The 56516-nt window shown below is 61.7% G+C and carries 57 protein-coding genes (1 of these 57 running past the window's edge); 37 read left to right on the top strand and 20 right to left on the bottom strand.

From position 1 onward, the window contains the following. Together QRN54_RS28735 and QRN54_RS28730 are read left to right on the top strand one after the other, a co-directional pair. A protein-coding gene (locus QRN54_RS28735) for an RrF2 family transcriptional regulator (protein WP_039973110.1) crosses the window boundary here: on the top strand, positions 1 to 278 show its 3' portion. 187 nt of this gene lie to the left of the window's left edge; only the last 278 of its 465 coding nucleotides appear in the window; its start codon lies beyond the left edge, outside the window; its stop codon occupies positions 276 to 278. 118 nt (positions 279 to 396) lie between these two features. Further along, on the top strand, positions 397 to 1539 hold the full coding sequence (locus QRN54_RS28730) for a GGDEF domain-containing protein (protein WP_007729732.1): 1143 nt from the start codon (positions 397 to 399) through the stop codon (positions 1537 to 1539). Positions 1540 to 1566: 27 nt separating this feature from the next. On the opposite strand, the gene QRN54_RS28725 is transcribed toward QRN54_RS28730, so the two are convergent. Continuing rightward, positions 1567 to 2451 (bottom strand): helix-turn-helix transcriptional regulator, encoded by an 885-nt coding sequence (locus tag QRN54_RS28725; RefSeq protein ID WP_064073862.1) that lies wholly within the window; start codon positions 2449 to 2451, stop codon positions 1567 to 1569. A 167-nt stretch (positions 2452 to 2618) separates the two neighbouring features. On the opposite strand from QRN54_RS28725, the gene QRN54_RS28720 reads away from it, so the two are divergent. Genes QRN54_RS28720 through QRN54_RS28705 form a run of 4 tightly spaced genes read left to right on the top strand, consistent with a single transcriptional unit; the run spans position 2619 to position 5975 of the window. Beyond that, positions 2619 to 3656 (top strand): zinc-dependent alcohol dehydrogenase family protein, encoded by a 1038-nt coding sequence (locus QRN54_RS28720; protein WP_063315610.1) that lies wholly within the window; start codon positions 2619 to 2621, stop codon positions 3654 to 3656. Between the two features lie 42 nt (positions 3657 to 3698). Then, positions 3699 to 5171 (top strand): MFS transporter, encoded by a 1473-nt coding sequence (locus QRN54_RS28715; RefSeq protein WP_285183602.1) that lies wholly within the window; start codon positions 3699 to 3701, stop codon positions 5169 to 5171. Beyond that, the gene (locus tag QRN54_RS28710; RefSeq protein ID WP_007729735.1) at positions 5146 to 5532 is read left to right on the top strand and encodes a DUF2255 family protein; all 387 of its coding nucleotides are present in this window, start codon (positions 5146 to 5148) and stop codon (positions 5530 to 5532) included. The genes QRN54_RS28715 and QRN54_RS28710 overlap by 26 nt, the downstream gene beginning before the upstream one ends. Before the next feature lie 29 nt (positions 5533 to 5561). Then, positions 5562 to 5975 carry a (R)-mandelonitrile lyase gene (locus QRN54_RS28705; RefSeq protein ID WP_064073860.1) on the top strand — a complete coding sequence of 138 codons (414 nt, stop codon included), beginning with the start codon at positions 5562 to 5564 and terminating at the stop codon, positions 5973 to 5975. A gap of 13 nt (positions 5976 to 5988) precedes the next feature. Here the strand turns inward: QRN54_RS28705 and lexA are convergent, their stop codons facing one another. After that, entirely contained in the window at positions 5989 to 6678 is a 690-nt protein-coding gene (gene lexA / locus QRN54_RS28700; protein WP_174519486.1) for a transcriptional repressor LexA, read from the bottom strand. Positions 6679 to 6755: 77 nt separating this feature from the next. Here lexA and QRN54_RS28695 point away from each other — a divergent pair, with 77 nt between their 5' ends. Further along, on the top strand, positions 6756 to 7214 hold the full coding sequence (locus QRN54_RS28695) for a hypothetical protein (RefSeq protein WP_054188457.1): 459 nt from the start codon (positions 6756 to 6758) through the stop codon (positions 7212 to 7214). Positions 7215 to 7316: 102 nt separating this feature from the next. On the opposite strand, the gene QRN54_RS28690 is transcribed toward QRN54_RS28695, so the two are convergent. Continuing rightward, on the bottom strand, positions 7317 to 8816 hold the full coding sequence (locus QRN54_RS28690) for a flavin-containing monooxygenase (protein ID WP_285183599.1): 1500 nt from the start codon (positions 8814 to 8816) through the stop codon (positions 7317 to 7319). A gap of 517 nt (positions 8817 to 9333) precedes the next feature. On the opposite strand from QRN54_RS28690, the gene QRN54_RS28685 reads away from it, so the two are divergent. Together QRN54_RS28685 and QRN54_RS28680 are read left to right on the top strand one after the other, a co-directional pair. Continuing rightward, on the top strand, positions 9334 to 9993 hold the full coding sequence (locus QRN54_RS28685) for a LuxR C-terminal-related transcriptional regulator (RefSeq protein ID WP_285183598.1): 660 nt from the start codon (positions 9334 to 9336) through the stop codon (positions 9991 to 9993). A 168-nt stretch (positions 9994 to 10161) separates the two neighbouring features. Then, positions 10162 to 11049 carry a ScbA/BarX family gamma-butyrolactone biosynthesis protein gene (locus QRN54_RS28680; RefSeq protein ID WP_285183597.1) on the top strand — a complete coding sequence of 296 codons (888 nt, stop codon included), beginning with the start codon at positions 10162 to 10164 and terminating at the stop codon, positions 11047 to 11049. 38 nt (positions 11050 to 11087) lie between these two features. On the opposite strand, the gene QRN54_RS28675 is transcribed toward QRN54_RS28680, so the two are convergent. Further along, positions 11088 to 11732, bottom strand: a complete 645-nt coding sequence (locus QRN54_RS28675) for a ScbR family autoregulator-binding transcription factor (protein ID WP_003940238.1) — start codon at positions 11730 to 11732, stop codon at positions 11088 to 11090. Between the two features lie 86 nt (positions 11733 to 11818). Between QRN54_RS28675 and QRN54_RS28670 the strand changes: the two genes are divergently transcribed. From QRN54_RS28670 to QRN54_RS28650, 5 genes are all read left to right on the top strand, one after another. Further along, the gene (locus QRN54_RS28670) at positions 11819 to 12661 is read left to right on the top strand and encodes an NAD-dependent epimerase/dehydratase family protein (protein ID WP_065351496.1); all 843 of its coding nucleotides are present in this window, start codon (positions 11819 to 11821) and stop codon (positions 12659 to 12661) included. Positions 12662 to 13021: 360 nt separating this feature from the next. After that, entirely contained in the window at positions 13022 to 14140 is a 1119-nt protein-coding gene (locus QRN54_RS28665; RefSeq protein ID WP_064073905.1) for a hypothetical protein, read from the top strand. 218 nt (positions 14141 to 14358) lie between these two features. Further along, positions 14359 to 15072: a FadR/GntR family transcriptional regulator gene (locus QRN54_RS28660; protein WP_054800661.1), complete on the top strand. Its 714-nt coding sequence runs from the start codon at positions 14359 to 14361 to the stop codon at positions 15070 to 15072. A 49-nt stretch (positions 15073 to 15121) separates the two neighbouring features. Then, positions 15122 to 16357, top strand: coding sequence for a CynX/NimT family MFS transporter (locus QRN54_RS28655; protein ID WP_050656055.1), 1236 nt, complete (start codon positions 15122 to 15124; stop codon positions 16355 to 16357). Between the two features lie 185 nt (positions 16358 to 16542). Beyond that, positions 16543 to 16689, top strand: coding sequence for a hypothetical protein (locus QRN54_RS28650; protein ID WP_020723613.1), 147 nt, complete (start codon positions 16543 to 16545; stop codon positions 16687 to 16689). A gap of 5 nt (positions 16690 to 16694) precedes the next feature. Here QRN54_RS28650 and QRN54_RS28645 read toward each other — a convergent pair whose 3' ends face one another. After that, a complete protein-coding gene (locus tag QRN54_RS28645) occupies positions 16695 to 17351 on the bottom strand; it encodes an alpha-ketoglutarate-dependent dioxygenase AlkB family protein (protein WP_037128920.1) in 657 nt (218 codons plus the stop codon). Positions 17352 to 17445: 94 nt separating this feature from the next. Between QRN54_RS28645 and QRN54_RS28640 the strand changes: the two genes are divergently transcribed. Genes QRN54_RS28640 through QRN54_RS28630 form a run of 3 tightly spaced genes read left to right on the top strand, consistent with a single transcriptional unit; the run spans position 17446 to position 18744 of the window. Next, positions 17446 to 17790, top strand: a complete 345-nt coding sequence (locus tag QRN54_RS28640) for an ArsR/SmtB family transcription factor (protein WP_003939956.1) — start codon at positions 17446 to 17448, stop codon at positions 17788 to 17790. Positions 17791 to 17792: 2 nt separating this feature from the next. Further along, positions 17793 to 18275, top strand: a complete 483-nt coding sequence (locus tag QRN54_RS28635; RefSeq protein WP_003940319.1) for an SRPBCC family protein — start codon at positions 17793 to 17795, stop codon at positions 18273 to 18275. Positions 18276 to 18315: 40 nt separating this feature from the next. Then, complete coding sequence (locus QRN54_RS28630) at positions 18316 to 18744, top strand: VOC family protein (protein WP_003940449.1); 429 nt, start codon at positions 18316 to 18318, stop codon at positions 18742 to 18744. Here the strand turns inward: QRN54_RS28630 and QRN54_RS28625 are convergent. From QRN54_RS28625 to QRN54_RS28605, 5 genes are read right to left on the bottom strand one after another with little or no spacing between them, the layout of a single operon-like run. Then, the gene (locus QRN54_RS28625; protein ID WP_064073857.1) at positions 18707 to 19000 is read right to left on the bottom strand and encodes an Ada metal-binding domain-containing protein; all 294 of its coding nucleotides are present in this window, start codon (positions 18998 to 19000) and stop codon (positions 18707 to 18709) included. The two genes, QRN54_RS28630 and QRN54_RS28625, sit on opposite strands and share 38 nt — an antisense overlap. Further along, positions 18990 to 19709 (bottom strand): 2OG-Fe(II) oxygenase, encoded by a 720-nt coding sequence (locus QRN54_RS28620; RefSeq protein ID WP_064073856.1) that lies wholly within the window; start codon positions 19707 to 19709, stop codon positions 18990 to 18992. The genes QRN54_RS28625 and QRN54_RS28620 overlap by 11 nt, the downstream gene beginning before the upstream one ends. A gap of 21 nt (positions 19710 to 19730) precedes the next feature. Further along, a complete protein-coding gene (locus QRN54_RS28615; RefSeq protein ID WP_064073855.1) occupies positions 19731 to 20750 on the bottom strand; it encodes an ABC transporter substrate-binding protein in 1020 nt (339 codons plus the stop codon). Beyond that, entirely contained in the window at positions 20747 to 22123 is a 1377-nt protein-coding gene (locus tag QRN54_RS28610) for an MFS transporter (protein WP_285183590.1), read from the bottom strand. The genes QRN54_RS28615 and QRN54_RS28610 overlap by 4 nt, the downstream gene beginning before the upstream one ends. A 46-nt stretch (positions 22124 to 22169) precedes the next feature. Beyond that, positions 22170 to 22589 carry a MerR family transcriptional regulator gene (locus tag QRN54_RS28605; RefSeq protein ID WP_285183588.1) on the bottom strand — a complete coding sequence of 140 codons (420 nt, stop codon included), beginning with the start codon at positions 22587 to 22589 and terminating at the stop codon, positions 22170 to 22172. 132 nt (positions 22590 to 22721) lie between these two features. Between QRN54_RS28605 and QRN54_RS28600 the strand changes: the two genes are divergently transcribed. The 3 genes from QRN54_RS28600 to QRN54_RS28590 all read left to right on the top strand — a co-directional run bounded on the left by QRN54_RS28600 (position 22722) and on the right by QRN54_RS28590 (position 27131). Beyond that, positions 22722 to 24131 (top strand): ABC1 kinase family protein, encoded by a 1410-nt coding sequence (locus tag QRN54_RS28600; RefSeq protein ID WP_019745620.1) that lies wholly within the window; start codon positions 22722 to 22724, stop codon positions 24129 to 24131. Positions 24132 to 24208: 77 nt separating this feature from the next. Further along, the gene (locus QRN54_RS28595) at positions 24209 to 25936 is read left to right on the top strand and encodes a PucR family transcriptional regulator (RefSeq protein WP_228232274.1); all 1728 of its coding nucleotides are present in this window, start codon (positions 24209 to 24211) and stop codon (positions 25934 to 25936) included. Between the two features lie 79 nt (positions 25937 to 26015). After that, a complete protein-coding gene (locus tag QRN54_RS28590; protein ID WP_042447159.1) occupies positions 26016 to 27131 on the top strand; it encodes an NDMA-dependent alcohol dehydrogenase in 1116 nt (371 codons plus the stop codon). Between the two features lie 58 nt (positions 27132 to 27189). Here QRN54_RS28590 and QRN54_RS28585 read toward each other — a convergent pair whose 3' ends face one another. Continuing rightward, positions 27190 to 28092, bottom strand: coding sequence for an alpha/beta hydrolase (locus QRN54_RS28585; protein ID WP_228232592.1), 903 nt, complete (start codon positions 28090 to 28092; stop codon positions 27190 to 27192). A 294-nt stretch (positions 28093 to 28386) separates the two neighbouring features. Continuing rightward, a complete protein-coding gene (locus QRN54_RS28580; RefSeq protein WP_058226663.1) occupies positions 28387 to 28977 on the bottom strand; it encodes a GlcG/HbpS family heme-binding protein in 591 nt (196 codons plus the stop codon). 184 nt (positions 28978 to 29161) lie between these two features. Here QRN54_RS28580 and QRN54_RS28575 point away from each other — a divergent pair, with 184 nt between their 5' ends. Beyond that, positions 29162 to 30331, top strand: coding sequence for a sensor histidine kinase (locus tag QRN54_RS28575; RefSeq protein ID WP_042447161.1), 1170 nt, complete (start codon positions 29162 to 29164; stop codon positions 30329 to 30331). After that, positions 30328 to 30957: a response regulator gene (locus tag QRN54_RS28570; RefSeq protein ID WP_058038293.1), complete on the top strand. Its 630-nt coding sequence runs from the start codon at positions 30328 to 30330 to the stop codon at positions 30955 to 30957. Before QRN54_RS28575 ends, QRN54_RS28570 begins: the two co-directional genes overlap by 4 nt. A 21-nt stretch (positions 30958 to 30978) precedes the next feature. Here QRN54_RS28570 and QRN54_RS28565 read toward each other — a convergent pair whose 3' ends face one another. The 6 genes from QRN54_RS28565 to catA all read right to left on the bottom strand — a co-directional run bounded on the left by QRN54_RS28565 (position 30979) and on the right by catA (position 36219). After that, positions 30979 to 31344, bottom strand: a complete 366-nt coding sequence (locus tag QRN54_RS28565; protein ID WP_003939951.1) for a cupin domain-containing protein — start codon at positions 31342 to 31344, stop codon at positions 30979 to 30981. Between the two features lie 17 nt (positions 31345 to 31361). Next, positions 31362 to 32825: a benzaldehyde dehydrogenase gene (locus QRN54_RS28560; protein ID WP_285183583.1), complete on the bottom strand. Its 1464-nt coding sequence runs from the start codon at positions 32823 to 32825 to the stop codon at positions 31362 to 31364. A gap of 154 nt (positions 32826 to 32979) precedes the next feature. Beyond that, a complete protein-coding gene (locus QRN54_RS28555; RefSeq protein WP_285183582.1) occupies positions 32980 to 33927 on the bottom strand; it encodes a helix-turn-helix domain-containing protein in 948 nt (315 codons plus the stop codon). A gap of 6 nt (positions 33928 to 33933) precedes the next feature. Next, positions 33934 to 34215 (bottom strand): muconolactone Delta-isomerase, encoded by a 282-nt coding sequence (catC, locus tag QRN54_RS28550; RefSeq protein WP_003940264.1) that lies wholly within the window; start codon positions 34213 to 34215, stop codon positions 33934 to 33936. Positions 34216 to 34228: 13 nt separating this feature from the next. Further along, a complete protein-coding gene (locus tag QRN54_RS28545; RefSeq protein ID WP_003940572.1) occupies positions 34229 to 35350 on the bottom strand; it encodes a muconate/chloromuconate family cycloisomerase in 1122 nt (373 codons plus the stop codon). 29 nt (positions 35351 to 35379) lie between these two features. After that, positions 35380 to 36219, bottom strand: a complete 840-nt coding sequence (gene catA / locus QRN54_RS28540; RefSeq protein ID WP_003940427.1) for a catechol 1,2-dioxygenase — start codon at positions 36217 to 36219, stop codon at positions 35380 to 35382. A 199-nt stretch (positions 36220 to 36418) separates the two neighbouring features. On the opposite strand from catA, the gene QRN54_RS28535 reads away from it, so the two are divergent. Then, positions 36419 to 37189, top strand: coding sequence for an IclR family transcriptional regulator (locus QRN54_RS28535; protein WP_003939932.1), 771 nt, complete (start codon positions 36419 to 36421; stop codon positions 37187 to 37189). Here the strand turns inward: QRN54_RS28535 and QRN54_RS28530 are convergent. After that, entirely contained in the window at positions 37186 to 38124 is a 939-nt protein-coding gene (locus QRN54_RS28530) for an AraC family transcriptional regulator (RefSeq protein ID WP_007729772.1), read from the bottom strand. The two genes, QRN54_RS28535 and QRN54_RS28530, sit on opposite strands and share 4 nt — an antisense overlap. A 273-nt stretch (positions 38125 to 38397) precedes the next feature. On the opposite strand from QRN54_RS28530, the gene QRN54_RS28525 reads away from it, so the two are divergent. The 10 genes from QRN54_RS28525 (at position 38398) to aztD (ending at position 51838) form a co-directional block, all read left to right on the top strand. Beyond that, complete coding sequence (locus tag QRN54_RS28525; protein WP_007729773.1) at positions 38398 to 38967, top strand: flavin reductase family protein; 570 nt, start codon at positions 38398 to 38400, stop codon at positions 38965 to 38967. Between the two features lie 11 nt (positions 38968 to 38978). Further along, entirely contained in the window at positions 38979 to 40607 is a 1629-nt protein-coding gene (locus QRN54_RS28520; RefSeq protein ID WP_003939685.1) for a 4-hydroxyphenylacetate 3-hydroxylase family protein, read from the top strand. Positions 40608 to 40867: 260 nt separating this feature from the next. Further along, positions 40868 to 42265, top strand: a complete 1398-nt coding sequence (gene benA / locus QRN54_RS28515; protein WP_003940124.1) for a benzoate 1,2-dioxygenase large subunit — start codon at positions 40868 to 40870, stop codon at positions 42263 to 42265. Between the two features lie 11 nt (positions 42266 to 42276). After that, positions 42277 to 42786 carry a benzoate 1,2-dioxygenase small subunit gene (gene benB / locus QRN54_RS28510; RefSeq protein WP_003939939.1) on the top strand — a complete coding sequence of 170 codons (510 nt, stop codon included), beginning with the start codon at positions 42277 to 42279 and terminating at the stop codon, positions 42784 to 42786. A gap of 31 nt (positions 42787 to 42817) precedes the next feature. Beyond that, on the top strand, positions 42818 to 44371 hold the full coding sequence (gene benC / locus QRN54_RS28505; RefSeq protein ID WP_083056443.1) for a benzoate 1,2-dioxygenase electron transfer component BenC: 1554 nt from the start codon (positions 42818 to 42820) through the stop codon (positions 44369 to 44371). After that, complete coding sequence (locus QRN54_RS28500) at positions 44368 to 45150, top strand: 1,6-dihydroxycyclohexa-2,4-diene-1-carboxylate dehydrogenase (protein WP_050656063.1); 783 nt, start codon at positions 44368 to 44370, stop codon at positions 45148 to 45150. Before benC ends, QRN54_RS28500 begins: the two co-directional genes overlap by 4 nt. A 44-nt stretch (positions 45151 to 45194) precedes the next feature. Beyond that, positions 45195 to 46580 carry an MFS transporter gene (locus QRN54_RS28495; protein ID WP_007729781.1) on the top strand — a complete coding sequence of 462 codons (1386 nt, stop codon included), beginning with the start codon at positions 45195 to 45197 and terminating at the stop codon, positions 46578 to 46580. Then, entirely contained in the window at positions 46577 to 49279 is a 2703-nt protein-coding gene (locus QRN54_RS28490; protein ID WP_058038299.1) for a helix-turn-helix transcriptional regulator, read from the top strand. The genes QRN54_RS28495 and QRN54_RS28490 overlap by 4 nt, the downstream gene beginning before the upstream one ends. A gap of 4 nt (positions 49280 to 49283) precedes the next feature. Further along, a complete protein-coding gene (locus QRN54_RS28485; RefSeq protein ID WP_285183568.1) occupies positions 49284 to 50528 on the top strand; it encodes a benzoate/H(+) symporter BenE family transporter in 1245 nt (414 codons plus the stop codon). Between the two features lie 62 nt (positions 50529 to 50590). Continuing rightward, a complete protein-coding gene (aztD, locus tag QRN54_RS28480; RefSeq protein ID WP_007729787.1) occupies positions 50591 to 51838 on the top strand; it encodes a zinc metallochaperone AztD in 1248 nt (415 codons plus the stop codon). Between the two features lie 383 nt (positions 51839 to 52221). Here the strand turns inward: aztD and QRN54_RS28475 are convergent, their stop codons facing one another. Beyond that, positions 52222 to 52689, bottom strand: coding sequence for a VOC family protein (locus tag QRN54_RS28475; RefSeq protein WP_007729793.1), 468 nt, complete (start codon positions 52687 to 52689; stop codon positions 52222 to 52224). A 102-nt stretch (positions 52690 to 52791) separates the two neighbouring features. On the opposite strand from QRN54_RS28475, the gene QRN54_RS28470 reads away from it, so the two are divergent. From QRN54_RS28470 to QRN54_RS28455, 4 genes are all read left to right on the top strand, one after another. Next, on the top strand, positions 52792 to 53766 hold the full coding sequence (locus QRN54_RS28470; RefSeq protein ID WP_054188476.1) for a helix-turn-helix transcriptional regulator: 975 nt from the start codon (positions 52792 to 52794) through the stop codon (positions 53764 to 53766). 122 nt (positions 53767 to 53888) lie between these two features. Further along, positions 53889 to 55094 (top strand): MFS transporter, encoded by a 1206-nt coding sequence (locus QRN54_RS28465; protein ID WP_285183567.1) that lies wholly within the window; start codon positions 53889 to 53891, stop codon positions 55092 to 55094. Positions 55095 to 55196: 102 nt separating this feature from the next. Further along, on the top strand, positions 55197 to 55865 hold the full coding sequence (locus QRN54_RS28460; protein WP_003939850.1) for a FadR/GntR family transcriptional regulator: 669 nt from the start codon (positions 55197 to 55199) through the stop codon (positions 55863 to 55865). A 21-nt stretch (positions 55866 to 55886) separates the two neighbouring features. Beyond that, positions 55887 to 56315 carry a hypothetical protein gene (locus QRN54_RS28455; RefSeq protein WP_228401410.1) on the top strand — a complete coding sequence of 143 codons (429 nt, stop codon included), beginning with the start codon at positions 55887 to 55889 and terminating at the stop codon, positions 56313 to 56315. The last annotated feature ends 201 nt before the right edge of the window (positions 56316 to 56516 follow it).

The raw sequence follows: 56516 nt of genomic DNA, 5'->3' as shown, positions 1-56516 counted from the left end.
ACGTTCTCACCCGGGCTCCCGAGAAGATCACCGTTCTCGACGTCGTACAAGCCGTTGACGGCACCGAACCTGCGTTCCGGTGCACGGAGATTCGACAGCAAGGAATCCTCGCCGCCCCACCGGAACAGTGCCGTTCCGCCTGCGGAATCGCCAAGGTCATGGCCGACGCCGAAAAAGCCTGGCGCGCATCACTGTCGGGGGTCACTATTGCAGATCTTGCTGCAACCCTGGACCTTCCGGCACTCAGAAAGATCCTGACCACACCGATCACACCCTAGAGCAGCCCACACCCCACGAGACGGCAATCCATCGTTCAACTATCGGGTACCTTGTTCGGGGATCAAATCTTGACGAAGAATCTTCCGGGAATTTTCGCAAGATCTCGGAGGGGGTTTCATGGGAGTCAGTGGCGCTGCGGGGTTGGGGCAGAACATTCGTCAAACAACGGGACTGTTGAGTCGCTGGTGGTCTCTTGCGTACGACGGCGAATGGTTCCCGAGGTTCCTGGCTGCTCGATCGATGTTGGGGACAGCCAGGGTGGTCGTCACCTTTTGGTGTGCTGTGTTCGTGGCACTCGCCGTACTGGCTCAATTCGTGAAGGGTGGCGCAACCGAGCTCCCTGAACGGCTCGCGGCGGGCGCAGCATGCATGATCGCGCTCTACTGCATGATTCGCTGGTCACTCGGTCGGTCTTGGCCGAGTCACCATCAATCCGTTCGTTTCGTTTCGCTCACCAATATCTGCTTGTCCTTGATACTTCTCGCCGGAATCCATTCGAGCTTCCTGGCATTGACCGGCACCGTTCTGTTCGTGGTCGTCGCGAACTATTCGTCGGTATTCCACAGCCCTCGAATAGTCACCGCACAGATCACCGGTGCGCTGTTCGTCGTTGCGCTACTGACAATTCGAGCTGTAACCGATCCGGATACCGACTCTTCGCTGTCGGTGTCCACTGGATTCGTCATCGGGTGTGTTATCGCTTCAGCCTCGATGACCGTGCATTTCCTCGTCCTGTATTTGACCGACGACGCACGACACTCTTGGCGTGATCCACTCACCGCTGCCCTGAATCGACGTGGGCTGCACAATGTCTGGCAACAGTTGTTCGGTGTCGGCGAACTCCAAGGACACGTAGTCCTTGCGGTGGTGATCGATGTCGATTCGTTCAAGAGCGTCAACGACAAACTGGGTCACGCGGAAGGCGATCGGATGCTGGTGACAGTCGGCCGGCGCCTGAACTCGGTGGTCGGAGAGGTCGGGCTGGTGGCGCGGACTGGCGGCGACGAGTTCGTGATTCTCATGCCCGTGGAGCCACGTCGCATCGAACAAACCGTGGTGGACATTCACAATTCGATATCGCGGCCCGCCGGCCGGCAGTCGATTTCCGTGAGCGTCGGAGCCAGCGTGTGGCTGTCCTCGACAATCCCGGACGCTTCGGGAACCATCGATCGGATTCTTGCCGACGCCGACAACGCGATGTATCGGGCGAAACGACGAGGTGGAGACCAGGTAGCTTGGGCAGTAACGCATCTGAGCTGAATCGACACGATTACCTGTCGATCGAATTCAGAGCGCCGCTTCGCTGTCGTTCGCCGGATCCAGCTGATCCTGGGTTGCCGCCCAACTCGCCAGGAGTTTGAGTGCGTCAGCCGTGGGCGTCCCCGGCGCCGCGGTGTAGACCAGCAGTGTCAGCCCGGGATTGGACGGCAGTTCCATCGCCTCGAAGTTCAGCTCCAGGTCGCCGACGACGGGGTGACGAACCTTCTTGAATCCCGTCCGATGAAAGCGCACATTGTGTTTCGCCCACCGGGTGCGGAATACCTCACTGCGAGTGGCAAGTTCACCGATGAGCTCGGTCAGCGCCCTGTCATGGGGATTGCGCCCCGCTTCCGAGCGGAGCATCGCGGCGATGTCGTCTGCCGCGCGCTCCCAATCCACGAAGAAGTCCTGCGATGCCGGGTCCAGGTACACGAAGCGGGCGTTGTTCGCCGGCCTACGTGGATCGGCCAACACCGGCGAATACAACGCGCGCGCCATACGATTGGCCGCCAGCATGTCGTGCCTGGCATTACGTACCCACGCCGGTGCGTCGGTGATGGCGTCGAGTATCTGCTGAATCGCCGGGCTCACGCCCTTGGGGGCGGGACGCTTTCTACTCGGTGCGCCTGCACTGGCGGCCTTCGCGAGGTCGTACAAATGGGCAGTTTCGGCTTCGTCGAGTTGCAGTGCTCGGGAAAGACTTTCGAGCACCGAGTCCGACGCTCCCGCCAAATTTCCGCGTTCCATGCGCACGTAGTAGTCGATGCTCACACCGGCGAGCAGAGCGACTTCCTCACGGCGCAACCCCTTGACGCGACGGTTTCCGCCGTAAGCCGGGAGCCCTGCCTGCTCGGGTGTGATGCGAGCACGACGGGAGCTGAGGAATTCGCGGATCTCGGCTCGGTTGTCCATGCAGTTCACGTTACTCGAGCGGCGAAGACCGAGGGAGGTACTGCCGTTACCTGGAACAACAGACACTCCCGCGCCCGCGAGGCGCGGCGTTGACTGATAGCAGTCGACCGGTCCACGCCGAAACGTCGACTTCGAAGCACGCGACACCAGAAGCAAGAGGGGACACCATGCGAGCAACCATCATGTACGGCGCCGGAGACGTTCGAGTCGAAACCGTGCCCGATCCGGCACTGCAGCAGCCGGCGGACGCGATCGTACGGGTCGTCAGGGCGTGCGTTTGCGGCTCTGACCTGCACCCTTACCACAACATGCCGGCCACGCCCGGTGGTTCCCCGATGGGCCACGAATTTGTCGGAGTGGTCGAAGAGACCGGTCGCGAGGTGTCCACGTTGAAGAAGGGCGACTTCGTCATCGCCCCCTTCGCCTGGTCCGACGGGACGTGCGACTTCTGCCGCGAAGGCTTGCAGACGTCTTGCCGACACGGTGGATTCTGGGCCGGAAACGGGATCGGAGGCGGTCAGGCAGAGGCCATCCGAGTGCCGTTGGCAGACGGCACCCTGGTCAAGGCGCCGGTCGGTGAGGATTCCGAACTCCTACCGTCACTGCTCACACTCTCCGACGTCTTCGGCACCGGCTATCACGCGGCGGTCAAGGGTGGCGTCAACCAACGCACTACGGTCACGGTCATCGGTGATGGAGCCGTGGGGCTGATGGCAGTGCTCTCCGCCAAACGCCTCGGCGCCGAGCGCATCATCCTCATGGGGCGCCACAAGACCCGCACGGATCTCGGTCTCGAGTTCGGAGCCACCGACGTGGTTGCCGAACGTGGAGACGAGGGCATCGAGAAAGTCCGCGAACTGACCGGAGGCGACGGCACTCATGTCGTCCTCGAAGCGGTAGGTCACATGCCTGCCTACGAGCAGTCGCTCGGAGTTGTCCGACCGGGCGGCGTCATCAGCCGAGTCGGGGTACCACAATACGAAGAAGCTCCAATCGGATTCGGGACACTCTTCGGACCCAACATCACACTCACCGGTGGACCGGCCCCGGTGCGCGCGTACATCGAAGAGCTGATGCCGGATGTGCTCGATGGAAAGATCGAGCCGGGCAAGGTCTTCGACCACACCGTCGGACTCGACGACGTAGCGGAAGGCTACCGAGCCATGGACTCCCGTGAATCGTTGAAGGTCCTCGTCCGCCCGTAGTCCACCACTTGCGAAAGTCCACCACTTGCGAAGAAGAAGCGCGTGACCCACACTGCCAACCGTCCCGTTGCCGGTCGCATCAATTCCACCGCGATCCTGGCGATCATTCTGATCAGCTATTTCATGATCCTGCTCGACAATTCGATCATCTTCACCGGGCTACCCAGCATCCAAAGCAGCATGGGTTACTCGGCAACCGGGTTGTCCTGGGTCCAGGACGCCTACACCCTGGTGTTCGGCGGGCTTCTCCTGCTGGGTGCTCGTCTCGGGGACATCTTCGGCCGTCGTCGCGTATTCGTGGCCGGTCTCGCGATTTTCGCGATTGCGTCGTTTCTCGTCGGGGTCGCGCCGAACGGTTGGTGGCTCATCGCAGCGCGCGCTCTCCAAGGCGTCGGAGCCGCAGTGGTGGCCCCGGCGTCGCTGTCACTGCTGACCGCCAGCTTCCCGCCCGGCCCGGAGCGAACGCGCGCTGTTGCCTGGTACGGCGCTGCTGCGGGAATAGGCGCCAGCCTCGGACTCGTGATCGGCGGCGCCCTTGCCGACTGGGTGTCTTGGCGCGCAGGCTTTTTCATCAACGTTCCGATCGGTATCGCGATGATCGCTCTCGCTCCCCGGTTCATTCCGGAAACCGAGCCCCACTCCGGACGTTTCGATGTGGCCGGCGCTGTTCTCGCCACACTCGGGATGACCGCGATCGTCTTCGGCACCGTCAACTCGGCCGAAGCGGGGTGGACCTCACCGATCACCGTTGCGACACTGGCGGCCGGGGCGATACTACTGACCTTGCTCTTCCTCAACGAAGCGAGAGCGGAGCAGCCGATCATGCCACTGAGGTTGTTCCGTAGCCGGGAGCGATCCGGGGCGTACGCCGCCCGAATGCTCTATCTGGGTGCCATGATCGGATTCTTCTACTTCACGACTCAGCTACTCCAAGGCGTCATGGGCTTCAGCGCGTTCCAAGCAGGCATCGCCTTCTTCCCGATGACGATCGTCAATTTTGCTGTGGCGATGCTTATTCCGCGACTGACACCGCGATTCGGAAATTCCGCAATTCTGTCGGTTGGCATTGCCGTCACCCTAGCCGGGATGGCGTGGCTCAGTCTGGTCCATCCCGGCAGCACGTACCTCACCGCGATAGCACTTCCGATGATCTTGATCGGCGCCGGACAGGGGTTGGCTTTCGCCCCACTGACTTCTGCTGGCATCTCCGGGGTACAGGCCGAATATGCCGGTGCTGCATCAGGATTGGTCAACACTGCACATCAACTGGGCAGTGCCCTCGGACTCGGCATCCTCGTCGCAGTCTCCGCGGGCGCCGGATCCTCTGCCGACGACGCTACAACGGCACTCACCGATCACGTATCAACGGCTCTCACCGCAGGCACCGCCCTGCTCGCCGCTTGTCTCGTCATCGTCCTCGCACTGATCGTCCCGGCTACGAGAACGCGAAGTACCGCAAAGCAATTCGACCAGGAGAAAGGAAGCCGAGATGTCGCACTCGTGGACCGAGGCTGAACTGACCAAGATCGGCGACGCCGAGGAGTTGCAGGTCTCCTCGTACCGCCGAGACGGAACCGCAAGGCCGTACGTCACGATTTGGGTTGTCCGTACCGACAACCAACTGTACGTTCGCTCGGCCTACGGAACCGACAACCCGTGGTTCGTCCGAGCAACGGCAAGTGGAACGGGCCGAATCCGAGCAGGAGGAATCGAGCGGGACGTGGCGTTCGAGTCCGCCGCACCGGATGCCCACTCGTCGATCGACTCCGCCTATCACACCAAGTACGACCGCTACGGCCCGCAGATCGTCGGCTCCGTCACCGGCCGCGCCGCCGCACCCAACACCATTCGACTTGTTCCGCTGACGCAGAACTGAACCGCCCCTTTCGATTCCGAGGAGACCTCATGGAAATCTTGAAGCCCCAGCCCACCAGCAAAGCACCCAGCGACTGGTTCACCGGCGACGTCTGGTGGGACGTCATCTACGCCGGACAGGAGCCGTCGAGGATGCGCGCCAACATGGTTCGCTTTGCACCGTGCGCGCGAACCGACTGGCATTCCCACGCCCTCGGACAGACCCTCCACATCGTCTCCGGGACCGCGCTGGTTCAAGCTCGCGGCGGCGAGATCGTCGAAGTTCATCCGGGCGAGACCATCTATACCCCGGCAGGAGAGGAACACTGGCACGGCGCAGCACCCGACCGTTTCATGACCCACCTTGCGCTGTGGGAAGGACCCGGCGGCGGAAGCACCGAAACTACATGGGGCGACAAAGTCACCGATGAGGAATACGGTGGTCCCCGCGCCAGACGTCGTTGAGACCGGACACCTCTCAGATACGGCGCATCACGGAAACAACTTTGCCCAGGATGACCGCGCGATCGCCGTCGATGACGCTGTACGCGGGATTGCGAGGCTCGAGGTACACGTGACCGTCGCGACGCCGGAGCACCTTCACCGTGGCCTCGCCGTCGATCATCGCGGCGACGATCTCACCGGAATGAGCTTCGTCCTGGCGGCGCACCACGACGACGTCACCGTCACAGATCGCTGCGTCGACCATCGACTCACCACGCACCCGAAGTCCGAACACCGTGCCGGAGCCGACGAGCTCACGAGGAAGCGCAAGCACCTCGTCGGCGTGCTCCTCCGCGAGGATCGGCGCGCCGGCCGCGATGTCACCGACGACCGGAACCGTCACCGTATTCGACGACGACTGTTCCTTCGCGCCTACGAGGAACGGCCGCACGTCCAACTGCCGAGCCATGGCCGCTCCCCTACGGAGGAAGCCCTTCTCCTCGAGACTCTTGAGGTGCTTGGACACCGTCGACGTCGAGCGCAGACCAACCGCGTCTCCGATCTGCCGCGTGCTCGGCGTGCACCCGTTGGCAGCCACGAGATCCCGGATGGTCATCAGAATCTGCTGCTGGCGGAGCGGCAGGGAGGAGGCGTCGAGGCCACCGAACATGTCGAGATCGTCGTAATCGGTCACGATGAGAATCGTAGTGAGGGGTCCCGACATCCAGGCCAGGCAGTCGGAGTCTGCCAGAAACGGCACAGGCAGTTTGTTTCCCGAGCGGCGCATGGCACGCTGAGCTGATGGAGCCTCTCGAACCGATGCGCCCGGTCAGTGTTGCAGTCGACACGCGGTCCAAGACTCCACTCTGGAAGATGGTGGTGCTCTATCCGGCAGTGACATCGGTGTTCATGTTTGCCGCGCTCACCACCCGAACGGGAATTGGTCTTGTCGTACTCGGACTGGCCATTTTCGTAGTCGGCGCGACCACTTACGCGATGTCGGAGCGACGGATGCTTCGGGAGAACTCAGGGGTTCGAGTTCCATACTTCGCCGGACCTCCCGTCGCCCCGCGGCACGTCGATCTACTCGCGGCAGCAGGGATGCCCCTGCTTACGAGTGGAGCTGTGTTGACCGTGCGAGCGTCCGAAGCAGCGCGCCCCTGGGTCTTCATATCGGTGTTCGTGATAGCGATGGTCCTGGCAATAACTGTCCCGATGGTTGTGCATAACGCGCGGGTCAAGCGGACAGAATCAGCCTGAGCAGTCACGCCATACCGACATCTTGCAGCGTCACGTTCACCCTTCCCAGACGTCGGACCGACGTCTGGGTGGTACGACCGGTCCATCCCCCGGTGGAGCCGACTATGCGCTGGCGACCTTGCTATCAGGCACGACAGCAATATCGACCTTGCTGAACTGCAGCACACCGTCTTCGATCTCGGCGTCGTGCATCAGCTTGCGGTCGCGGTAGTAATTGTTGACCACTTTCCACGCACCGCGGGCACCCTGACGCGGCATCTCTCCGTCGCCGCGCTGGATGTAGCCCGAGGTCAGGGCTCCGCCCATGAGAGATTCTTCGGCGAAGTCCTCAGGTTCGGCGTGAACCTCGAAAGTCGTGTAGTCGCGCTTACGCATGATCTTGAGTACGCGACACAGATAGGACGCGGCCAGGTCGGCCTTGAGCGTCCAGGATGCGTTGGTGTAGCCGAGGATCATCAGGAAGTTCGGGATGTCGGAGTAGAGCACGCTCTTGTAGGCGACCGTCTCGTTGAGCTTGACGGGCTCGCCGTCGATGCTCATGGTCGCCCCGCCCAGGATCTGTACGTTCAAGCCGGTCGCCGTGACGATGACGTCGGCCTCGATTTCGCGGCCCGACTCGGTCACGATGCCCTTCTCGGTGAACGTGGCGATACGGTCGGTGACGATGTCGGCCTTGCCACTCTTGAGCACCTTGAACAGGTCCCCGTTGGGAACCACGCACAGGCGCTGATCCCACGGGTTGTAGTTGGGGGTGAAGTGACGCAGGTCCACGTTCTTGCCGAGTTGCAAGCGGATCTGGGTGAGGAACAGCTTCTTCGCCAGCTTCGGATTGGTGCGTGAGAGCTGAAAGCTGGCGCGTTGCAGTGCGATATTGCGGGCTCGACCGATCTTGTAAGCGATCTGATCGGGAACGCGTGCAAGCTTGAGACCCTTGGCCACAGGGTCCTCGGACGGTAGCGCCTGGATCCACGTGGGCGAGCGCTGCAGCATGGTGACGTGACCGGCAGTGGGGGCCATCGACGGGATCAGCGTGATCGCGGTGGCACCGGAACCGATGACCACTACCTTCTTTCCGGTGTAATCGAGATCCTCCGGCCAGTGCTGCGGGTGCACGATCTGACCGCGGAAGTCGTCCTCACCGGGGAAGGCGGGGCGGTATCCCTTGTCGTAGTTGTAATAACCACAGGCGCCGACGAGGACGTTCGCGGTCCACGTCTCGGTCTCCCCCGTCGCCTCGACCAGGACGGTCACGGACCACTGAGCAGTCGCGCGATCGAAGTCCATTGCCACGACCTTGCGGCCGAAGTTGATGTGGTCGGTGACGCCGTATTCATTGGCGGTTTCCTCGACGTAGTCACGGATACTGGCGCCGTCTGCGAGCACTTTGGTTCCGATCCACGGACGGAAACCGAATCCGAAGGTGAGCATGTCGGAATCCGAACGGATGCCGGGATACTTGAACAGGTCCCAGGTGCCACCGATGTTCTCGCGGCGTTCGAGGATCGCGTAAGTGCTTCCGGTCTGCTCACGAATGAGGTGGCAAGCCGCGCCGATTCCGGACAAGCCAGCGCCGATGATCAGTACGTCGACATGCTGTGTCATGAGGAAACTCGTTTCGTCGGTCGTCGCGAAGCTACTTCTGGCGTCGGCAGTGACCGAGAACGATCGGCCGGTTCAGGCCGGGTTCCCTAAGGTCAGCGCCAATGAACAGGGTATGTGCAACTGACGGTAACAGTCAATATCTCGACCCGGCCGCGTACGGAACATCGAGGCGCGACGCACCGGCCTCGCGGAAACTCGATCGAGACGCCTGAATGCCTCGCGCCATTGGGGAGTCGTTCACGCCGTCGACGGAACGCCCAATGGCTCGTCTACGCGGGATACTCATCGCCCAAATATTCAGCGCCCCAGCATAATTCGAAGGTCCACGATCAGGTGTCGAACGCGCGAGTTTCCATGGGAGGACGGGCAACTGCGATATCGCCGTAACCTTCGTGCGCATCAGAGGAAAGGTCACTGCGATAGCTAACCTGCTGACGAAACCACGCTGAAAGCAACGGTTTTGGTTCCGCAGCGAAGAGAGCGGGCGGAGTGGACCTCCACCGGAGATGTAGTCGCTATGACACTCTCCAGCACAGTCACCCTGTACACCACTCATAGCGATCGAGAGTTCGCCAATGCAATCGCTGCCGGAATCAGCGCCAGGGCTTATTCCGAGCCACAAACCGCAGACATGAGCCTGTTAAGGCATCACACCAGCGATCACGGTAGAGCGCTCGTTCTCCTACCACTCGGGGGCGTCGATTGGCAGGTGAAGGAGCTCTCCGCGCTCGAGGGATCGGTCCTGGTCGGCGATCTCAGTAGCGGCAACTCCATGATTCGGGGGCTCGCAGCGGGCGCCCACGCCGTGCTCAACTCTCAACTGCCATTCGCATCCCTGCTCGATGAGCTGCAGGCCGCGATCAACCCCAACTCCGCTCGGTCTGCACACGACAAGTCCTCGCTCGTACAACGCATCCGGTTGCGCACCGAAGAATTCGCACGAATCAGCAGTCTCACCGATCGCGAGTTCGAGATCGTGGGCCTTCTCTACGGAGGCTCGAATGTCGACTCGATTGCTCGAACCGCCCACATCGCACCGACCACGGTTCGCGCCCACATCCGAAGCATCCTGCAAAAACTGGGGGTGCATTCCCAGCTGGAGGCATGCGCGATGCTCCGCCGCTCTGGTCACGACGCACGCAGACACCCACTGGAAATTCGGATCGGACGCTTCTAGCAGGAAGTGCCCCAGACACACTCGCCGAGATGGGGTGCCGCCCCTGATCGAACTCGACCTTCGAAAAGATCGTCAATTTTGACGATTCGATGACGCGCCCGGACGTCGAATATTAGGTCCTACACGACACCGAAGACACGAGTGAACATCGAAAGGTGCATTCAATCAATGGAATACACACGCACAGTGCCGCGGCATCTCGTCCACAGACATGCTGTTGCCGAGGTTTTCTTGACGGACTACCGGATCGAATCGGACTCGGCGTACCAGGTTGCTGTGCAACTCCCGGTCTCGCACCGGATATTCGACGTATCGAGCGAGCAACACGATCCGCTCGGGGTGGCAGAAGCATTTCGACAGGCAGTGGTGCTTCTGTGCCACACCCGATACGAGATTCCACTGCACTACAAGTTCCTCATGGAAACGTTCAGCTTCGAGATGCTGGACGCGCTCGACGTGCAATCAGTCGCGGAGCCGTTGAGTTTCTCGATGACAGTGGACAACCTCACTCATCGCGACGGAGCGGTTTCGGGGGTCGAAGTATCGGGGATCCTCAGCGAGGGCAACCGGCACGTCGCCAGATGCAACGCTGTTGCGCGAGGAGTCAGCCCCGAGGGATACCGTCGAATTCGGCAAGGACGAGAAGACCACCGCCCGAGCCGACGCATCCTTCCTTCCGGAGCCGCGGTGGTCGGATCGGAGCGAGTCGGACGCCTAACCGATGGAGATGTGCTCATCAGCACTGATCCTGCTCGGCACGCGATGTTCTGCGCTCCCGATCCGCGCAACCACTCCCTTTTCGACCACCCCGTCGACCACATCCCAGGAATGATACTTTTCGAGGCCGCCCGACAAGCGCTCCGATTTCACATCGGCAACCCAGCAACAAAGATCGCCTCACTCTCGGCGGTCTTTCCGAGGTTCACTGAATGGGAAACGCCGTGCGAGGTGTCAACGATCCCCCTTGACGCGTCGGGCCATGTGCACCGAGTTCAGTTCACTCAAGAACTGGAAACCACCGCGGAACTCGAAATTACAGTTGCGGACCAATCATGAGAGGGAACGAACACGTTCTTCTCGTCGCGTCTACCACGTCAAGCGCTCGGTGCTTCCCACTCTCTCGGTGCAAGCGCCGCCAGTTGCATGACGTGCGCCAACTTGTCCTCGCGGACGATCGTTGGCAGCACCAGGTTCCACATCTGACTCAACCGCTCGTACAGATCGGTTCTGCCCGTCAGCATTTCCGAGAGAATCTGCACTCCGGTGAACGACCCCACCACAAATCGAGCCAACGCGTCGATATCGGTGCCCGGGACGATATCGCCGGCTTCGGCCGCTTGGGTTGCCACCTGCTTGATAGCCTCGATCCAATCGAGGTACGGCTGTTCGATGGGGCCTTGAATACTGCCGATCTCCATCGTCAACCGCATGCCACCTCGCGCGATGGGCTCGGTCACAAGCTGCCGAGCCATCTCCTGCGAAACGAGCACCAGGGTTTCGACCGCGATGTCGGAGTGCGCAGCAACCCGCCGGGTACCCTCCATCGCCATACCGTGCTGCGCTGCGATGACCGCGTGCGCAAGCTCCTCCTTGGACGCGAAATGAAAATACATCGCCCCCTTCGACACACCCCCGTGCTGCAAGATCGTGCCCAAACTGGCGGAGTACCCGAACTTCTCGAAGCTCTTCGCAGCACCCAAAATGACGGCCTGGCGCGTCAGGACAGCACGCTCCTGCATGATCTACCCAGCTCTCGTTGCCGACGGAATGAATCTCAACGATACGTCGAAAGAGCCCGCAGCAACGCTCTCGACACGGACACACCGTGACGACTCTGGTACTCGGGGCCACTGGTTTCATCGGCTCGGCAGTGATGAAACAGCTGGTTTCCCGCCACGGAAACGCTGCAATCGGTTTCGTTCGCACGGCCACCGCAGCCAAACAGTTCGGCCGTGAAGGAATCGCCACCGTGATCGGCGACATCAACGAAAGTGCTTCTCTACGAGTTGCAATGAGTCAGGCGTCGACCGTCATCTGTTGCGTGTCGTACGTGGGCGACGACGAACAACGGTGCGTTCACGTCAACCAACACGGCGTACAGAACGTTGCGTCGATGGCCGCCACCGTCGGCGTCGAACGCTTGCTCTACGTCAGTACCGCGGCCGTGTACGGGCCGGGACCGTTTCGAGACTTGCCGGTCAACGGCGCACCTCTCAGCCCCTTCTCACCTGCCAGTCGCACGCGCGCTCTCGCCGAGAAGTTCGTGCGCGACGCCGGAGGCCTGGTCGTCCGGCCGCATCTTGTGTACGGACCCGGCGACAGATGGTTTCTTCCGACACTGACGCGAATTGTCTCTCGCCTCGACTCGATCATCGACGGCGGTAGCGCTGTCCTGTCGGTAGTCGACGTAGACCTACTCGCCCGATCCATCTACGAGTTGTCGATAGAACAGCAATTTCGCTACGGCTCAACACTTCACGTCAACGAGCCTGTCCCGCGGACAGTCATCGACCTTCTCGAGCAACATGCACGAGAGACCAACTGGACTCTGCCCCAGAACTCTATCCCCCGCGCCGACGCGGTGAAAGCTGCTGCCCAGCTGAGTCTCGACATGCACCAGATCGACATGATCAGCCTCGATCACTGGTTCCGGTCGAGACTGTACTGATGGCACACGGATCACTCTCGCCAAAATACCTGTCTCCCAACCTTTTCAGCCCTCTCTATTGTTCAGCCTCAGCAATCAATAGGACCTATTTCGCAGTCACTACAGGCGAACAGAGAGAGCTCTGATCGACGAAAACCACGGCTGCACAAAGACGGCAGTGATCGCGCACACCCAAGAAGCGGCGTTCACGCAACTGGCAGCAGCCTGGGGCTCCCTTCCGTCCGCCTTCGCCGCCGAATGCAGTGTGTGGCGATCATGTCGTGCGCGACGAAACGGCCAGGAGCTCTGACATCACGGGAGAAGGCTCTCCATCTCACTGACCTCGGCTACCTTCATCTGAACCAGAAAACGGGAGAACAGATGCTCACTGCGGATATTTTGCTGTCGGGACCGCGCGGGCGACGGATGCTGCTCGCGTATGCGATCGACGCCGAACGCGCCCTGCGGCCCGAGCCAGGCGACGGCATGTTCCGCATCAGCGCTCACCGGGCGGCTTATCACCTCGACGTCAGGCAAGGCACCTCCCGAGTGTTGTTCGGCCCGGGCGCCGAAGAGGCCCGGCGGACAATAGTCACCGCCGAGGATGTGGCGCGTAGCCTCTCGGAAATCTCGCTCCCCGACGTCACCGCCGTCGATCTACGCTCCGCCCTCGCAGAAGCCGTCGATGCGGCACGCTACTGGCAGGAACCCGACGGAGAAGACGTCCTCGTCGCCACCGAGGTTATGCAAGATGAGCTTCGACGCGTCGCGGAGCACATTGCCGGATCCGAACAGGCGCAATGGTGGAGCAGCCCGCTTGCCGCGCCCGACCAATGGTCGATCATGAGCCGAGGTGAGGAATCTCCAGACACACGCGAGGTGCCTGCTGCGCAACAACTCCTCAGCGAGTGGCGCACGAGCACCCTGGAATCGGAAGCAAGAGCTGAACGTGACCGCCCGGTGGATCCCGCGGCGAACTGGTCAGGTTATTGGTGGTCGAATCCACCCACTCAGGGTTCGACGAGGGCGCTGTTCGACGGGACTCCGGCGGGCTTGTGGTTCGTCGAAGACAGCATGGGATGGGAGCGGGTCGTCGTGCGAGCATTGCGGCCACCGACTGGCGCACGCATCTACGAGATCGACAGCGCGCAAGCCTGGTCGGAGCTGTGCAGACGGTTCCCGCTCGAGGTCACCGCAGAAACGCGGCAGGTTTGGTACCGGACGACCGGCCGATCAGGCAGGTGGGTCATCCCGGACTGGGTGCAGGTCGCGGAAAGATTTGAGGGAGTGCACCTTACCGTGACGGGATACCTCGCGGCGGCAGGAACCGCGATCGAGGTCGATGCCGACACGGCGAGCGTCATCGCGGGTTGGGCACCCGACGAAACATACTGGTTCACCGATGCTGCCACCTACATCTCCGAGCCGTGTGTTTGGGTGCTGCACGACGGCCCGGAAGTGACCGACCAGCCCGCGTGGACGCTGGAATCGCAGCAATGACCCGCACGTGAGGGCCTGCTAGGTATGAGGTTCCGCGAGGAATCGATCGCAGTTGCCCTCCGAGTCGAGTCAACTGCCCCGTGCGCGGTCGGCAGGAGCACTCACGTGCACGCAGACATGCAGAAGGGCGATACCCGCCCAGGCCGATCCGAACCCGAGTGCCCTAGATCACAAAGGTAAACCTATCCACAAATCGCCAAATGTCCTACATTTGACTCATGCCGGATCCCCGTATCGCACCCACCGCACGCAACATCCCACTTTCAGTGCAGATCGCGGAACAGCTGCGGTCCCAAATCACCTCCGGTCACTGGGAACTAGGACAGAAGATCCCAGGCGAGCATCAACTTGTCGAAATGACCGGCGCGAGCCGCAATACGGTCCGGGAGGCCATTCGCGGCCTCGTCCATGCCGGCCTCCTCGAAGCGCGCCCGGGAGACGGAACCTACGTCTGCGCGAGCTCAGAACTCGAGATTGCGCTCCAACGACGCGCAGCGGCGGAGAACGTGCTCGAAATCTTCGAAGCCCGTGAAGCTTTGGAGCTCTACGCCGCCCGACTCGCAGCCGAACGAGCCCTGCCCGAAGACATCGACCGAATGACTCGGGCTTTGGATGGCCGAGACGCTGAGCCCGACGTCGCCAAATCCGTCGAGTACGACCTCGACTTCCACCTGGAGATGTTCGCAGCGAGCGGGAACCAACTGATCACGGACATCTACCGCAGTCTCGATCGCTCTGACACCATGAGCATCCCACAAGGTAAGTCCGACAAGGAGACTCGACAGCTGTTCATCGGACCTTGGACCGACGACGACCCACACCGGCAGCTGCTTGCGGCCATCCGTGACCGCGATCCGGACGGCGCAGCCGCCGCAGTGGTCCGACTGATGGACCACAGCCGATCCCTCTTTCTGCAAAACATGCCGAAGTAGCTGACACACAAGAGGTTCAGCGCACAGACAATCTCAGAAGGGCACACCTATGGCTAACGTCATCTCCGACACCGAAAACGTGGCGTCTGCCCCGAGCGCGATACCGATAATGCGCCGAGGACTCGTTATCGCTGGCATTCTTCTCATCGCAGCCAATCTTCGAGCCTCAATCACAGTCGTCGGCCCGCTACTCGGTGAGGTACGCACCGATCTCGATATCTCGTCGACAACAGCATCAGCGCTGATCAGCCTTCCACTGCTGTGCTTCGCAGTGTTCTCCCCCGTTGCCCCGGTCATCGCAGCTCGGTGGGGAATGGAACGGACACTCGCAGCAGCACTCGGCATGCTCGCCTTAGCGATCGTGATCCGCTCTGTTCCGTGGATGCCTGCGCTGTGGATCGGTACCGTATCGCTCGGCATGTCCATCGCAACAATGAACGTTCTACTGCCGGCGCTCCTCAAACGAGACTTCCCGACCGAAGCCGGCCGTTTGACCGGCATCTTCTCGGCGGTCTCTGCAGCCGTCGCCGCAACCGCATCCGGACTTGCCGTGCCGATCGCCGGTCTCACCGATCACGGTTGGCGGATCGCATTCGGAATCTGGGCTGCTATGGCTCTCATAGGATTTGGGGTGTTCCTTCCCCAACTTCGCCGACGCACGCTTCCGAAACACGATCATGCTGCGGCTTTGGATTCCCATCCAGGCGGCCATCGCTCCCCCTGGCGCTCAGCACTCGGGTGGCAGATCACAATATTCATGGGCGTCCAATCTCTCTTCTTCTACACCGTTCTGACATGGTGGCCCACCATTGAAGAATCACACGGCACTACCGCGGCTACCGCCGGACTGCATCAAGGCATCATGCAAATATTCTCGATCGTCGGCAGCCTCCTCACAGCAGTGCTCCTGCACAAACTGCCCAAGGATCAGAGAGGAGCCGTCCTCGGGCTGGTGTCGGTCGCCGCAGTGGCAGTTCTCGGCCAACTCCTCCTCCCCTCCTGGGCCCTGCTGTGGAATGCATTCCTCGGCATCGGCATCGGCGGATCGATTGTCATTGCCTTGTCCTTCTTCGCAATACGCACTGTCAATCACGGTCAAGCAGCGGCACTCTCGGGTATGGCACAGTCCGTCGGATACCTTCTGGCCGCCACCGGTCCCCTCGTTTTCGGTGCACTGCACGACGCCGTCGATTCCTGGACGACTCCTCTGATCGCGTTGCTGGTGCTGCTGGCCGTGCAACTCGTCTTCGGCTCCCTCGCCGGCCGCAACAAGACACTGGGATAAGCGAATCACGGTCGCCTCGAATCCACCCACCAACCTCCCCAGACCCGTGCCGCGACCCGAACTGTCGTCGACGTGCCGAGGTCCGAGGATGTCGACGAGACAGCGGGGCTCCCTCAACGGCCTACCGAATTGCACCCGGCCCATCCCCGACTGATGGATCGGAGCCGGAAGTCGATAATGAGGGCATGAACGAGACACAACCCCACAACCTCGAACGAGAGCGCTGGCGCACGCTGCCAACTCCACCGTCGACCGAGTTGATCGAGATGGTCGGGGACGGACCTTCGAGCGCAGACTTCGACCCTGCTGCACCAGTGGCACAGCAGGGGTGAGACAGTCACGACATTCCGGTATCCCGCAGGGTGATGTTCAGCCGCCCGGACGGCAGACCTATGTCGGGACTTGCACTTCCCGCAATAACTTTCGGCACTCCGTGATATGCGAACCGAGACTCTCCACCGAAGACGAAAAGATCACCCGAATGGAGTTCGACGTCGGTGTACGGCTTGTTCCGGTTCTCGGAATTCCCGAATCGAAAGACACAACTCTGCCCGACACTCAGTGAGACGACGGGAGCGTCGCAGCGCTCGTCCTTGTCCTGGTGCATGCCCATCCGAGCGCCCTCGTCGTAGAAATTGATCAGCGCGGTGTCCGGCGTGTACCGCTCCCCCGCAGTCGGATCATCATAGGCAGCGGCAACTGCGGCCCGGCCGAGGTCGACGAGCCAGTCAGGCACCGCTGCGACAGGCGCACCGTTCACGTCGTCGGCGGTGCGCGTGTACTTGTACGGCTGCCAATGCCAACCGAGACAGACTGTTTGCACCGACATCTTGTGCCCACCAGGGACAACAGCGGAGCGCATCGGTACGGGTGCGGTCGCCCACCGTCGGCACTCGGCCACCAAGAAGCGTTGCTGTTCGACGCTGAGCCAATCCGGAACGAGGATCGCCCCCGGCGCCACTTCCAATCGTGGCCGAGGAATCAGAGCGTTCATGGTTTCCACGCTAATCGGTTTCGAAGCATTGACACCCTCGGCATGGGCTCGTATCGTAATCAACAGGTTGGTTGATAAAGGAGATGGTTGACAAGTGATCGTGGATCCAGGGGCAGACGAGCGTCTCGACAAAGCGTTCATGGCACTTGCCGACCCGGTACGACGGCGGATCATCGCCCGCCTGAGCACCGGCCCCCAAACGGTCAACGAGTTGGCCGAGCCATTCGAGATCACGAAACAGGCCATCTCCAAACATATTCAGGTACTCGAAGCCGCGGGTTTGGTCACTCGCAGCCGCGAAGCCCAGAGGCGGCCGGTACATCTCAACGCCGCAACTCTCGAGGCTTTGACCGCCTGGATCGACCGCTATCGACTGATCCACGAACAACAGTTCCGCAAGCTCGATCACCTACTCAGCACCACACAGAAGGAGACTTAACCATGGCTACCACCAATCCCGTCACCATCACGGCTCCTGAGGGCGTGCCGTACATCGACATCACCCGCGAATTCGACGCACCCGTCAGTGCCGTCTTCGCAGCTCATTCGAATCCCGATCTGGTCAAGCAGTGGCTCGGCCCCAACGGATACGAGATGGAGATCGACGAATACGAGTTCGTGAGCGGCGGTCGATACAAGTACGTCCATCGCAACCCCGAGGGCGAAGAGTTCCGGTTCAACGGTGTATTTCACGTTGTTCGCGAGAACGACTTTGCCATCCAGACCTTCGAATACGAGGGATTTCCCGACGTCGTCAGCATCGAATCGATCACGTTCGAGGATCTGGGCAATGGACGCACCCGCCTCTCCGGCCATTCCGTATATCCGAGCCTCGAAGCGCGAGACGGAATGATCGAGAGCAATATGGAGCTCGGCGTCACCGAAGGTTACGAACGCCTGGACAAGATCGTCGCGCAACTCTGACCACCTGTTTGCCCGAACCTCCTCAGCGAAAGGCAGTTTCATGGACTGGACCCTCGAAGTAGTGATCGTTCCCGTCAGTGACCTCGACCGTTCCATCGAGTTCTACCGTGACAAGGTCGGTTTCGATCTCGACCACCACACCGTCAACGAACACATGACGGTCGCCCAGCTCACTCCGCGTGGTTCGGGCTGCTCGATCGTCATCGGCAACCTGCCGTCGCAAACCGAGATGGCCCCTGGTTCGTTGAAGGGATTGCAGTTGGTCGTGGCCGACGCTGCAGCGGCTCGCCAGGAGCTCATCGACCGCGGCGTCGATGCCAGTGAGGTCACCGTCTTCGACGAGCGTGACGGGGGCACCTTCTTCGGATTCGCCGACCCGGACGGCAATACCTGGGCTGTCCAGCAGCTGAAGGTCCGCGGCGACAAGCCGCTCATTCCGAAGGAGTACCGCGACCGCTTCGGCGCGTAGCAACTGCCTTCCAGGCTGCGTAACCTTCGGGCATGCAGACGGCACAGGGGCGATAGCCGGCCGCAATCGCGGTCGGCTCGTCCGCGAAGAACACCCGACTGGCGACATACCCGCCACGCGCGATTGCCTGCGCAGCCCCTCGACAGTCGAGTCGCCCGTAGATCTTCGTTTTCCGGTGCCCGCCAAGCACACCGGGCGTCGAACTCTCGTAGGATTTGTTGCGAGCGCCGCGGAGAATGTACGTCTTACTCGGCATCGTGAAGCACCAATCCCAATGTTCGACGCGTACCCGAGTGCACCACGCTGACACCATGTCGCACAGGGGCTCTCGACCACCCGCGAGAACTCTGCACCGGTCGATCCCGCGTGGTGAAGATCAACGCGTGACCTTGCCCGAGAACTGTCACCGTCCCTTTCGACTGGGCGCGCGGCCGCTGTTCCACGAGCAAGAACTCGCCGCCCGCGTGGTCGATGCGAGGTCTGTCGAGCCCGATCACGACTTGCAAGGGAAACACCAACTCTCCGTACAAGTCCCGATGCAATGCATTCCAGTCACCAGGTCCGTAGGACAGAAGGATCGGGGTAGGGCGATTCTGACCGGCGTCGTGACACTGATCGATCCATTCTTCGAAAGAATCCGGCCACGGTGCACCCTCACCCAGCTTGAACGCCCACTCCCGCGCCACGGGCAGGAGGTGTCGGTAGAAGGCGGATCGCATAGCCGTGATCGGCTCCGGTACGGGATCACCGAAGTACCGGTACTCCCCTTGGCCGAAGCGGTATCGAGCCATGTCGACGGTGCTCCGGAACCGGTCGACCTCCGAGTACCAGGAAGCAATTTCGCGACATTCCGACTCGTCGAGTATCGGCGTCGTCTGGGCACACCCACTGGAGTCGATTCCCTCGATCAGCGCAGGCCAATCGAGGGAATCAACTCGAGGAGACAGATCGGTGAAGAGGTCCATACGTCGTAGACGACGCGGCGGTCAGGAATGTGAGAATGCCAGCAGCTGCTCAGCCAGATCGTTGTACGTACGGGCGATCCCGGCATAACTGAGCACGGGTTCCGGATTCCAGGTCCCGATCTTCCCCGCCTTCACCGCGGACAAGTTGGACCACGCAGGATTGGTTCCGAGCGCATCCAGTTGCAAACTGGACGGGCGATCGTCGAGGAAGATCATGTCGGCCGGATAGTGGTCCGCCATCTCCCAAGCCAGTTTCTCGACGTAGACCGACGACCCCTCGGCCGGATCGACGACGGCAAGGCCCAATCCCGCCAGATCTGCGAGGATCGGGAAGCCCGAACGACTGACACGAATCGTGTCCGGATCTGCGGACGCGAACAAAACCTGTGAATTATTCAGCGAAGAAGCAACTTCGGAGATCCGTGCACGCGCAGCGTCGTAGTCTTTTCGCTGAGCCTCCATATCCTGGTCCGCCCCGAGTTCCACGGCCAGTTCCACGATCTCTTGCACGGCTCGGTCGATGGTTCCTGCTGCCGTTTCCACGAACAGTACTGTCGACAAGCCTTTCACCGCATCCAAGTTCGCCTCGTCGAGTAGTGCCGAACCACGCAGCTGAGGGACTATGACGACGTCCGGCTCCAGCGCAGCGATCTTCTCGAGTTCCACTTGTCCCCAGAGCTGCCCGACCATCTCGGTCTTCGAGAAATCCAAATTGCCGGAGATGCTGGTGTCCCTTGATCCCGGCGATCGTGTCAGTGCCCCGAAAACTCCGACAGGCACCAGTCCGTAATCCCACAGAGCACCCGCGATACCGGTGTAGGTGACAAATGTTCTTGGTGGTGAATCCAATTCGATCAGATTGCCGCGATCATCGGTGAAGGACCAGCCTGCATCGCCTTCGCCCCCGGCGTCTGCGTCCGAACGCGAGCAACCGGCCGCTGCCAGCGCAGCAGCCAATCCTGCTGCAGCGCCGAGGAACCTGCGGCGATTCCAGTCCATCTCGATACGCCGGTGCGGTCGTGGAGTGAACAGCGTGGTCATGTGTGTGCCCTTTCGGCGATTGGTTGAACTGTTGCAGGAGTTGACGAACGAGAAAAGAGAAGGATCGACACCAAACCCGTGAGCATTCCGACGCCGGCACAGAAGACCAACGGCCACAGCAAGGCGAACTCGTCCGGACCGACGAAGAGCGAGCCGCACAACGCAATTCCGACGGCAAGCCCGAGTTGACGCGACGAGTTGGCTGTTGCCGAAGCCGTCCCGGCGCGCTCTGCCGGGGCGTCCGACATCGCGGCACCCGGCAGCACCGGCGACACCATCGCCGAACCGACACCGGTCAGAATCAGCCCGGCGATCAGTGCGGGCCAGACCGGCTCGGCGAGAACGTACAGCATGGCCACGCAACCGATTCCGCAAAGGATCGTCCCGAATCCGAGCGACAGTCGAAGGTCGACACGCTGAAGCCGTGATCCACACAAGGCCGATACGAAGACAAAAGCGAGCGGTTGAATCGAGAGCACGAGTGCGGCCGCCGATGCCGACAGTTCCAGCCCGTTCTGCAGCCACAGTGAAAGGACTACGAGCGGGCCGTAGGCCGCGAGGTAGTACCCGAAAGCAGCGACGAGGACGCCGTCGAATTTCAGGGATCGGAACAACGCCGGATCGAGCATCGGACTGCTGCCTCGACGCTGCCAGAACACAAACGCCGTCAGCGCACCGATTGCGATCAGGAAGGCAAGAGCTGTCGACGACGAAGCCCACCCGATGTCGCCGCCCCACGTCACGCCGAGAACCGCGGCAACGGCAGCGAGGGTGAACAAAACGATTCCGGCCCAGTCGATGTTGTCGTCGCCGCGCTCACTGTCGGCGAAACAGAACACAGCCATTGCGAGCGCCACTGCGGCCACGGGGATTCCGAAATAGAAGACCGCACGCCAGTCGAAGAACTGCGTCAGCAGCCCTCCTGCAACGTTGCCGATTCCCGCCGCCAATCCAGCGACGGCACCCCACGCGGCAAAAGCCACGTGCCGATCGCGGCCCGAATATGCGTCGCCGAGCAGAGGCAGGAGTGTCGCGAACATCGCCGCACCGGCAATTCCTTGCGCGCCGCGAGCAACGACCAGAACCGTGATGTCCGGAGCAATCGCGCACACGGCCGTTGCAACCAGGAACACGACCAGTCCACAGATGTAGAGGCGTTTGCGTCCCCACGCATCGCCGAGTGCGCCCATGCCCACCAGAAGCGCGGCAAGAGCCAGCGTGTAGGCGTCGACGACCCATGACATCGCGCCCGTACTGCCGTCCAAACCGACTGCGATGGCCGGCACCGCGATCGTTGTGATCGTGGCGTACGTCAGTAACAGGAAAGTTCCGATGCATGCGGCGATGAGCGGCAGCCATCGTCGTGCCGACATGGTCAACCTCCGGGTAGGGCGGTAAGTGCGCCCTAACTATGAAGGTTCAAGTCAACTTGAAGTCAAGCGCCGCTTCGACACGAATGTCGAGCTGCTCGAGCAACCACGGGCACTGCATCGGACGCTCTTGCCGACACGTCAGGTGATGCTCGAGGATCAGCTTCGCTCGCGTAGCAGCGGCGATCTGTGCCTCGAGTGTCGACACTTGATCTGCGAGAACCGTGGAGAACTGCTCGGACGTGGTGTCGGTTTCGATGAAGGACCGCACCTGTTCCAAGGACATTCCCGTCTCGGTGTACATCCGGATCAATGCCAGCCGGCGCAGCTCACGCTGCCCGTACCAGCGTTTGCCGCCAGTTTGCGACCGCGCGGACAGCAGTCCTTCGTCCTCGTAATAACGCAAGGTCGACGCCGCAATTCCGAACGATTTTGCAACCTCGCCGATCGGGATCAAGTGCTCACGCATTCACCGATCGTAGGCTGAACGCGTAGGCGGTTCCGGCAGTTATGTGTGACTTGGCATACTGACTAACGGAAGGGGTCGCGTAAGTGATCTCACGGCAAAATGCTGGATGCGCTCGTTGAACGAGGGAGAGCTGTGCTGGATCCAACGCGACCTGTCGGGCCGTACTCGTCAGGAGTGCCCGCCACTGCCCTCGAAGTCCACATGCCGGACCTCGAACGCTTCGGCCTCGCCCAGTTGTGGCGTTCCGCGATCATCGCCGTCGTGTTGTCGACGTCGATCATGCTGGCACTGATCGTGTGGCCTTTCCGCAAGCGTGGACGCACGTGGGCTGACGCCGCCTCCGACGGAATGGTCGACGGCTTCATCGCGCTGGGTCCCACCTTCGTCAAGCTCGGGCAACTGGTCGCGTCGTCGTCAGGCCTGTTCCCCGCCCCCGTCGCCAATGCATGCCTACGTTGCCTCGACGACGTTCCGTCATTTCCTGCCGAGCAGGCCAGAAGCGTCGTGCACGAAGACCTCGGATACTCCGTAGACGACCTGTTCGCGAAATTCGACGACGTACCTCTCGCGGCCGCGTCGGTAGCGCAGGTACACGCGTGCGTTCTGCACGATGGCCGCGAGGCCGTCATCAAGATCCAGCGTCCGGACATCTATGCGCGGATGCTGATCGACCTGAGGGCGGCGTACTGGGGCGCGAACATCCTCGAGAAGTTTGTCGAGTTCCTTCGAATTGCCAATGCCACCGCCATCATTCGCGATCTGCACAACGCAACGATGACGGAGTTGAACAGCGCGGTCGAGGCCGACCGGCAGACCACATTCCGGAACAACATCAGCGCATTCGGTGACAACAAAGGAGTCACGACACCGGAGGTGTACTGGGACTACTGCGGCCCCCGAGTCATCTGTATGGAACGCATGCGCGGCGTTCCACTGGATCGGTTCGTCGCCGGTCCGGACGGCATCGACGAAGCCCGCATGCTGATCCGGCGCGGAGTGAAGGTCTGGCTCGAATCAGTCATCGTTCACGGTCCGTTCCACGGAGATGTCCACGCGGGAAATTTGTGGGTCCTCGACGACGGCCGGATAGCGATGCTCGACTTCGGCATCGTCGGCGTCCTTCCCGAGACCTGGAGATCCATCCTTTCCGACATGTTCCGAGCCACCCTCATCGACGGTGATTTCGCCCGTGTCGCCCGCGGAATTCGATCCTTGGGATATGCAACCGACTACGAGGTCGACGACGATCAGCTCGGTATGCAGGTCGCAACGGCCCTGGCCCCGATTCTCGGCCGTGACCTGGGTGAACTCAAGCTCAGTGAATTGATCATGGCACTGATTCAGTTGGGCAAGCAGTGGGGCGTTGCGAGTCCCGAGGAATTGGTTCTTTTCGGTAAACAACTCGGATACTTCGAGCGATATGCGACGGCGTTGGCACCTGGTTGGGTGATCGGACAAGACCTTTATCTGTTCAAGAACGTTTTTCCAGAGGCAGTCGCCGAAAAGGTGCAGGAACTCGGCATCACCATGCCTGACGAATAAATTTGTCCCCTATTTCCTTATTCTGCATTTCGTCTGTCGGGGTTAGCCTGTAATGACCCACTGGCCGAGGAGCAAATGTGCAGCCACTTTCTGTAGCCCTCCCGCAAGCGTCGACAGGTCCGAGGAATAACGGGCCGAGTGTCGGCACCACCCTCGGCGCCCTCATGCATTCCACGGACAAGTCCGTGATCGAACTTCTGGAAAGCCCGGACGGACTCGATGTCGAAATCCGTTCGATCGCCCTCGTCGAGTCCTCCGATATCGACGGCACCGACAGCCGTGGTGCGATCTCCGACATTTACCTTCCCGTGGGAGTTCCCGAATCGACGTTGACGCAGTGGTTGCGAAAGTTCGAAGGCAGGCCGGCGAGGCGTCGTCCGAAGCTCTTGCTCGTCAAGAATGCGCGCGAGGCGACGACGCTTCTCACCGCCGCACGCAACATCGGAATCGCAGTGGCGGCGGTACATCCGCAGGCTAGTTCCGGACACGTCTATTCACTCGTACAACGACTTCTGACACAGAGCATGTACCGTTCGCGGGCCGTCTCAGGAGCTGTGGCCGGTGGCGATTCGGATCTGTTCGCGCTCTCGGAGACGATCGCCGAATTGACCGGCGGACTCGTGACGATCGACGACACGGCACTCCATGTCATCGCATATTCAGCTGCTCACGAAGGTGAAGACGAACTCCGTCAGCTCTCCATACTGGGCCGGGAGTGGCCGATCGAATACACCGAATGGATAGAGCGCAGAGGCGTGTTCGAGCATCTCAGGCGATCGGACGAGGTCATCAGTCTGCCCTCCGAGCCGAGCATCGGAGCCGCGCACAGGTTGGCTGTGAGCATCACCCGCCCGGACCTGTCAGCGCCGACGGGTTCTGTTGCACACCAACACAATCTCGGCAGCATCTGGGTGCAGCGCGCCTCTGAACCTCTTTCCGACGACGCCCAAGCGGTATTGCGGGGTGCAGCGGCAGTCGCCGCACGCATTCTCATGCGAACCTTGGACGCCTCCAGCCGCGAGAATGCCCAATTGCAAAGGCTGTTCGGCGTTCGCTCCGGCGGAGTCGACATGCACTCGCTGGCCGGCTCCTTCGGCATCAACACCGACGGACCGTCTGCGGTCATCGGATTTGCGACATCACTCGCGCCCGGATCGAATCTCGATCGAATCACCAACGCCTTGCGCCTGCGCGCCAGCGCATTCCGCAGCGACGCGGTCACAACGATCATCGACAACCGGATCTACGTGCTGTTTCCTCAGGCCGAACACGAGGTCGCGATCAGCGACTGGGCTTACGACACCGTGGGAGTAGTCGAGGCCCGTGCGGGCATCAGCGTGCGCGCCGCCGTCGCGGTCCCGATCGCGCGATTGCACGGCGTACCCGAGGCGCGTCGAGAAGTGGACCGCGTGCTCGATACCACTGATGATCACGAAACCTCGAAGGTCACCACACTCGCGGCGTCACGCACCGCAGTGTTGCTGGGCGAGATACTCGACCTCGTTGCTGATCACGAGCGATTGCGAGACCCTCGTATCGACAGACTCGTCTCCTACGACGACAAGAACACCTCTGACATGCAGTTCACGCTCACGGCCTACCTGACAGCTTTCGGGGATGTGAAGAAGGCCGCCTCGTCTCTGAAAGTACATCCGAACACGCTGCGCTACCGCATTCGGCGCGCTGAACAGATCATGGGCATTTCGTTGGACGAGCCGGATACGCGACTGCTCACCGAACTGCAACTCGCCATCTTGGGACGCACCCCGGACGAGTCTGAAAGATACGAAACGTCCGATCAGTGAGATAGGCCTCGAGCCCGTCCTGAACTCTCGAGTAGACAACTGAGGAAGCCGAAGAACAACTCTTACCTCAGGAGATACCTTGCGCACTCGTGGAGCCGTCATTCGCCAAGCACCAGGCACATACGAGGTGGTCGATCTCGAACTCGATTCACCCCGCAGCGGCGAACTCACTGTCAAAATGGTCGCCTCAGGCCTGTGCCACTCGGACGATCACATCGCCAGCGGCGACCACGGAGTCGGCCGCTACCCCATCTGCGGCGGACACGAAGGCGCCGGAATCGTCGTCGAGGTCGGGCCGAACACGGAAGGATGGTCCGAGGGCGATCATGTCGTGTTCTCGTTCCTCGCCGCCTGCGGCCGTTGCCGTTGGTGTGCAAGCGGAATCCAGAACCTCTGCGACAACGGCGCCGCCATCATGACTGGCAGCAGACCCGGCGAAACCTCGAGTTACAGAATGTCTCTCGACGGTCAGCCCGTCGCACAAACCTGCGGCCTGTCCACCTTCAGTGAATACACCACGGTCAGCACTCTCTCGGCTGTGAAAGTCGACAAGCACCTGCCACTCGACGCTTTGTGTCTGCTCGGCTGCGGCGTCGGAACCGGTTGGGGCGCCGCGGTCAACTCCGCTCAGGTGTATCCCGGGCAGACTGTCATCGTCATGGGCGTCGGCGGAATCGGAATCAACGCGGTGCAGGGCGCCTCGCATGCCGGCGCCGCCCACGTGATCGCGGTGGATCCGGTTGCGTTCAAGCGCGACAGTGCATTGAAGTTGGGCGCCACCCATGCCGTGGCCACCATGGAGGAAGCCACCGACATAGCGCGCTCGTTCACCAACGGCCAGGGCGCGGATTCGGCCATCGTCACCGTCGGTGTCACCACCGGAGAACATGTCGCGCAGGCATTCTCGTCGATCCGCAAGGCAGGAACCTGCGTGGTCACCGGCCTCGGGAAGATGACGGACGTCGGAATTCCCGTGAGCCTGATGGAACTCACGCTGTACCAGAAGAGAATTCAGGGATCCCTGTTCGGTGCATCCAATCCCACCGCCGACATTCCCTGGATGATCGATCTCTACACCAGCGGCAAGCTCGAACTCGACGGACTGATCACCAACCGATACACCCTCGACCAGATCAACGACGGTTTCGCCGACATGCATGCCGGTCGCAACCTCCGTGGAATCATCGCCTTCTGAGGGAGTTCTCTCCGGACTTTCGATCGAGAGCAAGTCCGGAGAGATCCTCACTACAGCTTCACCAGGCGTTCATGGTGTCGAGGATTTGTCCTCTGGCCATCCACAATTCAGCAGACCAATACGGCCACGAGTGAATTCCGGCGGGCGGAAAGCTGTACGTCGCTGGGATTCCCAAGGATTTCAGGCGAATTTCGAATGCACGTGCGTGCACCCACGAGAGCGCCTCGAGCCCCATACCCGTCGCCGTGTGGAAGTAATCGATCGGCGCAGAGGGATGATCGTACGGTCCCGGGATGCCGTTGGACGACGAAATGTACATCGACAGTCCGCGAAGCGATTCCGCGTTGACGAACGGGTCGTTGCGAAGCCATCCGGATGACCACGGCGGGCCCCACATCGAATCGACGTTGTACCGGCCGGCGTCGAACATGGCTACGCGGATCGCTTCACGCATACCCGGACCCGAGATATTGATGTAGCCGGACAGCGAGCCGGCGAACTTGAACTGATCCCGATGATGCCCCGCCAGGTTCAACGCGGCACTGCCGCCCATCGACAACCCGATGATCGCATTGTTGGTTGGTGAAACGCCATACCCTGCAAGGAAGTCCGGAAGCTCGCGGGTGAGGAACGTTTCCCACCTGTACGTTATCGGCTGAGCGTTGAAATTGGACGGCGCGTACCAATCCGTGTAGAAACTCGACTCACCGCCGACCGGCATCACCAACGTGATGTTGTCATTGCGGTACTGATCGAGTGCGTTCGTTTCGAAACTCCAAGCATTTCTGTCGTTTTGCGCGCGAAGACCGTCGAGCAGGTACAACGCGGCGTTGCCACCGCGCGCGGCCCACTGCACCTGAACCTTGATGTTTCCCATCGAAGACGGGACCCACAACTCGTCGTACCCACCCCATGGCGCCGAGCGCGCCGGAGTAGCACTCGCAGCGGTCGGACCCAACATACCGCCGAGCAGGAATATCGACAACAACGCCGCTACGAGCACCCGCACCCGCCGTGTATTGCGTTCGGGCAACGTGAATCTGATTCTCTGCAAGGTTGTGTCTTTCCCCGAAACTGCGCATCAAGAGACTCGCTTCGGTAAGTGCATCGTCGGTTCCACTGTCGACGTGTTTGTCCCTTTCCGGGGGCTCCGGTGTTACAAAGTCGAGGTCATCGCAACAATCGGACAACTGTCGTGCCGAGCGAATCCAGGTGGCGAAAAGCACAATTCACGAAGCACGCTGAATGCGCTCACTCAGCCGAGTGACGAAGCGATCGCATCACGACCTGCGGCAGCACACGCTTGGTCCTGCATTCCGTCTGGAGCGCCACCGACACCGATACCGGCGATCGACCCGGCTCCAGCCTTCAATGTGACTCCACCTGCAAGGAAGAGAGTGCCGGGAAGGTCGGCGATGGTTGATCCTTCGCCTTTGGTACGCTGCGAGAGGTCACTGGTGTCGGCTCCGAAAGCTGCAGAGGTGTATGCCTTCTCGCGTGAGGCTTCCACCGTGTGCTGGGCTGCGTTGTCGCCGCGCACCATGGCGATGACATTTCCCGCACGGTCTACGACGGAGACGGTGACGAAGCCGAGACCGTCGGCGCGGCATTTCGCCAGGGCCGCACCAGCAGCCTTCACTGCTGCGTCGGCACTGAGTCGATTCTGAGTGACAATCGCCGAATCGCCGGTCGCAGCAGGCTGCTGCGTAGCAGAAATCGACGTCGTGCTCGATGCGTTCGCCACCGGTGTTTCGGTGGTCGAGCACGCGGCGCTGGCAAGGATTGCGACAACCGGAACGGCGACAGCGAGCGTACGGGGAAGTCGTGTGTAAATGCGGTGGTTCATATCGGGCACACTTTCAGTCGAATGATTCGAAACCGTCCACTACAGCGTCGCGTCCGGGTGCGGGTGCGCACATCGGGCGCTCGGGTGACGAACCGTGCCCCCTACAGCTACCCGGATATCATCCGAATGGTTGATACGACGGCCTGGCGCCCTCCGTAACATTCGAGGGATGAGTAACGGAGCCATGAACGCCGACGCCGAACGCGGCCTACGCGGCCCGTTGGCGTATGCGATCCACGCGTCGTTCTTCGTACTGCTGTCTACATCGGGAGTTCGGTACGTCACAGTCCACGGGACCAGCGGTCGGTTCGGGGTGGTACTCGTCCTGGCCGTGGTCCTCGCCCTGCTCTACGCCGTCATGGCCACGGTGTCCTCGCGAGATGTGGTTCGCCAACGGCTGTGGATGTGGCCGGTACTGAGCGCATGGGCAGCGCTGGTCTGGCTTGCCCCGAGTTTCGCGTGGTGTGCGTTTCCCGTTCTCTTCCTTTGCATTCGTCTGTATCCGAGCAAGATCGCCTACCCCCTCGTCGGGATCCTGGGCGTCCTCGCCGGTATCGCGTTCTACCGGGTCACCGGTCGTGCCGAATTGGTGACACTTCTCGGGCCGCTGTGCACCGCGGCACTGGTCGCGGCCGCGTACGGGCAGATGGAACGAGATGCCCGAGAACGCCTTCGGCTTCTGCGTCAGGTAGCAGAAGCGCAATCTGCATTGGCAGATACCGAACGCGCTGCCGGCGTTGCCGCTGAGCGAGAGCGCCTCGCGCGCGAAATCCACGACACCGTTACCCAGGGACTGGCGAGCGCCCTTCTACGGCTCGAGGCAGCCGAACAAACGTGGAATACAACGGGTTCGCCGTCTCGAGCCGATGTCGATGCCGCAGCAGAGAACATCCGAACCAGCTTGATGCAGAGTCGCGACCTCGTCCACGATCTGGCGCCGACCAAGGGCGGTACGGGCGACTTCGACGCCTTGGTCGTGGCCGCCGCCCGCCAGTTCGTCCCGGCCGTTCGGATCCGCACCGTCGGTGAAGCCGTCATCTTGCCCTCGGACGTAGCTCATGCCGTCGTGCGAGTGGTCTCGAGCGCGTCCTCCAACATCGCCCGCCACGCTCGCGCCAAAACGGTGGGCGTGACGATCACGTATCTCGACCACTCCGTCTCCGTAGACATCTTCGACGACGGCGTCGGCTTCGATCCGGGAAAGCTCGCCGACCATTCTCGGTACGGTGGATACGGCCTGCGTGCGATGCGAAGCCGCGTCGCACAGCTCGGCGGATCGTTCACCGTGGAAAGTGCACCGGGAGACGGCACCGTCGTCGCGGCCCAGTTCCCTCTCGAACGGAGGATCCGGTGACCACCACCATTCGCGTGTTCCTCGTCGACGATCATCTGGTCGTGAGAGCCGGGCTGAGAGCGCTGCTGAACACTCAGCCGGACGTCGAAGTAGTAGGCGAAGCATCGTCCGGCGAGGAGGCGGCCACGGCGATACCGTCGGCCTCACCGGATCTGGTGATGATGGATCTGGACATGGGCACCGGCATGCACGGTGCAGAAGCGATCAAACGCCTGCGAAGCGACGGTGTCGATGTTCCCGTACTGGTTTTCACGACGTATGACACCGACGCCGACGTCGTGCGGGCCGTGGACGCCGGTGCCATCGGTTACCTACTCAAGGACTCGACTCCTGACGAGATCTTCGGCGCGGTGCGCGGCGCGGTCGCCGGGCGCAGCGTCCTCTCCCCCGCCGTGGCCTCTCGTCTCGTCCAGCAGATGCAGCGCCCGCAGGAAGCGCTCACCGCCCGTGAGTCCGAACTGCTCAGCCTGCTCGCCGAGGGGATGACCAACCGCGAGCTGGGTAAAGCACTCTTCATCAGCGAAGCGACGGTGAAAACACACCTCGGGCACATCTACGCCAAACTCGGTGTCGATACCCGCTCTGCCGCAGTGTCCGTCGCACTCCGTCGCGACGGAATACGCTGACCTCGGTGGCGGCCGAACAGCTCAGCCGCCCATCGCCTTACGCACTCCGTCGATCAGTTCGAGGAATTCAGCCTTGGGAGCAAAGTCGACATACTCCGAGTCGTCGATCGCTCCGGGAACGTGACCGGGTGCCCAGTAGAACACGTCGCCGGCATCGTAGGTTTGCCGACCTGCTTCGGAATCTGTGTAGATCCTTCCTTTCAAGACGTATCCGTAGTGCGGACATTGACAGCGCCCGCCTTCCAATTGTGCGAACGGTTCGGCGAAGTCTGCACCAGCAGGAATTTTGACGAAGTTGACGATCATGTCGCCTTCTTCTCGCATCCGCAATTCGAATTCGCCGTCCTGCAACACGATGGGAAGATCGTGAGCCGAGATGGTGTGCATAGGAGTACCTTTCGACTTCAGAAGGGGAAGGTCTGCGCCGCTGGCCGGCTGGTTCGCCACTGCCAGGTGGTGAATTCGTCCCAACTGCTTTGAGTTCCGAATCTCGCGCCGTTTCCGGAGGCACCCGTGCCACCGAATGGTGCATAGGCATCGTTGTTCAAAGTCTGATCGTTGATGTGCACGATGCCGGTACGCAGTCGGTCCGCGATCCGCTCGCCGCGTTCAACCGATCGTGTTTGAATGGCAGCAACCAGACCGTATTCGCTGTCATTGGCCGTCCTGACTGCCTCGTCTTCGTCCTTGACGATCACGACGGGCGCCACGGGCCCGAAGATTTCTTCACGGAACGCGGGCATGTCCGAGGTGACTTCGGCCAGGACGGTCGGCTGATAGAAGAGCCCTTCGTATGTTCCACCGGCGCGGATTTCGGCGCCGGCCGCCTTGGTGCCCTGGACGATTCGATCGACGTTCGCAATCTGCCGCGCGTTGATGAGCGGTCCGAGAGCGACGTCGCCTGTATTGGGATCCCCGACCGGCAGGACCGCTGCGCGCTTGGCCAGCAGGTCCAGGTACTGATCGGCGACCGATTCCAACACGATGTGGCGGCCTGCGGTCATGCAGACCTGCCCCTGATGCAGGAACGAACCCCACGCACCCGCCGAGCTCGCGGCATCCAGGTCTGCGTCGTCGAGGACGATCAGCGCATTGTTCCCACCCAGTTCCAGCGAGACACGCTTGAGCGTGCGACCGGCAGTTGCCCCGACCTGACGGCCGACGGCGGTCGAACCCGTGAAGGACACCATCGCGATGCTCGGGCTCTCGCACAATGCCTGACCAGGTGCCGCGTCACCGGCGAGCACATGCAGGAGGCCTTCGGGAAGACCCGCGGACGTGAACAATTCCGCGATGACCGCACCCCCGCTGATCGCGGTTTGAACATCCGGCTTGAGAACGACGCCATTTCCGAGCGCCAAGGCGGGGGCGACAGCGCGCATGGCGAGGAGAAGCGGGAAATTCCACGGGCTGATCACGCCGACCACACCCAGGGGCACCCGGCGACCGATGCTCGTGCGCCCCTCCTGGCTGGCGGGCAGAAGGTGCCCGAACGGCTGTGTCGGCAGTGCCGAGGCTTCCCACAGTTCAGAGATGACAAGATCAACTTCGAATGCGGCTTTCCCTGGTACGGAACCACCTTCACGGATCAACCAGCGCTCCACCTCGGCTCGCTCGGCTTCCAAAATCTGCGCTGCCTTACGGATCACCGAAGCGCGAGCCTGCCCGATCGTCGCCGCCCACGCCGGCTGCGCGGCCGACGCGATGTGTGCCGCTCGATCGATATCCGCAGCAGTCGCCGTGCCGATCACACCGAGCACCTCGCCGGTAGCCGGTTCGAGCGACTCGACGGTGTCACCGCCTCCGTCGATCCATTGGCCGTCGAAAATCTTTCCGTGCCATTGCTGATGAGCGAGCAGATTCGTCATGCGTTCCTCGATTCGTAGCTTTCGCTGCGGTCCTCGCTGTTCGTGGACCTGAGCTCTTCGCGAGCCTGAAAAAGCGATCTGAAACACACTCTGCCCCGGTATTCGGGCTCCCAGTTGTCGTGATCGGACACGTTTGTTGTTCGGATGCGACAGATCAGTGACGTTCGCGGGCGTTCGGATCAGGCGAGTTACGTACTTCCGACGGCGCCGCACCGAATTCCGCTTTGAACGCACGCGAAAACGCTGGTGCGTCATGGAAACACCATCGTGCGGCCAGGATGGAGATCGAATGACCCCGCAGTGAGACGTCGGTGAGATCGCGGCGTACGCGGATCAACCGTTCGCGGCGAATGAGCGCACTGAGGGTCAGATCCCCGTCACCGAAGTGACGCTGAACGGTTCGCGGCGACAGGTGCAACGCACCGGCGATCGACGCGACCGAGAGGTCTGGTGAGTCGAGATTCCGAAGCGCATATCGCAAGATCTCCTCTCGCGTCGAACGTCCGGGTGTCGCGGGCGCAGATCCTTGCATCAGAACTGCCGAAGCGAGATTGACTCCAGCATCTCCGAGAAGCCCGGCTGCGCTGCCGTCGACCTGGGATGCAACAGCGCCCGAGATGAAATTTTCCAGCAATGCACCGGACCCACGCCGACCGTTGTGGGTGCGCTCGAGCGCGCAATTCAGTTCTCGCTCGGTCAGACTCACCGCACTGCGCGGTAGGGTCATGACGGTGCACGACCAGTGACCGTCGAAACGCAGCGCGTACGAATGCTCGACGTCGTAGAGAATCATCGCGCCGGGCGGGGCCGTCAACTCGCGGTCCGATTGGCGCAGTATCGCGCTCCCGGTTCGGACCGTGCAGATCTTGAGCAGATCACTACCGTGTCGCTTTGCTGCGCGTGCGCTCCGCCGCAGTATCTGCGGTGAACCGGAGATGTCGAAAGCGCCTACGTCCCCGAGACTTACGCCGCTGACCGTACCGACAGGCGCGGCATCGACGGAACTCTCGGGGCACAGGCCACCGAAGGTCTCCGACATCTCGCAGTGCCACTGCTGCACAGATTCCGGCAGGCTCGGAGGCGTGGCAGACACGGCAGACATGGCGGGCTACTTGATCGAAGATCCGTGCTGCGTCAACGGCATGACCTCGATGGTCATGTACGGGAACAGGGGCAGGTTCCAGAGAATCTCATGGAGTTCGTCAGCCGACTCGACATCGAAGATGCTGATGTTGCTGAACTGTCCCACAATTCGCCACAGATGCACCCACTTTCCCTGTCGCTGAAGGTCTTGCGAGTACGCCTTCTCCGTTGCGACGGTATCGGCGCGTACTTCCGGATCCAGGTCGCGCGGAATATCGACGTCCATCCGAACGTGAAAGAGTGCCATGTTCTTCTATCCTCTAGTTCCTGGTCCAGGTCTTGACGGCGTCCATGTTCAGTTCGACTCCCAGGCCAGGTCCGGCGGGGAGGTGCAACTGGCCCTCGGAATACTTCAGGGGTTCCTGAAGCAACTCTTCACTGAAGAGCAGTGGGCCGAAAAGCTCTGTTCCGAAGTTGATTCCGGGCTCGGCGCACGCGAAGTGCAACGAAGCGGCGGTGCCGATCGGGCCTTCGATGGACGTCGCACCGTGGCACGCGATACCGGCGGCCTTGGCAATCGCGACGATGTCGCGGCTGCGCTGGAGGCCACCACATTTGGTGGTCTTGAGGGCGATGACATCGGCGGCGCTCCGGCGGGCGATTTCCAGAGCGTCGTGTGGGGTCTGCACACTCTCGTCGGCCATGATCGGAATCGGTAGAAGCCTACTGAGTTCGGCGAGGACCTCGATTTGGTCTGCCGGAGTGGGTTGTTCGATCAGTTCGACTCCACCCTCGGCGAGTTGTGGCAAGTACCGCAGGGCAGTGAAGCGATCCCACCGTGCGTTGACGTCGACACGGACTCCGGCGTGGCCGTCCAGCGCCTGCGCGATGTTGACGATGCGCGCGACGTCGACTGCTGGATCGAGTGCTCCCATTTTCAGTTTGAAGCTGAAATTGAGCCGGGATTCGAGCTTTTCGTGAGCTTCTTCGATGATCTCGTCCGCCGGCGCAGCACCCAGTGCCCACGTGACGTCGACACTCTCGCGGAAAGCCCCGCCGAGGAGCGTGTGCACGGGGACTCCCAGGCTACGCGCCCAGGCGTCGTGCAACGCCACGTCGACGGCGGCCTTCGCGAATCGTGCATTGGCAACAACTTTTTCGATGTCGGCCATGATCGCGGTGATGTGATCCACGCGCCTGCCGACCACCACGGGAGCGATGTACTTCTCGATGATGACCTGCATCGTCTCCACCGATTCGCCACCCCACCACGGCCCGCCCGGAACGACTCCTTCGCCGTATCCGATCACCCCGTCGGAGGTGCGAATCGCGACCAGCAACAACGGCTGCGCCGTCATCGACGTGGTGGCGAACTTGTGGGGGCGAACCAGCGGAACGTCGAGGATGGTCGTCTCGATGGAGACGATCGACAGGTCTGTCATCAAATCACTTTCTTCAGAGCAGTTGTGGATCAGGCCGGATCGAGCACGAAGTCGTATGTGACCCGGTTGGTTCCGTCGGCACCTGGCTTCGGATCGAGAATCAGTTCGGGCTTCGTCGCCGTTGCCACGTCGTTCTCGATCCACTCTCCATCCTTGAAATAGAGCTGGGTGGTGATGGTGCGCTTACCGGGAGCCTTCACCATGAGGTGCAGGTGAGCCGGACGCCACGGGTGCCAGCCGGCCTTCTCGATGAACCAGCCGGTGGGGCCGTCGGTCGGGATCTGGTACGGCGCAGGCTGAATCGTGGTGATCTCGAAGCGTCCCTCGTCGTCGGCGACGATCGTTCCGCGGAGGTTGCCGTCGGGGATGTGCGGCGCGAAATGGGAGTAGTAGCCTTCGTCGTCCGCGTGCCAGAGTTCGACGGTTGCACCGCCCAACCCCTTGCCGTCGAGATCGCGAACCTGGCCCTCGAAGACCAGCTTCGATCCAACCTCGTTGTCACGCATCGGAAGTTCACACTTGGCAGGCAACGTCTTGGCATCGGCAACGTAGTACGGGCCCTCGATGCTTCCCTTGGTGCCGTGCTGACCGCGGTACGCGACCTCCTCGACGTTGTGCTCGAGGAAGACGTCCAGCCACAGGGGCCACTCGCCGAACTGGCCGATGTCGATGAGCCACTGCTTGAGGACGCGGTACTCGGGGTAGGTGATGCCGTGCTTGTCGATGACGCCTGCGAGTGCCTCGAGCACGTCCTTGGCGATGGCCGAGACGCGTTCGGGCGGGGTGTCCGCGCTGACTCGTTCCTGGAGGAACTTGTCGGTGGCGGCAGTGCCCGAACCTACTGCGGTGGGGCTCTCGGAAGTGGTCATGTGGTCCTCCTCGGGGCCGTATGTGGCTGTTACCGGGTGGGTGCCGTACTGCTGGGCTGCGTCGGCTCCCCAAGTTTGGGTTGTACGCTCTGCGTACATCTGTTACGCTGTGCGTACGCTTGTACTGTGCGCCCAGTCACAAGGTTTGTCAACCTTCGAAGGCGCCGATCGGGCATACCCGCAGATGAAAGGCCATTCCGTGAGCGAGAACGATCGCGATTACATCCAGAGCATCGAGCGTGGATTTGCTGTGCTGACGGCCTTCGACGAGAAGAACCCCAACCCGTCGCTCGCCGATCTTGCCGCCGAAACGGGTCTCTCCCGCCCCGCGGTCCGGCGCATCCTCCTCACGCTGCAGAAGCTCGGATACGTCACCGGCAACAACAGTCGGTGGTCGCTCACCCCACGCGTTCTGAGCATCGGGCAGCACTTCTCGGCATCACATGCCTTGACGGAGGCGGCGCTCCCTCGTCTGTTGGAGATCGCAGAACACACCCACGAGTCGGCGTCGCTCGGGGTGCTCGACGGTGTCGACGTGGTCTACGCCGCGCGTGTACCCGTCCGGCGGATCATGAGCATCAACGTCAGCGTCGGCACCCGAGTGCCTGCATATGCCACCTCCATGGGTCGAGCCCTGCTAGCTTGGGCGCCAACCGAAATCGTCGACAACGTCATCGCGAACTCCACGTTCGACGCCCTCACACCCACCACGATCACCGACGAAGGCGCATTCCATACCGCCCTCCGGGTGGTGCGCGAGCAGGGATACGCGCTCACATCGGAGGAACTGGAAGACGGCCTGATTTCCCTCGCTGCTCCCGTCCGCGACGCCGGTGGAAGCGTCGTCGGAGTGACAGCGTGTTCGACCTCGGCCGGACGAACATCCCCGGAAGCTTTCCGCGCCGACGTCGCGCCTTTCCTCGTCGAAAAGGCGAACCAACTCAGCGCGGACATGGGGTACCGAAGCTAGCGCCTCAACACCTCGGAAGGCAGCAATCCGTACTTACGCCGAAAGGACGACGCGAACCGTCCGGTGTGCGTGAAACCCCATCTCACAGCGACATCGGTGACCGTCGTCGAGTCGTCGGCATCCACCAGATCTGCATGGACCCGCTCGAGACGGATGTCGAGCAGGCATTCCGACGGACTCCGGCCCACGTACTGCCGAAATCCCTCCTGCAATCTCCGTACGCTGACGCCCGCCACCTCCGCCATCTCGGCTGCGGTCCACACGCGGGCCGGGTCGTCGTGCATCTCGTCGAGCACCCGCTTGACGATGCGTGGCCTGGCGTGTCGCACCGCGTCCTCGCTTTCGGGCATTGCGGCAAGGACGAATGCCGTGACCACGGCGCCGGAGAGCTGACCTGCCACCAGTTCGTTGTGCAGCACGCCGACCGGGCCGAGTATCTGATCCGACAGTGAGCGAACAAATTTCAGCCATCTGGCTCCGTCGTCGCCCCGAAGATCCACCTGATCAGGCAAGTGCATTCCGGGTCGACCGAGAACCTTTTCCATCTCACGGTCGAGGTACTGACGGTCCATCCGGACTCCGACGATCTCGCAGTCCGCACTCCACCGCGTAATTCTTGTCGTGATGTCGGGTGGACATACCGTCGCAACACCCTGCGTCGAGAGCACGTGCGAGCCCGCGAACACCGACTCGAGCTCGCCCGAGAGCGGGATGTTCACCCCATAGGCACCGGGATGATCGGATTCGACGGCGACGTCAGCTCCCCACCGAATATGAGCGATCCTCAGCGGTCCCAACTCGGTGGTGCACACCCCGACTCCACTGGCCGCATGCCGAGACAACGGCGTCAGCGTGTGCGGAAAATAGGCGTCCGAAACCGCATGACACGCCTCGTCCCAGTCGCGGGGAGCTGTACCGATCATGGAGTCGACCATCGTCCTTCTTCACCTTCCAAACCCGTGACCAGCCACATTGCCGAGCAAGGGCGCTGAACATCATTGAACACTGTGTCCCCGGTCACTTCCAAGAGAAAACGGGTACGGGCCGCGATCGGGTGCGCAATCCGGATAGCCACCGCGCTGTACGGATCGACCGAAGCCTGCGCCCGCCGTACGTTCGTCTTCACTCCCGGCGCGAGTCGCCCACTACTTCCCTCCCGCACTTCGCGGCACTCTCACTCAACCGCCATCCGACAAGGAGGTCCGGTCATGGAACAAAATCAGCTTCGAGGAATCTTCGGTCAATTCGCGAGCGGCGTCACCGTCATCACCTGTACCAATGCCGACGGTCAACCACACGGAGCCACGGTCACCGCATTCACGGCCATTTCCCTGGAACCACGGCTGTGCCAGATCACGATGACTCGCAAGTCCAAGGCGTGCGGCTACCTCGGCAACGCGCCGTTTGCGGTCAACATCCTTGCCTCCGACCAAGTGGACACGGCCATGCATTTTGCCGGCCGACCGCAGCGCACCGAACCGAGGTGGATCGACGGACCGACCGCTCCCCTGCTCGACGGCGCCGCAGCAACCATCTCGTGCGTCCCGTGGAGGGAGTACGACGGCGGTGACCACATCATCTTCATCGGCGAGATCGTCGACGCTCAGTCGAGTGGCAAGGATCCGCTTCTGTTCTACCGAAGCACTTTTCACGATCTAGGCGCTACCTCGTCGACCACAGTCTGGAACGGAAGTCAGGACGACCCCCACAGCGGCTGGTTCGACGCCACCACTTCGTTCACCCCGATTCATCTTCAGCCCGCACCCCAAACGATCTGAAAGGCTTTGCCATGACGACCACCGAAATTCCTCCCACCGGCGTCGATCCCGCAGATTCCGGAGCGCCACAGGTCAATCCGGCCGCCGATTGCGAAGCCAACCGCACGAAGAACTTCGCCACCCGACCGATGACCGGTGACGAGTACATCTCGAGCCTGCAGGACGGTCGCGAGATCTGGCTTCACGGTGATCGCGTCAAGGACGTCACGACACACCCCGCGTTCCGGAATCCGATCCGCATGACCGCGAGGCTGTACGACGCTCTGCATACGGGCGAGCACGTGGACGCCTTGACCGTTCCGACGGACACGGGCAACGGCGGTGTCACCATGCCGTTCTTCCGCACTCCGACGTCGTCGGCCGATCTGCTCAAGGAACGCGATGCCATAGCGACGTGGGCTCGTATGACCTACGGCTGGATGGGCCGTTCCCCCGACTACAAGGCGAGTTTCCTGGGCACCCTCCACGCCAACAAGGAGTTGTACGCACCGTTCCAGGACAACGCCGAACGCTGGTACCGCGAATCGCAGGAGAAAGTTCTGTACTGGAACCACGCGATCATCAATCCCCCGGTGGATCGCCAACTTCCACCGGACGAGGTCGGTGACGTCTTCATGAAGGTGGAGAAGGAAACCGACGCAGGTTTGATCGTCAGCGGCGCCAAAGTGGTCGCCACCGGATCGGCGATCACGAACTACAACTTCATCGCTCACTACGGTCTGCCGATCAAGAAGAAGCAGTTCGCCCTGATCTGCACGGTACCGATGGACGCGCCGGGTGTGAAGCTGATCTGCCGCACCTCGTACACCGAACATGCTGCGGTGATGGGCAGTCCGTTCGATTATCCGCTGTCGAGTCGCATGGACGAGAACGACACCATCTTCGTCTTCGACAAGGTGTTGGTTCCGTGGGAAAACGTCTTCATGTACGGCGACGTCGACCGGATCAACGCATTCTTCCCTCAATCGGGCTTCCTGCCGCGCTTCACCTTTCAGGGCTGCACTCGCCTGGCCGTCAAGCTCGACTTCATCGCCGGACTGTTGATGAAGGCACTCGAAGCCACCGGCGCCGGCGGCTTCCGCGGAGTCCAGACCCGTGTCGGTGAGGTGATCGGGTGGCGAAACCTCTTCTGGTCGTTGACCGAATCGATGGCACGCGATCCCGAACAGTGGGTCGGCGATTCGGTGATCCCGAAGCTCGAGTACGGCCTCACCTATCGAATGTTCATGATCCAGGGATACCCGCGGATCAAGGAGATCATCGAACAGGACGTCGCGTCGGGCTTGATCTACCTGCCTTCGAGTTCACTCGACTTCAAGAGCCCGGACGTGCGTCCGTACCTCGACAAGTACGTTCGCGGTTCCGATGGCATCACCGCTGTCGACCGCGTGAAAGTCATGAAGGCGCTGTGGGATTCGATCGGGACCGAGTTCGGCGGCCGACACGAACTCTACGAGCGCAACTACTCCGGCAATCACGAGAACGTCAAAGCGGAACTGCTCTTCGCAGCCCAGAATCGTGGACACGCAAGTTCCATGAAGGGACTGGCCGAGCAGTGCCTGAGTGAATACGACCTCGACGGCTGGACGGTCCCTGACCTCATCGGCAACGACGACGTCTCGTTCTTCAAGAACCGGTAACCCCCTCGGCAGGTAGGGCGGACTCGCGATGTCGAGTCCGCCCTGGTCGTCGTCTTCAGCAGGCATGGCCCATCAGCAGAATTCGACGAACACTGCACCCTTGGTCAGGACTAGGCAATTGCCTAGTGTGACCCGAGACACACGATGTCAAGGTGAATTCAGTACCGGACGCAGCCCCGTCCGGAAAGCGGGTCCCACCGATTTGGTCCGACAGCCCTCGGCTCTCTCGGTAGGCGCCCACTCTTATCTGGAGGACACCCATGACGGATATGTTGGATGCTGCCCGCGGCACCGACCAGTTCGCGAACATCCGCGCCGTCCTCGACGACGCGCTCGTCGAGGACCCGGAGACCGGCCGCTACCAGGTGCGGCGCAGCGTCTTCACGGACGAGCAACTGTTCGAACTCGAGATGACGCACATCTTCGAAGGCAATTGGATCTACCTCGCGCACGAGAGCCAGATCCCGAACGTCGGCGACTACTTCACCACCTACATGGGCCGTCAGCCCATTGTGATCACCCGCAACAAGGACGGCGAATTGGGTGCGCTGATCAACGCATGCAGCCACCGCGGTGCGATGCTCTGTCGCCGTAAGACCGACAACCGAACCACCTTCACCTGCCCGTTCCACGGCTGGACCTTCAACAACAGCGGAAAACTCCTCAAGGCCAAGGACGCTCGCACCGGTGGCTATCCGGAGCAGTTCAACAAAGACGGCTCACACGACCTGACCAGGGTGGCGCGGTTCGAGAACTATCGCGGCTTCCTCTTCGGCAGCCTCAACCCCGACGTGCTGCCACTCGAAGAGCACCTCGGTGACACCACGAAGGTCATCGACATGATCGTCGATCAGTCACCTGACGGACTCGAAGTTCTGCGCGGTGCATCCACCTACACCTACGACGGCAACTGGAAGTTGCAGACCGAGAACGGTGCCGACGGCTACCACGTGTCTTCGACGCACTGGAACTACGCCGCTACCACCGCTCGCCGCACCGCCGGTGAATCGTCCAACGAGACCAAAGCCATGGACGCCGGCACCTGGGGGAAGCAGGGCGGTGGATACTTCTCCTACGACTACGGCCACCTCCTGCTCTGGATGTGGTGGGGCAATCCCGAGGACCGACCCCTGTTCGAACGCAAAGCAGAACTGGAGGCTCAGTTCGGTTCCAAGAAGGCCGAATTCATGGTCGGTGCGTCGAGGAACCTCTGCCTGTACCCGAACGTCTACCTCATGGATCAATTCAGCAGCCAGATCCGGCACTTCCGTCCGATCTCCGTGGACCAGACCGAAGTCACCATCTACTGCATCGCGCCCAAGGGAGAGAGCGCCGAAGCGCGCAGCAACCGCATCCGTCAGTACGAGGACTTCTTCAATGCCAGCGGTATGGCCACCCCGGACGATCTCGAAGAGTTCCGTTCCTGCCAGAAGACCTACCAGGCAGCCGGCGCCCCGTGGAACGACCTCAGCCGTGGCGTCACACACCAGATTCCCGGTCCGAACGACGTCGCGAAGGATCTCGGCATGAATCGCGTGCTCTCGAGCGGAGCCAAGACCGAGGACGAAGGCTTGTATCCCATTCAGCACGGGTACTGGCGCGACGCCATGCTTGCGGCCGTAGATGCCGAGCAAGCCGCTTCCAACCGGACCATCTGAGGACGATCACCATGACTGTCACCACCACCAATGCCGTCGCCCTCGAAACAGTGCAGCAGTTTCTCTACCGTGAGGCTCGCTATCTGGACGATCGCGAGTTTGAGAAGTGGATCGAGTGCTACCACCCCGATTCCGAGTACTGGATGCCCGCATGGGCGGACGACGGCGAGCTGACCACGGACCCGGCCGCAGAGATCTCCCTGATCTACTACCCGAATCGCGGCGGTATCGAGGACCGCGTGTTCCGAATCAGGACTGACCGTTCCAGCGCGACAAGCCTTCCCGAGCCCCGCACCGGTCACAACATCACCAACGTGGAAGTGATCGAAGAACGCGGCTTCGTCGTCGACGTCCGCTTCAATTGGTTCACGCTGTACTTCCGCTACAACACAGTCGACACCTACTTCGGCACCTCGCACTACACGATCGACTTCTCGGGCGAGCAGCCGTTGATCATGAAGAAGAAGGTAGTCCTCAAGAACGACTACATCCATCACGTGGTCGACATCTACCACTTCTGACACGACTTCCCTTCGAATCGAGCTGTTTCCCATGAGCATTCAAGCTGCGCCGACCTTTCAAGTAGCCCTGAGTTTCGAAGACGGCATCACCCGCTTCGTCGAATGCAACACCGACGAGACCGTCGCGGACGCGTCGTACCGCGCACGAATCAACATTCCGCTCGACTGCCGCGACGGAGCATGTGGCACCTGCAAATCACTCTGTGAGTCAGGTACTTTCGACGCCGGCGACTACATCGAGGAGGCCCTGACGGACGACGAGGCCGAGCAGGGATACTGCCTTCCGTGCCAGATGGTGCCGGAATCTGATCTCGTGCTGCAGATTCCCACCACGTCGGCGGTCGCCAAGACCACTGCCGGTTCGTACACGTCCACCATCACCGAGATCATTCGCCATTCGGATTCCACGGTGGGTTTCACCGTCGCAGTCGACAACCGCGCAGATCTGGTCTTCCTCCCCGGTCAGTACGTGAACATCCTCGTTCCCGGAACCGAAGCGACGCGGTCGTACTCGTTCAGCTCCGGCCCTGAGGTCGAGTCGGCGTCGTTCCTGGTCAAGATCACCCCGGGTGGTCTGATGTCCGAGTATCTCAGTCAGCGTGCGCAGGTAGGCGACACTCTCGAATTGACCGGACCGATGGGTAGCTTCTTCCTCCGGTCAGGTCAACGGAGAGCCCTACTGCTTGCCGGTGGAACCGGCTTGGCCCCGCTGCTCTCCATACTGGAGAAGATGCGTACCGAAAGCTCCACTCGGCCCGTCCATCTGGTCTACGGCGTCAGCTCCGACACCGATCTCGTCGAACTCGACAAACTGCACGACTACGCGAAGTCTCTACCCCAGTTCACCTTCGACTACTGCGTATCCGATCCCGACAGCACAGCACCGAACAAGGGCTATGTCACGGGCTTGATCGAGCCCGATCACCTCGACGACGGCAACGTAGACGTCTACCTGTGCGGCCCGCCGCCGATGGTCGAAGCCGTACGTCTGCACTTCAAGGACGTATCGATCACACCCACGAACTTCTACTTCGAAAAGTTCAACAATGCGGCAGCACCGGCTGATTCACCGGCAGCCTCGGCCGAAGAATCAGCTGCCGGCACGTACGAGATCGGTGAAGAACATCTGCCGGTCACGGAGTCGGACGCACAGTTCGACGCTCGGATGGCCCTCGAACTCGGAGCAATGGAACTCACGATCGGCCGCCTCACTCCGGCACAGTTGACGGAGTACCGCATTCTGGCGGAGAACTCGGCTGCTTCCATCGACCGCGATCACTTCACGGACGCAGCGGCATTCACCGAAACCAATGCCCTGTTCCACGACTTCCTCTTCCGCTGCACCGGAAACGAAGTGCTGCTGCAGGCATACCACCGTCTCGAGGTCACACAACTGATGAACCGAGTGCTCCGCACCGCCGATTGGGTGGACGAACATGTCGCGGAGGATCACTCACGTATCGTGAGTGCATTCGAGCAGAATGATCGCGCCGCGGCCCGTGATCTGATCGTCCAGCACAGCGAACACGCCAAGTCGACGATGCACCGCGCCATCACTGACGCTCGGGAAAGTGTGGCGTCGTGAGCACGAGATTCTTCGCCGGCCGGTTCGACGACCGGGTCGTGGTCGTCACCGGAGCGGCTCAGGGGATCGGGCGCAGCGTTGCCGAAAGAGTTTCCGCAGAAGGTGGTTCCGTCGCGCTTGTGGATCGAGCTGAACTGGTTCACGACATCGCGACACCGCTGGAGCGTTCCCATTCAGTGACCGCGGATCTCGAGACGTTCGAAGGCGCCCAGAATGCAATAGACTCCGCATTGGAGCGCTTCGGACGCATCGACGTCCTGGTCAACAACGTCGGTGGGACCATCTGGGCCAAACCCTACGAGCACTACACGCCGCAGCAGATACAAGCCGAGGTCACACGATCACTGTTCCCCACGCTCTGGACGTGTCGCGCCGTACTGCCCCATCTGATCGAGCAGGCGAGCGGCACCATCGTCAACGTCTCCTCGGTCGCCACCCGCGGTGTCAACCGTGTTCCTTACGCGGCGGCCAAGGGCGGGGTCAGCGCGATCACCGCTGCACTGGCGATGGAAGTCGCGCAGTACGGAATACGCGTCGTGGCAACCGCTCCCGGCGGAACCGAGGCGCCACCACGCGTCGTGGCACGCGGGCCGGGTGCCGAGACCGACGAGGAGAAAGCCTGGTACCAGCAGATCGTCGACCAGACCGTCGACTCGTCGCTACTCAAGCGTTACGGCACCCTGGACGAACAGGCTGCTGCTATCACTTTCCTTGCCTCCGAAGAGGCTTCGTATGTCACCGGAACGGTTCTGCCCGTCGCCGGTGGCGACCTCGGCTGAATCCAGCCTCCCCCGATTCCTGATCTCTCGAACGGAGATTCGCCATGTCCTCGATCGAACGTGGTTCCTGGGCCAGTGCCCGCCATCGCTCGTCAGTGTTGTGGGTGGTCACCATCGCCGCCATTGCCATTCTGTTCGACGGATACGACCTGGTCGTGTACGGCACGATCCTGCCCGTACTCATGGACGACCCCAGCCATATCGGCACCTTGACCGCATCTCAGGCCGGCGCGTTGGGTTCGTATGCACTCGTCGGAGTGATGGTCGGCGCACTGACGTGTGGAGCGATCGGCGATCACTTCGGTCGCCGAAAGATGATGCTGGTCAACATCATCTGGTTCTCGGTCGGAATGGCACTGGCAGCGTTCGCCACCAGCATCACCACCTTCGGTCTGCTGCGGTTCTTCACCGGCATCGGTGTCGGTGGGCTTGTCGCCACCGCCGGAGCCATGATTGCCGAGTTCGCGCCGCCGGGACGCCGCAATCTGTTCAACGCCATCGTCTACAGCGGTGTCCCGGCCGGTGGCGTCATGGCTTCCGTCCTGGCGATCGTTCTCCGTGATTCCATCGGATGGCGTGGACTGTTCCTCATCGGCGCCCTGCCATTGGTGTTCCTGTTCCCACTCGCCTGGTTCAAACTGCCCGAGTCTCCCGCGTGGCTGATTGCTCGCGGACGTGTCGAGGAAGCTCGCGCCATTTCCTCGAAAACCGGAATTCCATTGCCTGTCGGTACAGATCGACCCAACGACGCCGTAGCCGAGAAGGTCGGCTTCCGAGCGTTGGCGAGCAGACAATATGTCTGGGGCACCGCGCTTCTCGGCCTCATGAGCTTCGCCGGCCTCCTCCTGACCTACGGACTGAACACCTGGCTGCCCAAGATCATGGAAAACGCGGGATACAACGCGAAGGGTTCGCTCTCGTTCCTGTTGGTACTCAACGGCGGTGCCATCATCGGTGGACTTCTCGCCTCCAAGATCGCAGACGTAACCGGTCCACAGCGGGTTGTCGCAACCACCTTCGGCCTGGCCGCACTCGCCCTGCTCCTGTTCACATTCGGGTTCCCGCTTCCCGTACTCCTCGCCTCCGTTGCCATCGCGGGTGTCGGAACCATCGGTACTCAGGTTCTGATCTACGGATTCGTGTCCAACTACTATTCGACGGCCGCTCGGGCCGCAGGTGTCGCGTGGTGCGCCGGATTCGGACGTCTGGGCGGGATATTCGGGCCACTGATCGGCGGAAGTTTGATCAGCGCCGGAATCAGTTCCGAATCGGCGTTCTACGTCTTCGCCGGCATCGCGGTGCTGGGCGCCATCGTCACCTTCTTCGTGCCGAAGCAAGCACCTGATCTGGGTGCCACTGCACTTCGATCCGATGGAGACCGTGCCGAAAAGGAAACCCGTGGTGAGCCCGGCGTTACGGTAGTCGGGTGACACTTCGTGACCTGTTGCTCGGCCGAGAACGCGAGCTCGCCGTTCTCGGCCGAGCCTTGGCCGCGGCAGAGACAGGAGTGCCGACTCTCGTGCTGGTCGAAGGCGATGCCGGTAGCGGTAAGTCCACTCTCGTCGACCGGTTCGCCGAAATCTCTTCCGCTCATACGCTCCGCCGCGCTCGTGGGCTGGAGTGGGAATCGAACACTGCCTTCGGAGTAATCGAACAACTACTCGAACGTCCGGTTTCCAACTCGGACCCGGTCGCCGTTGCACACGAGATCGTCGACGCAGCGGAGCAACTGACCCTGATCGTCGTCGACGATGCCCATCACAGCGATGTCAGCTCGCTTCAGGCAATCACCTCCGCCCTCCATCGAGGCCGAACGGCACCACTGCTGTTCGTCCTCGTCGCCGAGGAAACGCCGTTCCTGCGCGAGGATGTCAGGCAGATTCTCGACCTGCACTGGTCGACGCGTTTGCACATCAGCCCGATCGACGCACCCGTCATCATCGACATCGCGCGCATGCGAAGCGGAATCGACCTCAGCTCCGGCGTCGCGCTTGCCCTTCAGGACTTCACCGCGGGCAACACACTCGACATCGTCTCGCTTCTCGACGAGCTGCCACCTACCTATTGGACCCAATGGCACCGAACTTTGCCCGTCCCTCGCCATCGTGCAGTATCGATCGCCGCCGCCCTCGCTACGTGTTCGGCGGGAGCACGAACGTTGATCGAAGCCGCAGCAGTTGTCGGGCGCAGCACGACGTTGTCGCATCTTGCTCAGCTAGCCGAAATCGACGACGTGGTCGGCGCCTTGGACAGCGCCTTCGCCAGCGGCCTCCTTTCTGTCCACGAGCAGCACGGCAGCACCGAGGTGTCACTGAGCAGCACGATGGTCACGGCCGCAGTGCGCGGGGCGTTGGGACCCGCGCACTTGCATCTGCTGCACACACGCGCAGCCGAGATCGCTTGGGGAGAAGGTGAACGGCTTTTCCACCTTGCCGCTGCCAGCACCACACATGACGAGGACCTCGCCGCCGAACTCGTTGCGTACGCATCACTACGAGCATCCGACGGCGCGTGGTCGGAAGTCGCCGACGCCATGGTCACGGCAAGCCGTCTCACCACGGCCCGAACCGAACACGAGGACCGACTGCTCCGCGGAGTCGACGCGCTGACCGGATCGGGTGACATCCCCCGCGCCATGGTCTTCGTGCCGGAGATCGAGAGTATTTCGCGCGGGCCTCTCCGCGACGCCGTCCTCGGCTACCTCGCCATCCATAGAGGGCGACCGACCGAGGCCGCCGATCTTCTGACCAGAGCGTGGGACAGCTGCAGCGTGGATCGTGAGCCAGGCATCGCTGCGATGATCGCCCAACGAATGGTCCTGCATTCTCTGGCTCGGCTCGATGGCACGGCGCTCGTCGAGTGGGTTGACCGTGCAGTCGAATTGGTGGGCCCTTCTGATCCCGCAGCAGTGGAGTCCGAAGCGATCAAGGGTCTCGGGCTCGGTGCTACCGGAAGAACCGAGAATGCGCTCGCGGCATACGCCGAACTCTCCGATCGTGTCCGCCCCGGAGCCCAAGCACAGCGCTTCCAGATGGGACGCGGATGGCTCGAGCTTGCGTTGGACCACCCGGAGTCCGCCAGACGCGACCTCGAAAGTGCGGTGTCCACAGAGTTTTCCAGTGGTTCGGCAAGAATCTCACTGTGGGCACAGGCCTGGCTCGCCCGCACTCAATTCGCTCTCGGCGCCTGGGACGAAGCGCTCTCGACCGTCGAGGGCGCCGGTGCCGAGGTGGATCGGTTCGAGATCGAGATCATCCGGCCGTTGGTCCACTGGTCGGGAGCACAGATTCACGCTCTGCGCGGCAACTGGGAACTGGCCCGTGACCATGTGCGACGTGCGTACGCCGGCATTCACGCCTACGAAATCATGTATGTTCCTGCACTTCTCGCCAGGGCCCAGGTTGCCGAGGCCGCCGCCGACTACGCCGAAGTTCTGGTGGCGCTGGCTCCGCTCACCTCGAGCAAGGCGCAACAATGGCTCGACGAGCCGGGCTTCTGGCCGTGGGTCGATCTCTACGCCAATGCATTGGTCATGGTCGGGCGAGCTGATGATGCCGACGCCTTTCTGCAACCACACGAGCAGACCGCACGACGTCGGGAGCACCGCTCAGCTGCGGCACGTCTCGGCTACGTTCGCGGCCGGATCCACGGCGCACGGGGCGAACTCGACTCGGCAAGAGAAAGTTTCGATGCTGCACTACTCGGCATCGAGACGCTGCCGCTCCCCTACGACCGAGCCCGAATCAATTTTGCCTACGGCCAAACTCTCCGCCGGGCCGGGAAACGCGCGGAGGCCGACGTCGTCCTCCGCGCCGCCCGCGAGCTGTATCACTCGTTGGGCGCCGCTACTTACGTCGAGCGCTGCGAGCGCGAACTCCGCGCGGGCGGGTTGAACCTCTCGCGGACGGAGAAGGGAATCACCGACCTGACCCCGCAAGAACGAGCCGTCGCCGACCTTGTCGCAGCGGGCAAGTCCAACAAGGAAGCTGCCGGCGAATTGTTCCTCTCCGTCAAGACCATTCAATATCACCTCACGCGCGCGTACGCGAAACTCGGACTGCGATCACGGAGCGAACTCGCGGCTTTGTTCCGCGACCGAGGGCTTTCGGATCCGCATCAGGAGAACTGAGAACATGCCGGACACTTCGACGACCGCGCCCGTTCGCGTCGTCACCGAGCCACTCCCGCAACCGCTCTACGGCCCGAAGCGGGTCTTGCGCGACTTCGGCGGAACGTCCATTGCCAACGGAATCATCGGCATCGTCTTCTCGGCCACCGGGCCGGTGGCGGTCATTCTCGCTGCGGGGTTGGCGGGTGGACTGAGTCAAGCCCAATTGGCCTCTTGGCTTTTCGGTGCCTTCTTCGTCAACGGCATTCTCACCATCACGGCTTCCTGGCTGTACCGGCAGCCGCTGGCCTTCTTCTGGACGATTCCCGGAACCGTTGTCGTCGGAGCGTCGTTGGAGCATCTGCCGTGGGAGCAAGTGCTCGGAGCGTTCTTCGCGACCGGCGCCCTGATCTTGATGTTGGGATTGACAGGGTGGGTCACACCGATCATGGCCGCATTACCCTTGCCCATCGTAATGGCAATGGTGGCAGGCGTTTTCCTTCATTTCGGAACGGATTTGGTCGAAGCGCCCGCCCACGACGCGGTGATCGCTCTGCCGATGATCGCCACCTTTGTCGCTCTGAGCGTGTTCACCAAGCTGGGAAGATTCGTTCCGCCCGTTCTCGGCGCGTTGATCGTCGGCGTGGTCGTGATACTCGCGGCCGGAAGATTCAACTCCGCCGGCGACGCGCACGAGTGGCTGGCGCATCCGATGCTGACCACGCCAACCTGGTCTTGGCAGGCGATGATCGAACTGGTTGTACCGCTGGCGATCACAGTCGTCGTCGTGCAGAACGGCCAAGGAATCGCAGTCCTCCGCGCAGCGGGTCATCAACCGCCGATCGGGGCAGCAACGGTTGCCTGCGGTGTGTTCTCTCTCGTGAACGCGGCGGTGGGTTGTGTCTCGACGTGCCTGACCGGGCCGACGAACGCATTGCTCACGGCGTCGGGAGAGCGGACACGCCAATACACCGCCGGAATCTTCTGCGGCTTACTCGCCGTCGTCTTCGGACTGTTCGCCCCGACTTTCGTCGCGATGATGTTGGGAACTCCGACGGCATTCATCGTCACTCTGGGTGGTCTGGCCATGCTCAAGGCCTTACAGGGAGCCTTCGTGACCGCATTCGGCGGGAAATTCACCTTCGGCGCTTTGATCGCGTTCCTCGTGACGATCTCCGACATCGAACTACTCAATATCGGAGCCGCTTTCTGGGGACTCGTCTTCGGGGTCATCGCCTCGCGCATGCTCGAACGAGCCGACTACACCTGACATGCGAATATTCGCATACTCGACTTTGACAATCATTTACATTAAGCAGTAGATCTATACCCATGCACCTCAACACCCGCATGTCGCGGCGCCTCACCCTTGCCACATCAGTAGGCCTCTCACTCGCCCTCGTTACGGGTTGCTCGTCCGACAACAAGGACTCCGCCCAGTCCGAAACCACGACCACGACGTCGGCCGCACCAACCGAACAGGCCTCGGCAACACCACGTCTCGCCGTGTCGTACGACGGCGGCGTCCTGGTGCTGGATGCAACTTCCCTCGACGTGGTCGGCGAGACCGAGATCGACGGCTTCACCCGACTCAACCCGGCCGGCGACGGTCGCCACGTCATGATCTCTGCCGGCGAAGCATTCAAGGTGCTCGACACCGGCACGTGGTCTTCGGCTCACGGTGATCATTCTCATTACTACACAGCCGATCCCGCGATGTCCGAGGTCGAGTTCGCAGCCAACGAGCCCGGACACGTCGTACGCCATGCCGGAAAAACCGTTCTCTTCAACGACGGCTCGGGACTCGTCGAGATCTTCGATCCGGCGCAGTTGGCAAAACGCCAACCCCGCGTCGAGACGTACACCACGCCAGAACCCCATCACGGCGTTGCGGTCGCACTTGCCGACGGCAGCCTGTTGACGACCATCGGAAATTCGGAGTCCCGCAACGGCATTGCCATCCTCGATGCCGACCGCAAGGAAATCCTGCGCAACGAACAGTGCCCCGGTGTCCACGGCGAAGCAGTCGCTGCCGGCGAAGCCATCGTGCTGGGCTGCCAGGACGGGTTGCTCGTGTACAAGAACGGAGCGATCACCAAGGTCCAGAGTCCGGATGCATACGGCCGCATCGGAAATCAGGCAGGCTCGGAGGAGTCGGACATCGTGCTGGGTGATTACAAGACCGACAAGGACGCCGAACTCGAACGTCCGCAACGGGTCTCGCTGACCAACACGACGACGTCCGAACTTAAGCTCGTCGACCTCGGCACCAGCTACACCTTCCGCTCACTCGGCCGCGGACCACACGGAGAGGCACTGGTGCTCGGCACAGACGGCGCCATCCACGTCATCGACCCGAACACCGGCGTCGTCACCAAGAAGATCGCCGTCATAGACGCATGGACCGAGCCCACCAAATGGCAAGAGCCCAGGCCCGCGCTCTTCGTAGAAGATCACACCGCTTACGTCACCGACCCAGCGTCGAAGAAGCTGATCGCAGTCGACCTCGAGGACGGCAGCATCCTGACCGAGACCACTCTCGATCACGCCCCCAACGAATTGACCGGTGTCACCGGCTGATTCAGATCCTCACCTCAGGCCCCCATCTCACACCGAGATGAGGGCCTGAGCCGTTCTCGTGCTTCGCCTACTGACCAGGGAATCTCATACCCAGGCAATCCTCGAGGTGCTACGACGCGCATCTCAGAGAATCGAAGCCGTTGTCGCCAGCTCTGCTGGAGCTGAGCGATGAGCAGGACCACGATTGACCGCGGCACAAGTCAGCATGGAATAACTCCGTGTGGAGGTTCGTTGGAGATGGTGTCGGTGTTCGATTCTTTGCCCCGGGTACCACCCCAGAATTGCCACTTCGAGTGGCCACTTGCCGAGAGGCGCAAGACGGGCACCGACGCGCTGGAGCCGCTGGACACCTTTCGGTGCCAGCGGCTTTGTCGTCTGAATGATCAGGCTGGGTTTTCGCCGGCAGCGACGTCGAGGATCCACGTCACCCCGAACGCATCGGTGAGCATGCCGAAACCGGGGCTCCACGCCGCGGCGGCAAGACCCTCGATGATCGATGCACCAGCAGAGAGTTTGGCCCAGTAGTTCTGCACCTCTTCGAGGGTTTCACCGCGAACCGAGACGAAGAACGGTTGGTCGGTGATCGTGGTGCCGTTCTCGCGGTGTGTCGAGCCTGCGTTGCCGGCCGAGCCGCCCGACTGTCCAGGGATGTCGTATGCCATCACACAGAAGCCGTCCTCTGTCTCCACCTGGCCGAACACGACGTTCTCAGCGCCGGGCACCTCCTTGGGCATCCCGAAGTCGCCGTAGGTTGCGATCGTGACCTGGCCACCGAAGACGGACTGGTAGAACTCCAGAGCCGCGCGGGCGTCTCCGCGGAAGTTGAGGTGGGTCGTTGTCTTGATGCTCATGTCTGCTCCTGGTACGAACGTCGCTCGGGTTTTCCCTGACAACGTCGACTCTCACAGCCGTATAGGACTGTTTTCGTCCTAGACTCGTCGTAGTCTCACCGCATGGCGACCACCACTCGACTCTTGAATCTGCTGTCCCTCTTGCAGACGAGACGCGACTGGCCGGGCGCTCTACTCGCCGAGCGGCTCGACATCAGCCATCGCACGGTCCGCCGCGATATCGACCGGCTCAGGGAGATGGGTTACCGCATTGCGGCGACCATGGGCCCGGACGGCGGATACCGACTCGACGCCGGCAGCGAGCTGCCACCCCTGCTGTTCGACGACGATCAGGTCATCGCACTGGCAGTTGCGCTGCAGGCGGCGACGCTGACCGGCGTCGGTATCGAAGAGGATGCGGTTCGAGCGTTGACCACTGTGCGGCAAGTGATGCCGTCGCGTCTGCGCCATCGCCTCGACGCGCTCAGTTTCACCACGATTTCGGCCGGTTCCGGCGACGCAGACTCCGTGTCCCCTGAGGTGCTCGTAGCGATTTCCGCTGCAGTCCGCGGTCGCGAGGTGTTCCGCTTCGATTACTCGAACGACCACTCAACCGACAACAGCGAAATAACACCCCCGCGCCGAGTGGAGCCGCATCATCTGGTGACCTCCAAGCGTCGCTGGTATCTCGTCGCGTGGGATCTCGCGCGAGACGACTGGCGAATCTTCCGCGCCGATCGCATCACCCCACGCACCCCGAACGGTCCCCGGTTCACGCCGAAGGAAATCCCCGGCGGCGACGTCAGCGAATACGTGTCCGCGCGCTTCAAAGGATCGGAACATATCAACAATTGGCCGTGCCATGGCAAGGTCGTTCTCCATCGACCAGCCAGTTATGTTCTTCCCTTTGTCGGGGAAGGCATCGTCGAAGATCTTGGCCCCGAGCAGTGCAGTCTCGAAGCCGGATCATGGTCTTGGACGGCGCTGGCAGCCTCCTTCAACCGATTCGACACCGACATCGATGTCGTCGGCCCGGCAGAACTTACCCACGCTTTCGCGCAACTCGCCGCCCGCAACGCCGCGACTGCTGAGAGTTAGTCAGTCGTCTCGAATGAGATCCAGGTCTCCAACGCAACCGTGCGCCCGCGGGTTCGTGATAGCTTTCAAGTCCTCAGAGGACCTGAGGACTTGAAGACCTGAACGAAGGGATGCCCAAGGAGATGAAGAAGGGGCAAGTTGCATTTCTCACCGGCACACACGTCGTGAACGATCTGTACCAGGGGGCTGTGCCTGCACTGTTGCCGTTCATGATGCTCGAACGCGGATATTCCTATTCCGCGGTCGCCGGAATCACGCTCGCCGCGACCGGACTATCCAGTGTCGTGCAACCTGCATTCGGCATGCTGGTCGATCGAAAGAGCCGAAACTGGTTGGTACCGACAGGTTTTGTGACGGCCGCAGCAGGCATTGTCGTGGCAGCGATGAGCACCACCTACATCGTCACTTGGCTGGCAATTGCCGTGGCCGGCATCGGCATCGCCGCATACCATCCTCCCGCCACAAATTTGGCGCGCGCGGCTGGAGGTCATTCACAGAAAGCCATGAGCGTGTTCTCCGTGGGCGGTACGTTGGGCGCCTCGCTGGCGCCACCGTTTGTCACGCTCGTGGTTGGCTCACTCGGTTTGTCCGGCGGCTATCTACTCGCAGTTCCTGCAGCGGTGGCGGCTATTTGGTGGATGGTCGCCCAGTCGCGATCGGTCAACACGGGTGCGGCCGAGTCAGCCCAGTCGTTGAGTGCGCAACTGGCAGCGAACGGTCCCGTGTCAGACGATTGGCGCTCGTTCACACGACTCGTGCTGGTAACGGTCTGTTGGTCAATTCCGTACGTGACCACACTGTCGTTGGTCTCACCGTTCGTGCTCAACGCACTGAACGGATCGTCCTCGAGCGCTGCAATCGTGTTGTCCTCCTTCACATTGGCAGGAGCGGCCGGAACGCTACTGGGTGGAGTCCTCGCGGACCGTCGTGGTCGACGCGCATCCATCCGACTCGGCTACCTGCTTGCGGTACCTTCACTGGCGCTGCTCGCTGCCGCTCCGAACGTTGCAGTTGCCGAATTGGGAATCGTCTGTCTCGGATTTGCTATGTTCCTGCCCTTCGCACCACAGGTGACATTGGCGCAGGACTACCTACCGAATCGCCCCGGCACAGCAAGTGGGGTGACACTCGGACTAGCGATGTCCGTGGGAGGCATCGCATCTCCACTGTTCGGCTACCTGGCAGATCACTTCGGACCGCGCATGGCGATCGGGGCGACAACTGCAGTGCTGTTCGTCGGCGCCGTCATCGCATTCACCTTGCGCGATCGACGCCTCGACCCGGAAGACGAGACGGAGCGCGAACTGGACGTCATCGCCCTTCGATAAACCAAAAGACGGCCCCGTAGTCTGAAGATTCATCGGAGGACATGAAGTATTACTCGGTGAGCCGCTCCATTGCGGTTCACCGAGTCAGTCAGGAGCAGTCACATGGCAGTGCGCCAGATCAAGCAGCAGTCGCTGGTACAGAAAGCCGCGGACGAACTTGCGCGCCTCATCGGCGACGGCGAGTGGCCGGTCGGGACCAAAATCCCGAACGAGCAGGATCTGAGCACACTCCTCGGAGTCGGGCGTTCGACCGGCAGAGAGGCAGTTCGCGCACTGATTGCGTCGGGCCAGCTCTACTCGCATCAAGGGTCCGGCACCTACGTCATGTCCTCGACACCGGTCACAGAACTCGAGCGAGAACTCAAACGCTCGGACCGCCGCGAAGTCTACGAAGTACGCAGACTCCTGGAAGTGGAAGCGGGCCGCCTGGCTGCCATGCGCCGAACTTCGGCCGACGTCGATCTGTTACAGGCAGCACTCGAAGCCCGTGAAAATGCCTCGACACCAACAGAATTTGTCGACGCTGACATGGAACTACATCGCGCCGTGGTGAATGCTGCGCACAACAGCGTGCTGTCGATGGTGTTCGATTCATTCATCGAAACGCTCCGCAACTCGGCCCTGGACGTGATCACCGACGTCGCGGCGCGAGACCCCGAATCGATCGACGACGAAGCCGCTGCCCACCGAGATCTAGTGGAAGCCATCGTCGCGGGTGATGCCGACGCTGCCAGCGCGGCAACGCGCAGGAACATGGACGGGCTCGACTGACCCTCTCTATCGTTGTCAGGCATGACGTCCACATCGCTCCCTCCACGGGGTCTCCGGATCGGTCTGTCCGCCATCGCGTGGCTAAACCTGCTCTCTGCGCTCGTAGGAATGGCGGGCCTGACGATCGGCGGCGGGATGGGCCTGCCTCCTGAGTGGATCGAGGGAACCGTCTTCCCTTCATATTTCTGGCCCGGAATCCTCCTCGGCGTTGTCGTCGGAGGCATCCAGGCCGCCGCGCTCTTCGCTCAGCACAACAGGTTCCGTCTGACGTGGGGCCTGCACGCGGCCGCCGGCCTGACCATGATGATCTGGATCTTCGTCGAGATCGCCATCGTTCTCGCCTGGTCGCCGCTGCAGGGCATCTTCTTCACCACCGGACTAGTCCAGACGATCCTCGCCGTTCTCGCACTCGGCGCCTGGCCTCACCCCTTCCTCCAACGAGTCGAGTAATGACGGAACCTGTTCTCGAACAACAGAATCACGACGGCCGGGCCCACCTCACCTTCTCGAAAAAGCCCTTGACTCGAAAGTATGTTCGAGTATGATGGGAGGTGGAACGGGGGGTTCTCATGACGATCAACATCACCGAAGATGCCGTCACCGACGTGGTCAACAACTCCGCCGTGGGTGTGCGCGGACGATTGTGGCGGC

It is taken from the genome of Rhodococcus sp. MEB032, assembly GCF_030208925.1.
GTDB lineage: Bacteria > Actinomycetota > Actinomycetes > Mycobacteriales > Mycobacteriaceae > Rhodococcus_F > Rhodococcus_F qingshengii.
Note: the sequence above shows the minus strand (reverse complement) of the source record. Positions and strands in the feature narration are given on the sequence as shown.

Coding starts and splice junctions, on each gene's coding strand:
- benB (WP_003939939.1), top strand. CDS start 42,277: ATGACTGTCACCACCACCAATGCCGTCGCCCTCGAAACAGTGCAGCAG.
- QRN54_RS28585 (WP_228232592.1), bottom strand. CDS start 28,092: ATGTTGGGTCCGACCGCTGCGAGTGCTACTCCGGCGCGCTCGGCGCCA.
- QRN54_RS28710 (WP_007729735.1), top strand. CDS start 5,146: ATGTCGCACTCGTGGACCGAGGCTGAACTGACCAAGATCGGCGACGCC.
- QRN54_RS28655 (WP_050656055.1), top strand. CDS start 15,122: ATGGCTAACGTCATCTCCGACACCGAAAACGTGGCGTCTGCCCCGAGC.
- QRN54_RS28680 (WP_285183597.1), top strand. CDS start 10,162: ATGGAATACACACGCACAGTGCCGCGGCATCTCGTCCACAGACATGCT.
- QRN54_RS28695 (WP_054188457.1), top strand. CDS start 6,756: ATGGAGCCTCTCGAACCGATGCGCCCGGTCAGTGTTGCAGTCGACACG.
- QRN54_RS28545 (WP_003940572.1), bottom strand. CDS start 35,350: ATGACAGACCTGTCGATCGTCTCCATCGAGACGACCATCCTCGACGTT.
- QRN54_RS28460 (WP_003939850.1), top strand. CDS start 55,197: ATGGCAGTGCGCCAGATCAAGCAGCAGTCGCTGGTACAGAAAGCCGCG.
- QRN54_RS28580 (WP_058226663.1), bottom strand. CDS start 28,977: ATGAACCACCGCATTTACACACGACTTCCCCGTACGCTCGCTGTCGCC.
- QRN54_RS28630 (WP_003940449.1), top strand. CDS start 18,316: ATGGACTGGACCCTCGAAGTAGTGATCGTTCCCGTCAGTGACCTCGAC.
- QRN54_RS28625 (WP_064073857.1), bottom strand. CDS start 19,000: ATGCCGAGTAAGACGTACATTCTCCGCGGCGCTCGCAACAAATCCTAC.
- QRN54_RS28730 (WP_007729732.1), top strand. CDS start 397: ATGGGAGTCAGTGGCGCTGCGGGGTTGGGGCAGAACATTCGTCAAACA.
- QRN54_RS28685 (WP_285183598.1), top strand. CDS start 9,334: ATGACACTCTCCAGCACAGTCACCCTGTACACCACTCATAGCGATCGA.
- lexA (WP_174519486.1), bottom strand. CDS start 6,678: ATGTCGGGACCCCTCACTACGATTCTCATCGTGACCGATTACGACGAT.
- QRN54_RS28520 (WP_003939685.1), top strand. CDS start 38,979: ATGACGACCACCGAAATTCCTCCCACCGGCGTCGATCCCGCAGATTCC.
- QRN54_RS28705 (WP_064073860.1), top strand. CDS start 5,562: ATGGAAATCTTGAAGCCCCAGCCCACCAGCAAAGCACCCAGCGACTGG.
- QRN54_RS28725 (WP_064073862.1), bottom strand. CDS start 2,451: ATGGACAACCGAGCCGAGATCCGCGAATTCCTCAGCTCCCGTCGTGCT.
- QRN54_RS28455 (WP_228401410.1), top strand. CDS start 55,887: ATGACGTCCACATCGCTCCCTCCACGGGGTCTCCGGATCGGTCTGTCC.
- QRN54_RS28615 (WP_064073855.1), bottom strand. CDS start 20,750: ATGACCACGCTGTTCACTCCACGACCGCACCGGCGTATCGAGATGGAC.
- QRN54_RS28495 (WP_007729781.1), top strand. CDS start 45,195: ATGTCCTCGATCGAACGTGGTTCCTGGGCCAGTGCCCGCCATCGCTCG.
- QRN54_RS28465 (WP_285183567.1), top strand. CDS start 53,889: ATGAAGAAGGGGCAAGTTGCATTTCTCACCGGCACACACGTCGTGAAC.
- benC (WP_083056443.1), top strand. CDS start 42,818: ATGAGCATTCAAGCTGCGCCGACCTTTCAAGTAGCCCTGAGTTTCGAA.
- QRN54_RS28560 (WP_285183583.1), bottom strand. CDS start 32,825: ATGACGAATCTGCTCGCTCATCAGCAATGGCACGGAAAGATTTTCGAC.
- QRN54_RS28650 (WP_020723613.1), top strand. CDS start 16,543: ATGAACGAGACACAACCCCACAACCTCGAACGAGAGCGCTGGCGCACG.
- QRN54_RS28555 (WP_285183582.1), bottom strand. CDS start 33,927: ATGTCTGCCGTGTCTGCCACGCCTCCGAGCCTGCCGGAATCTGTGCAG.
- QRN54_RS28470 (WP_054188476.1), top strand. CDS start 52,792: ATGGCGACCACCACTCGACTCTTGAATCTGCTGTCCCTCTTGCAGACG.
- catC (WP_003940264.1), bottom strand. CDS start 34,215: ATGGCACTCTTTCACGTTCGGATGGACGTCGATATTCCGCGCGACCTG.
- QRN54_RS28690 (WP_285183599.1), bottom strand. CDS start 8,816: ATGACACAGCATGTCGACGTACTGATCATCGGCGCTGGCTTGTCCGGA.
- QRN54_RS28475 (WP_007729793.1), bottom strand. CDS start 52,689: ATGAGCATCAAGACAACGACCCACCTCAACTTCCGCGGAGACGCCCGC.
- benA (WP_003940124.1), top strand. CDS start 40,868: ATGACGGATATGTTGGATGCTGCCCGCGGCACCGACCAGTTCGCGAAC.
- QRN54_RS28575 (WP_042447161.1), top strand. CDS start 29,162: ATGAACGCCGACGCCGAACGCGGCCTACGCGGCCCGTTGGCGTATGCG.
- aztD (WP_007729787.1), top strand. CDS start 50,591: ATGCACCTCAACACCCGCATGTCGCGGCGCCTCACCCTTGCCACATCA.
- catA (WP_003940427.1), bottom strand. CDS start 36,219: ATGACCACTTCCGAGAGCCCCACCGCAGTAGGTTCGGGCACTGCCGCC.
- QRN54_RS28675 (WP_003940238.1), bottom strand. CDS start 11,732: ATGCAGGAGCGTGCTGTCCTGACGCGCCAGGCCGTCATTTTGGGTGCT.
- QRN54_RS28530 (WP_007729772.1), bottom strand. CDS start 38,124: ATGGTCGACTCCATGATCGGTACAGCTCCCCGCGACTGGGACGAGGCG.
- QRN54_RS28565 (WP_003939951.1), bottom strand. CDS start 31,344: ATGCACACCATCTCGGCTCACGATCTTCCCATCGTGTTGCAGGACGGC.
- QRN54_RS28610 (WP_285183590.1), bottom strand. CDS start 22,123: ATGTCGGCACGACGATGGCTGCCGCTCATCGCCGCATGCATCGGAACT.
- QRN54_RS28525 (WP_007729773.1), top strand. CDS start 38,398: ATGGAACAAAATCAGCTTCGAGGAATCTTCGGTCAATTCGCGAGCGGC.
- QRN54_RS28665 (WP_064073905.1), top strand. CDS start 13,022: ATGCTCACTGCGGATATTTTGCTGTCGGGACCGCGCGGGCGACGGATG.
- QRN54_RS28620 (WP_064073856.1), bottom strand. CDS start 19,709: ATGGACCTCTTCACCGATCTGTCTCCTCGAGTTGATTCCCTCGATTGG.
- QRN54_RS28605 (WP_285183588.1), bottom strand. CDS start 22,589: ATGCGTGAGCACTTGATCCCGATCGGCGAGGTTGCAAAATCGTTCGGA.
- QRN54_RS28660 (WP_054800661.1), top strand. CDS start 14,359: ATGCCGGATCCCCGTATCGCACCCACCGCACGCAACATCCCACTTTCA.
- QRN54_RS28720 (WP_063315610.1), top strand. CDS start 2,619: ATGCGAGCAACCATCATGTACGGCGCCGGAGACGTTCGAGTCGAAACC.
- QRN54_RS28645 (WP_037128920.1), bottom strand. CDS start 17,351: ATGAACGCTCTGATTCCTCGGCCACGATTGGAAGTGGCGCCGGGGGCG.
- QRN54_RS28485 (WP_285183568.1), top strand. CDS start 49,284: ATGCCGGACACTTCGACGACCGCGCCCGTTCGCGTCGTCACCGAGCCA.
- QRN54_RS28635 (WP_003940319.1), top strand. CDS start 17,793: ATGGCTACCACCAATCCCGTCACCATCACGGCTCCTGAGGGCGTGCCG.